The organism is Acetobacter sp. DsW_063 (assembly GCF_002153745.1).
In the GTDB taxonomy this organism is placed as follows: Bacteria; Pseudomonadota; Alphaproteobacteria; order Acetobacterales; family Acetobacteraceae; genus Acetobacter.
Genome location: NZ_JOPL01000005.1, coordinates 115344 through 173014 on the forward strand (window position 1 = coordinate 115344; position 57671 = coordinate 173014).

Genomic DNA, 57671 nt, shown 5'->3' on the forward strand with positions numbered 1-57671 from the left:
GCGTATATTCAGGCGGGCGAGGATCTGACGGAGGCCCGCCGCATCTCCCGTCTGCTGAGGGCGGGCAACGTCAATATCAATGGAGCCCCGTGGCGGGCGAGTGCCCCCTTCGGCGGGTACAAACAGTCGGGCAACGGGCGTGAATACAGCGAATACGGCCTGCATGATTTTCTGGAGATCAAGGCGGTCCTCGGGTACTCCGAGGCGTAAGCAGGTTTCCCGAACAGCTTAAAGTCTGACGCATCGAAGCTGTTGCTGCGTCGCTGTTCTCGTGCACGGAAATGAACGGGCAAACATGACGCGTCAGGAAACCGGACGACAGCTGCAATTCGCGCAACAACCGCTGATGCCGGCCTCGCTTTACGTCGATACGACACAGGCTCCACCGGTGACCGAAAGGCTGAGCGGGGAAACGCGTTTCGACGTGGCGGTGATCGGGGCCGGAATCACGGGCCTGTCGGCCGCGTTGCATATCGCCGCCTCGGGAAGGCGCGCCGCAGTTCTCGACTCTGCCGAACCGGGGTGGGGAGCGTCGGGACGGAATGGCGGTCAGGTCAATCCGGGCCTGAAGACACTTCCTTCGGAGGTGGAGCGGGATTTCGGGCGAGAGGTCGGACGCAGGCTCGCGGTCGCAGCGTGGAACGCGCCGGATCTCGTGTTCGCGCTGATAGAGCGGTATCGCATCCAGTGTTCACCCGCACGTGGCGGCACGATCCGCGCTGCGACCGGGCAGGCGCAACTGCCGGGGCTGGAGCGGTTGACCGACGAATGCAGGGCGCGCGGCGGCGACGCCGCGTGGCTGAATGCTGCTGAGATGGCTGCTCTTACGGGAACATCACGATACGTAGCCGGAATGATCGACCGCCGGGGAGGGCAGATCAATCCGTTGGCCTACACGCGAGGGCTTGCCGCCGCCGCCATCAGGGAAGGCGCCGCGGTCTACTCCAACTCACGCGTCGTCGGATTGTCCCGCTCGGGTGAGGCCTGGCGTGTGCGGACGCCGACAGGAGCTATCGTCGCGGGGCATGTCGTGCTCGCCGCCAACGGTTATACGGACGGTCTCTGGCCGGAACTCGCAGAGAGCGTAATTCCTCTGTTCAGCGCCATCGTGGCGACTGAGCCGTTGCCGAGGACTCTGGCCCAGACCATCCTCGCGCGGCGGGAGGTTCTGTACGAACTTGGGGACGTGACGATCTATTACCGTGTTGACGACGCTGGGCGGTTGTTGGTCGGAGGGCGCTCGGCCTCCCGCCCGCTATGTGGGCCTGACGCGTTTCCGTTCTTGCGAGAACTTGCGCTCCGCGTGTGGCCGAATCTCGATGGCGTCGAATGGACGCATGGGTGGAACGGGCGGTTGGCGATGACCCGGGACCACTATCCGCACTGGCATGAACCGGCGCCCGACGTCATAGCAGCGCTTGGCTACAACGGCAGGGGCGTCGCAATGGCGACGTTGCTCGGGCGGGAGATCTCGCGACGGATTGACGGAACTCCGGCTCATGACATGCTTTTGCCGACGCGTCCGATATCGCCGATTCCCCTGCACCGATTCTGGCCAGCGGGGGTAGCGGCTCGGGTCGCTTTCGGGCAGTGGAAGGACAGTCGCACGGAGCGGGGCAGGGCATGATCCCGGAGTGGTGCGGCGTCGGATTGTTCTATCCCGTCCCACCTTGGGCAGCGCGGGTTGACGGCGGAGGTTCATGTCCGCTGGTCCGGTGAGTATCTTTGTCGGCTAGGCAGAGAGTTGTCAGGCTGGATGCCGTTCCAGCAAAGCAACGTCGTTCAACAGGGCGTTGTTGACCCGACGTGATACCGCCCAACGGACCAGCGCGTCTTCCGGCGGCGCAGTCATCAGCGTGGCGGCTGTTTTCGCGGGTGCAGTGAGCCATGCTGTGTAATCGCGAGGGGCGATAATGACTGGCATGCGCTCATGTATCGTGCGCCCAAAATTATTTGCTGGCGTAGTGATGATTGCGAAACTGCGCAGGACGTCCCCGTCCCAGCCCCACATGTCCCAGACGCCTGCAAGCGCCATGGGCGCGCCATCGGGTCTGGCGAAAGCCCATGGCTGGCGCGGCGTTTTTCCGCGCGCCCACTCGTAATAGGCGTCGGCGGGGACAAGGCAGCGCCTGCTGCGGAAAGCGGCGCGAAATGTGCCATTTTCCATGACGGTTTCGGCGCGTGCGTTGAAAGGTTGCAAGGACAGGTCGGTGGCCCATGACGGCACCAGCCCCCAACGCATGAGCGTCAGGCGCCGCGTACCGCCCGCTTCAGCGGTAATGATCGGCGCGGGCTGTGTCGGCGCTATGTTCCAGGACGGAAGCCACTCCGGCGCAGATCCCCTGGCGCCGAACAGGGCTTGCAAATTTTCTTTTGGTTGAACGCTGACGTAACGGCCGCACATAGGCCCAGCAATTAGCGGATCGTGGCCAAATTCTGAATAACTTTGTCGAACGCCTGCGCCGAAAGCCTGTTCATCAGCGAGACAACGTCGGCGTCGCTTGATACCGGCCCGCTGGCTGTCAGGCTTGTCTGTCCGGTAGATGTGGAAGCGTCGTCTTTCGCACCCACTATCGCCCAATGCGCGTCGAGCGTTGCTACGCCGGAGGCGGAGACGTCGAAGCGCGTGATGTCGAGCATAAGGCGCGAAGTCGGCGCGCCTGTCAGCGGCGTTTCGGTTACGATGAGATCGGGTCGGGCTTGTCGAATTTTGGCGGCGAGAAGATCGGTCAACCCGTTCGAAAGGCGTTCGGCCCAACGGCCGTTGGGGCTGGTTCGAACAAACTGCCCGTCACGTGTGACAATGTTTTGCGTATCGAGATAATCCGGCAGCCGGACACGGGATATTTCCACAACGGCGGCGTTGGCGTTCGCCGAGGTTCCGGACGGGATGGCGGGCGCGTCAAGCGTGTAGAGCCGCAGCGGTGCCGACGCGCACCCCTCTAGCGTCGCGCATAAGGCTGCCGCGAAGAGCATATTCCCAAAAAACACATGTTTTTTGAAGGAACGCTTGCGGAGTGGTGCGAGAGCGGGACGTGGTGGCAAGGCGGTCATTGGCGGCGTCCCATCAGAAGAAGTTGCGGGTTGCGTTCGACATCGGTTGCAAAGCCGCGCAGCGAAGCGGCGGCGGCGGCGATGTCGCGCAGTGCTGCGTCAACGTTGTCGCGCTCCGCGCCACGCGGCGCGAGCATGCCATGCACGCTCTCCAGCGTCGCTCGCGCCTGATCGGTCGCGCGTGTCGCGCTGGCCAGCGTCGTATGCAGATCGGCGCCTCGCTGCTGGATTTCGGCGTCGGACGAACGGAGCAGGTGATCGACGTTGGCGAGCGTAACGTCGAGATGGTCGCGCAGATCGGTAATGGCCTGCGTTGCGGCGTCGAGCGTCTTCTGGGACTGGTCGGAAGTTTGTCTCAGGCCGGTGACAAGCGGAGGAATATCGGTGTCGAGCTTCTCGGCCAGGTCGCGAATGGAGATAACCGCCGCATTGGTGTTGGTGGCCAATTCTTTCAGCGGAAGATCACCGATGGTTTCTTTGATTTTTTGTATGGCCGAAAGATGTGTCGGTATTTCCGGAAGGTTTGAGACATTGGGATGCAGTTGCTCGGGAGAGCCGGGATAGAAGTCGAGGTTGATATTCGATGATCCTGTGACGAAACTCTGGACGTTCTGTTCTGCTCGCAGCCCGTGAGCGATGACGTCCTTGAGCTGAAGCGGTTCGCCGCCAGCGTGCGCCGTGTCCATCACATGGATCTGCTTCGGGTCCAGCGTGACCACGACTGGAATGTAAGCGACGCGCCCTGCCTGATCGTATTGCAGTTTTATGCTTTCGACAGCGCCCACCCGCACGCCGCGAAACGTGACAGGAGCCCCCACGGACAGTCCACTTACGGAGTCCTGAAACACAACGACCGCCCGCTTGTTCGTCGAAAACAGCCGAAGGTCTCCGAACAGGACAAGCGCTGCGAGCCCAAGAGCCACGCCGCCTATCACGAATGCGCCGACGACTGTCTGCCGCGCGATTCCTGCGTCTTTAGCCATGCGTGTTCGTGTCCTTCCTGACGGTCGGGGGAGGCGTGGGGTCTGTGGGGTTTTCCCGGTGCATGAAGGCGTGCACCTGCGGGTCTTGGCAGTGGTCGCGCAAATCCCTTGGCGCGCCATGCGCGATGGGAATTTTCGTCTGAGCGTCGAGGAAGATCCCGTCATCCGCGATCGTGAAAAGGCTCGACAACTCGTGGCTGACGATCACGATAGTCGCGCCCAGCCCATCGCGTAACGTCAGGATAAGGTCGTCGAGGCGCGCCGACGTGATCGGATCGAGGCCAGCCGAGGGTTCGTCGAAAAACAGAACGTCCGGGTCGAGAGCCATCGCGCGGGCCAGCCCGGCGCGTTTGGCCATGCCGCCGGAAATTTCCGAAGGGTATAGATCGATGGCGTGCGACATGCCGACCAACCCCAGTTTCAATTCCACCAGACGACGGATCATATCCTTGTCGAGTCTGGTGAACATCTCCAGCGGTAGCGCGATATTCTCGCCGACGGTCATGGAGCTCCATAACGCGCCGCTCTGGAACAATACGCCGAAACGCCGGTTGAGCGCAGTGCGGTGGCTATCAGGGCCCGACCAGTAATCATCGCCGTCGACCGTATATCGGCCCGCAAGGGGGCGGAGCAGTCCGATCATCGTGCGCAGCACGGTGCTCTTGCCGCAGCCGGACCCGCCCATGATCGCGAAGATCGAGCCGCGTTTTACATCCATCGATATATTCTTCTGGATGATTTTCGAGCCATAGCCGATCGTCAGATCGCGCAACGAGAGAAGCGTTTCGCTCCCGGCCTTGCGCTGGACGCCGCTGTCGGTCGGCGCTTCAGAGGCGACGTGAATGGTCATATGCCGATGACGTCCGCAATAACGGCGAAAATAGCGTCCAGCGCGATGACGCCGACAATGCCGGTCACCACGGCGGACGTCGCCGCCGAGCCAACATCGGCGGCGCTGCGCCCGGCCTTGAGGCCGATCCGGCACGACGTAAGTCCGATCAGGACGGCGAAGACGATGGATTTGGCGAAGCCGAATTCGAACTGCTGCACGTTCACCGCGCCAAGCATTTGATGAATGTAGCCGGCTCCCGTGACGTCAGGGAGCATCCCGGCGCAAACGACGTAACCGCCGATCATCGAGACAACGCATCCGTATAGATAAAGGAGCGGCATCATAAGCATGAGCGAAAGGACCGAAGGCAGAAGGATGTAAGACGAGATCGGAATGCCGAACACGCGCAAGGCGTCGATCTCCTCGTTGCCAAGCATCGTCGATATACGGGCGGCATAAGCGCCGCCGGTGCGGCCAGCCATGATGATCGCCGTCATCACTGCTGAAAGTTCGCGAACGCAGGCGATGCCCACCAGATTGGCGACGTAAGCGTCGGCGGCGAATTTACTCAATTGCACGGCGCCGACGAAAGCAAGGATCGCGCCGATTAGAAAATTGACGACGCTAACGATGATCAGAGCAGAAGGCCCGGCGTCGAAAATATTCGCCATGAGATCGCGTAACCGCATGCCGCCGTGCCCGGCCAAAGCCCGCAAAGACCCTTGCGCTGTCTGGGCTCCAAGCTCCACAACGGCGCCAATCTCATCCACCATCCCAAGCGCGGCGCCGCCGGTGACGGCGAGTATATTCGGCTGCCTCGACGATGGCGGCGCCGGCTCTGTCGGCGCTGCGGGAAGGAGAGCGAAAAGGCGAGCGACCTCGACGGGCAGAGAGGAAGTGTCGAAGGTAAGCCCGTTTTTCGCGGCCGCCTGTTTCGTAGTCCATAAGAAAGAGACGAGCGATGAGTCCCACTGACCAAGATCGCGCACATTCACATGCAACGTAGGGGCGCTCCGCCCGGCGCCCGACGGTGCTACGGGTAGCGTCCGATCAGGGATCGCCAGCACGGCGCCGTCGTCAATTGTCCAGTGCCCGCGGACAACGAGAATCGCATCGGCGCCGCTCTGTTCGACCGTCCAGGTCGGACGCTCATCCTGCTTGTCGCCGACAGAGGCGGGGATGTGGCTCGGGTCGTTGGTCATCGTCGGCGCCGACGTTAGGGCAAACCCTTGAGCTTGACCATAGAGCGGGATCGGGCTGACGCGGCGTATAAAACAGGTGGAGCGGGCGCGAGCGAGCGACAGAGCGACGCCGGGAAAGTGGACGACAATTCTAAACAGCTATTTATATGACAGGTCTGTGATCGATATATATGTCAAAGTTTGTCTGGATAGGGATGCGTGCATCTGCGTCGCATAGCTGGCGTGTGTGTCGTTAACTGTTCAGATCACGGACTCAGCGCTTTAGCGTCGTGCCGCTGCGGAAAAACAGTCGCGCCGAGCGTCCAGAACGAGGTCAGTCAGTTTCATGAATGCCATTGTCGTTACCGCCTTACGACGACCGTATACGTTCGTCGTCTTGTCGATAGTCATCTTGATGTTCGGCATAATGTCGGCGCTGAAAACGCCGACAGACGTTTTCCCGAACATCAAGATACCCGCGATCGCGGTTGTGTGGACATACGGGGGGTTGCTGCCTGAAGAGCTGGCGGCCCGAGTTATGTATAACTACGAACAAGGCGTGACATCCACGGTCGAAGGTATCGACCATATGGAGTCTGACTCGTTCTACGGGCGCGGCATCGTCAAAATCTACTTCCAGCCAGGGACAGACATCGGTTCGGCTGAAGCGGACGTCACGGCGATCTCGCAGACAGTGCTCATGCAGATGCCCACGCATATGCCTGCGCCAATGATCATGAAGCTTGAAGCGTCTTCGGTTCCGGTCATCTCGCTGAAGATGACGTCGGACTCCATGACGCCGTCGGACCTGTTCAAGCTGGCGCAGATTCGCGTCAGAACCCTGCTTGTCACCGTGCCGGGCGCCATCGTGCCGCATCCTTATGGCGGTATGGATAGCTTCGTCATGGTCGCGCTGAACCAGAAGCAGTTGCAGGCGCATCACCTGTCGACGATGGACGTGCAGAACGTTCTCGACACACAGAACGTCGTGCGTCCGGCGGGCGATCAGAAAATCGGCCAGACCGACTGGATGGTCCAGACGAATGCGGCTCCGCGGACGACTGAGGAAATCGGCGATATCCCGGTCAAGCGTGAAGGCAACAAGTTCATCTTCATCCACGACCTGGGCGAAGTTTATCGCGGCGGCCATCCCCAGACCAACTCGGTCCTGATTAAGGGTAAGCAGGCCGTCGTGATGGTCGTCATGAAGAGCGGCGAGGCCTCGACCCTCGACGTGGTCGCGGGCGTGAAGAAACTGATGCCTCGCATCCAGTCGACGCTACCGGGCGACGTGCAGATCAGCATCCTCAGCGACGCATCCGGTTTCGTGAAAGATTCGATCAAGGACGTCGTTCGTGAAATGGTCACGGCTGCCGCCTTGACCGGACTGGTCGTTCTGCTCTTCCTCGGATCGTGGCGGTCGACCGTCATCATTGCAACATCGATCCCGCTCGCCATCTTGTGCTCGATCATCGGGCTCGGCTGGGCGGGGCAGACCATTAACGTCATGACGCTCGGCGGTCTGGCTCTCGCCGTCGGTATTCTCGTCGACGACGCGACCGTCATGATCGAAAACATCGACACCCATCTCGAAATGGGAAAGGACCTCGAAACCGCGATTATCGACGCAGCCAACCAGATCGTCATCCCGACCTTCGTGTCGACGACCTGTATCTGTATCGTGTGGTTGCCGCTCTTCGAACTGGGCGGCGTGGCGGGCTTCCTGTTCATGCCGATGGCTGAAGCCATCATCTTCGCAATGATCGCGTCCTTCATCCTGTCGCGAACCCTGGTTCCGACGATGTCGAAGTTCCTCTTGGCCGGGCATGTGCATCCGGGACTGCACGGCGAAGAGCATGAGGCGCTGCCTCATGGAAACAACGTCTTCACGCGTTTCCAGAAGGGCTTCGAGCACCGCTTCACGAAGTTCCGTAACGGCTACGGCGAACTCCTGGAGCGGTTGGTGGCTCGTCGCGGTATGTTCGTCGGCTGCTTCCTCGGGGTCTCAGTGCTCTCCCTGAGTCTCTATGCGATAGCGGGCAAGGACTTCTTCCCGGAGATCAAGTCGGATCAGTTGCAGATGCACATGCGCACGCCGCTTGGCGCACGTATTGAGGTCGCGGGTCGCATTGCGGCACTGGCTTCCGATCGAATTCATGAACTTCTGCCGGGTAAGGTGGATGACGTGGTCAGCAACTGCGGTCTTCCAGAAGCGCCGCATAACCAGGCCTTTATTCCGACCCCGACTGTTGGAACGCAGGATTGCGATCTGACGATCACGTTGAATGATGCAGAGTCTCCGGTCTGGGATTACCGCGCGATCCTGCGCAAGGGCTTGCGCGCCAGCTTCCCCGGCACCGAGTTCACGTTCCAGCCTGCAGATCTGACGGCCAAGATTCTCAACTTCGGATCGCCTGCTCCTATCGACATCAAGGTTGCAGGTCCGCATCTGCGCGATAGCTACAAATACGCGCTTGAGCTGGCCAGCCGTCTGAAGTTCGTCGCCGGAGCTGCTGACGTATCGGTCCAGCAGACGATGGAAACCCCGACGCTGTTCGTTAAGGGCGATCGCAGCTTTGGTCTGGCCACAGGCGTCACCGCAGGCAATCTTGCGGACAACGAACTGATGACCCTTGCCGGAAGCTCGACGGTCGATCCGATGTATTGGTACGATCCCGAGTGGGGTGTGACCTTCCTGGTCAACACGTATGTCTCTCAGGATCAGCTGACCCACTACAACGATCTGCTGAGCATCCCTGTCGACAAGGGTGATGACGACCCGAGCGGCAAGGACATGCAGCTGCTGGGCGCCATGAGCAAGATTTCCGCCATCGGCACGCCGGGTGAGGTCTCGCACTACAACTCCATGCCGTCGTTCGACGTCTACGTCTCCGCGGAAGGCACCGATCTGGGAACGGTTCTGGCCGGCGTGCAGAAAGTCGTCGCCGATACCGCAAAGGATGTGCCGAAAGGCGCCGCCGTGGATATCGAGGGGCAGGCGACGACGATGAGCAGCGCCTATGGTCAGCTCGTGGGCGGACTGGCTGTCTCGATCGTGCTGATCTATCTGCTGATCGTGGTGAACTTCCAATCGTGGCTTGATCCGTTCATCATCATCTCGGCTCTGCCGGGCGCGCTGGCTGGTATCGCGTGGTCGTTGTTCCTGACACACACGCATCTGTCCGTGCCTGCTCTGACTGGCGCGATCATGTGCATGGGAACTGCGACAGCGAACTCGATCCTTGTCGTCTCCTACGCCAGAGAGCGTCTCGAAGTTCACGGAGAGGCCCTGAAGGCGGCTGTCGAGGCTGGATACGGCCGTATCCGTCCGGTCATCATGACCGCCGCAGCCATGATCGTCGGCATGGTGCCGATGTCGATCAGCAACTCGCAGAACGCGCCGCTTGGAAAAGCGGTGATCGGCGGCCTGATCGTCGCTACGATCTCCACGTTGCTTTTTGTCCCCTGCGTTTATGCAATCGTCTACAACCGCCGCTCGCGCGCCAAGGAGTCCGTCTGATGGCTTCCTCCACCACCCGTACCATCTGCCTGGCCGGAGGTTGCGTCTTCGCACTCTACGTAGGCTGGCAGATTTTTGACCGTTTCCACGCGATCACCACATTGCGTGCGGAAACTGCCCGCAATGCGATTCCTGACGTGCAGGTCGTATCGCCGAAGCCGGGACCAAAAACGGTCTCGCTCACCCTGCCGGGCAATCTTGACGCCTGGTACCAGGCGCCGCTGTACCCTCAGGCGTCCGGTTATGTGAAGATGTGGTATAAGGACTACGGCGCCGAGGTGAAGGCGGGAGATGTTCTCGCCGAAATCAACGCGCCAAGTCTCGACGCGCAGTATGCGCAGGCGAAAGCGGACTATCAGGCTGTCCAAGCCAAATACAATCTGGCTAGCGTCAGCGCGGATCGTTGGCACGCGATGGCGAAATCGCAGGCTGTGTCTGGTCAGTCGGTCTCAGTCGCGGACGCGAATCTGAAGTCGGGTCGCGCCGAGATGGAGGCGGCCGAGCACAACGTCGCCCGCTTCGAAGCGTTGGAAAAGTTCAAGACCATAGTTGCGCCGTTCGACGGAATCGTGACGTCGCGTGACATCAACGTCGGCGATTACGTCAGCAGCGGCGGCGGCGAACATGGTTCGAACGGTGACGCCAGCCAGATGTTCACGGTCGCGGACATGCACAAGATGCGTCTCTTCGTGTCCGTGCCGGAAGTTTTCTCCTACGTTCTGAAGCCGGGCATGACCGCCGATATGACGGTGCCGCAGTTCCCCAACCAGACGTTCAAGGCGAACTTCCTGACGGTGGCGAAAGGGTATGATCCCAACACTCGCACGGCGGTGACGGAGTTCATTGTCGACAACGACGATCATCGTCTCTGGTCCGGCACGTTCGCATCTGTAAAGCTGACGGCGCCCACGCAAGGCGGTGTTTATGAAATCCCGAGCTCTGCGCTGGTCTTCCAGGAGCCCGGTATGCAGGTTGCGGTAGTCGATGCGAACAACAAGGTGCATTTCCGCGATATCGAAGTCGGGCGTATGGCCGATACCGCGACTGAGGTCCTGAACGGGGTTCAGCCCACCGATCGGATTATCAAAAATCCTCAGGCTGATCTTCTTGAGGGCGAGGAAGTTCACGTCGTGCAGCCGGCCAAGGGTTACGATGGCGCTACCGAAGAGATCGAAGGATGAGCTTTTCCGCTTTGAAGTCGACGCTGACGGGCTGTTGCCTGTTGGCGCTCGCGTCGGGCCTGTCAGGATGCGATCTCGCGCCCAAATACGAGGCCCCCAAATTTGTCGTGCCGGCAAGCTGGGGAGGGCAGGCGCCCTTCGCGGTGGCGACGCCTGCGGACACTCAGCTTCCGTCTGACTGGTGGACGCTGTTTGGCGATCCCACGCTGAATGGACTGGAAAAGCAGGCGCTCAGCCAGAACGCCGACCTGCAGGCGACGGCTGAACGCTTCATTCAGGCGCGCGCTCAGGTGATGAATGCGCGTTCCGATCTGCTTCCGCATTTCGGTCTCGCCTTCGGCGCTTCCGACAACAAGCAGTCTGCTGACCGCCTGTTTCGCTACAAGGGCGCTATCACGCAAACCGATGAATATTACAGCGGGCTTGCGTCGTGGGAGCCTGACTTCTGGTCCGAAATCCGTAACCGCGTGCGCATGAGCAAGGCGGCGGCGCAGGGTAAGGCCGCAGATTTCGCTGCAGCCCGCCTTAGCACCGAGGCTGAACTGGCGAGCGACTACATCGCGCTGCGCGGTTATGATGCGCAGGATGCGATCTACAAGCAGTCTATCGCGTATTATCAGCGCGCCGTGGAAATGACGCAGACGCAGCTGGATAATCAGGCGGCGCCCCGTCTCGATCTTGCCCGTGCGCAGAACCGCCTTTACGTGACGCAGGCGCAGGAACTGGATCTGCAGGCGCGACGGCAGGTGACGGAGCACGCGATCGCCATTCTGGTGAACGTGGCCCCGAGCGCTTTCCACATCGCGCCGCTGCAGGACTTCCGCTTCCCGATCGTGAACGTGCCCGTTGGCGTTCCGTCCGAACTGTTGCAGCGTCGTCCGGACATTGCCTCGGCCGAGCGCGAGATGGCGGGCGCAAACCGCCAGATCGGCGTGGCGCGCGCGGCGTTCTATCCGCATATATCGCTGAATGCGCTTGGTGGTTTCGACGCCAATGGCTTCACGCTGGCGAATCTCGCCAACAGCATGTGGTCGTATGGAGCGTCGGCGTCGTTGCCGTTGTTCGAAGGCGGTATGCGACGTGCTGAACTGCAACATTCTTGGTCGGACTATCGAGAGACGCGCGATAAATATCGCTCCACTATTCTCTCAGCCTTCCGCGAAGTGCAGGACGGTCTTTCGAAAACCGTGCTTCTTCGTCAGGAAAACGAGCGTCTGAAGAAAGCGGTCGACACCGCCATGCAGATGCAGGACATGACGATGACCCTCTACAAGGGTGGGCTGTCGCCATATCTTGACGCCATCGTGGCGCAGGAAGCGGCGCTGGATGCGCGGATATCGCAGGTTCAGGTGGACATGCAGTCCGTGCAGGCGACGGTTGGCCTGATCCGCGCCGTAGGCGGTGGATGGAGCGACAAGCTGCTGCCGACGCCTGACCAGACGATGACGTTCGATATCTTGCAGTACAACAAAGTCGATCATCCCGAGCCCGCTGGCGGAATTGACGTGCCACATGACACGACGGGATCGGAAAATCTGGTGACCGGCGGCGCCATCGGCCCACAACCGCAGGCTCACTGATGAGACATAAGGCGAGGTGTGGTAACGTATTGGCCGCATTCTCGCCTTATTCTCGTTTTCTTCTCATATCGACCGCAGCTCCGTCCCGACGGCTCGCGTAACGGTCGGTGGTTGACGGAAGGAAGCATGATGGATCGTCGTTGGAGCAGGCCGTTGTCTTGCGCGGCGATGACCATTCTGCTCGGCGTCGCAGCCTGTAGCAGTTCCAGACCGGGCGGTTCGCCCAGCCAGTGGGGGCAGGGGAATTATACTCCGCCCGGCCCGTCCAGCGATCCTTGGGGGCCTTACATCAGGGAGGCCGCGAGTCGGTTCTCCGTGCCGGAAGCCTGGATACGGGCCGTGATGAATCAGGAATCCGGCGGCCATCAATACATGAACGGGGAACTGACGCAGTCCGGCGCGGGCGCCATGGGACTGATGCAGTTGATGCCCGCGACCTGGTCAGACCTTGCGTCCAATAATGGCCTGGGCGACGACCCGTTCGACCCTCACGACAATATTTTGGCTGGCGCCGCCTATATACGGCAGATGTACGACCGATTTGGCTCCCCCGGCTTTCTCGCCGCCTATAACGCCGGTCCGGGGCGCGTTGAGCAATATCTGCAGAACGGCGGGTCTCTGCCGGACGAAACGGTCAATTACGTGGCTTCGATCTCTCCCCATCTTGGGGACGCTACGCCGACTGAAGCGGGGCCAGATTCCTATTCGGCGCCTGTTCAGGTCGCCAGCGCTGCGCCCACGCGTGTCACGGCGCCTGCGCCGACGACGCCGGTCGGGGATCTTTCCCGGACTGCAGACGGCTGCCTGCGTAATCCGGACGCCGCCTACGACCCGAGCGGCTGCCTTATGGATCGTGACACGCCGCATCCGGATCCCACTCCGGCGGCGGATCCCGCTTACGTCGCTCCCGCCTATGCCTCGGCGTCCATGCCAGCGCCGACTCCCGTGGCGACACAGGCTCTGCCGGTTGAACTCGCCAGCTATGTTGAGCCGTCTTCGGCGCGATCCCGCGCTGTTGCGCAACCGCATTATCTCCCCGCGGCTCCGGTCGTCGCCTACTCGGGCGGGCAATGGGCAGTGCAGGTTGGCGCGTTCTCGTCAGATACAGAGGCGCGTCAGGCGCTACGTCATGCACAGGCAATCATCGGCGGGGCGTCCGGCAGATTGGCTTCTGTCGTGACGAGAGCGCCGTCGGCGTCCCGTTCGCTCTATCGCGCGCGTCTGACAGGGTTCGCAGCGTCTGACGCTACGGCGGCGTGCCACGTGCTGCACACGCATTCCGTGGCGTGCTTCACGGTTCCCGTCTCGACCTGATCCGCTCTTTCTCTAGATGAGAGGCTCGGCCTGTCGCCGCGAGAGCATTGTCGCCCGTCCCGGCCTCGGCTAGACCCGCGCCTTTCGAATATCTCTGCGCATAGGCGCGGTGAAACGACGAGGGTGAGGAATATGGCGCGCAACCGGGTCCGCAAAGGGCGCCCGCTCGACGGCTGGCTGGTGATCGACAAGCCGACGGATCTGACGTCGACGGCTGTTGTCGCCATAGTCAAACGTGCGTTCAACGCGCAGAAAGTCGGGCATGGCGGCACGCTCGACCCCTTGGCGACCGGACTCCTGCCGATCGCGCTGGGGGCTGCGACGAAAACCGTTCCGTACATAATGGACGGCACGAAGCGATATCATTTCACGCTCCGGCTTGGCGAAGCCCGCGATAGCGACGACGCCGACGGCGAAGTGACGGCGACGTCCGACGTGCGCCCCACTGACGACGAGCTCCGCGAGGCGACGAAGGGCCTGACCGGCGACATCATGCAGGTGCCCCCGGTTTTCTCCGCTCTGAAAGTTGCGGGTGAACGCGCCTACGACATGGCGCGCGACGGTCGTCCGCCGGAACTGCCCCCTCGTCCCGCTCGCGTCGATCGCTTCGAACTGGTCGACCGGCCCGACGCGGACCACGCCGTATTCGAAGTCGAATCCGGTAAAGGCGTCTACATGCGTTCCCTTGCGCGCGACGTCGCCCTGGCGTGCGGGACCGTAGGACACATCGCAGCCCTACGTCGTCTTCGGGTCGGCCCCTTCACAGAGGCTGATGCGATTTCTCTGGACAAACTCGTCGCGAGCGCCGAAGAAGCGCCTGCCTCACCGGAGCTGCTGCGTCCGGTCGCGACCGCGCTGGCCGACATCCCGGCGCTGGCCCTGACCTCCGACGAAGCGGCTCTTCTGTTGCATGGACAGGCGCTTGGGCTCCTGAACCTCCTGGGACGTATCCCTGAGACTGGCCCTGACGCCGTCGTGCGCGCGATGGACGGTGAGCGTGTGCTTGGGTTGTGCCGCCTCGAAGAAGGATGGCTGCAGCCCGTGCGCCTGCTTTAACTTCTGTTCTGGAGACGATGATGTCGATTACGGCTGAGCGCCGCACGGCGCTGATTGAAGAATACCGCACGAACGCCACCGACACGGGATCGCCTGAGGTTCAGGTCGCGATCCTGACGGAGCGCATCAACAACCTGACCGAGCACCTGAAGACGCACGCGAAGGACTTCCACTCCCGCCGTGGCCTGCTGGTCATGGTCGGCAACCGTCGCAGCCTGCTCGATTACCTGAAGCGCAAGAGCCAGGGCCGTTACGAGACGCTGATCGGCCGCCTCGGCCTCCGTCGCTGACGGCTGGCCGGGTCGGGATCGCAGAGCGCCGCCGATGTCCGCGCGCTCTGTGTTTCCCCGACCCGGCTATTCCTGTATGGCTATGCGCCGAGGCCCCGATGACGGGTTCCTCGGTTTTTTATCATCCGGCGACAGGGCCGGAGCCAACACACGCCTTACCCCGGTAGTCTAAAGGTTACCCGGCATGCTGCGGCGTTTCAGGCCACATGGCGCTCTGACAATTTTCCCCGTCAGCCACCATGCCGTCCGAGACGCTGTCCCGACAGCCGGAAACCAAACATGGCGCAGGTCGAGCCTCAGGCAGGCTGGCGCCGCCGGACGATCCGGGACTGAGGCAGTCACAGTCCGAAGGGCCTGACAAAGCATGTTCAATTATTTCCGCAAAGAAATCGAATGGGGCGGCCGGCCCCTTATCCTCGAAACCGGCAAGATCGCACGTCAGGCTGACGGCGCCGTCGTCGCCACCTACGGCGACACCATCGTGCTCTGCACCGCCGTCGGCGCGAAGAGCGTGAAGGCCGGGCAGGACTTCTTCCCGCTGACCGTCAACTATCAGGAAAAAGCCTACGCGGCTGGCAAGATCCCCGGCGGCTTCTTCAAGCGCGAAGGCCGCCCGAGCGAGATCGAGACGCTGAATTCGCGCCTGATCGACCGTCCGATCCGTCCGCTGTTCCCGGAAGGGTTCCTGAACGAAGTCCAGGTCATCACGACCGTTCTCTCCCACGATATGGAGAACGATCCGGCGATTCCCGCCCTGATCGGCGCTTCGGCGGCCCTGACGCTGTCAGGCATCCCCTTCTTCGGCCCGGTCGCGGCCTGCCGCGTCGGTTACGTGGACGGCGAATACGTCCTGAACCCGACGATCGAAGAGACCAAGGGCAGCGAGCTTGATCTCGTCGTCGCGGGCACGTCGGAAGGCGTGCTGATGGTCGAATCCGAAGCAAACGAACTGTCCGAAGCCACGATGCTCGGCGCCGTGACCTTCGGTCATCAGGCGTTCCAGCCGGTCATCGACGCGATCATCTCTCTGGCGGAGCACGCTGCGAAGGCGCCGTGGGATATGCCGGAGCCGTCCAAGGAAGCCATCGCTCTTCGCAAGAAGGTCGACACCCTTGGCCGCAAGCTGCTGACCGCCGCCTACAAGGAGAAGGTCAAGCAGGCGCGTTATGAGAAGATCGCCGCCGCGAAGAAGACGGTCATCGAGAAGCTCGTCGCCGCCGATCTGAACGCCGACGCCGCGAAGCCAATGCTGAAGGATCTGGAGGCTTCCATCGTGCGCGGTTCGGTGCTGAGCACCGGCCTGCGCATTGACGGCCGCGACCTGAAGACCGTGCGTCCGATTGTGTCGGAAGTCGGCATCCTGCCGCGCGCTCATGGTTCGTCGCTGTTCACCCGTGGCGAGACGCAGGCGCTTGTCGTCGCAACCCTCGGCACCGGTCAGGACGAGCAGGTGATCGACGCGCTCGAAGGCGAATACCGCACGAACTTCATGCTGCACTACAACTTCCCTCCGTATTCGGTGGGCGAGTGCGGCCGCACGGGTTCGCCGGGCCGTCGTGAAATCGGCCATGGCAAGCTGGCGTGGCGTGCGGTTCACCCGCTGCTGCCGACGAAGACCGAATTCCCCTACACGATGCGCGTGGTCTCCGAGATCACGGAAAGCAACGGCTCGTCCTCGATGGCGACCGTCTGCGGCACGTCTCTGGCGCTGATGGACGCGGGCGTTCCGCTGAAGCGCCCCGTGGCGGGCATCGCCATGGGCCTGATCAAGGAAGACGAAGGTTTCGCGGTTCTGTCTGACATCCTTGGCGACGAGGATCACCTCGGCGACATGGACTTCAAGGTCGCAGGCACAGAGAAGGGCGTGACCGCTCTTCAGATGGACATCAAGATCACGTCCATCACGCCTGAGATCATGGAAATCGCGCTCGATCAGGCGCGCGGCGGCCGTTTGCATATCCTTGGCGAGATGGCCAAGGCGCTGACAGAAGGCCGGACGGACGTGTCTTCCACGGCGCCGAAGATCACCACGATGAGCGTGCCGAAAGAGAAGATCCGCGACGTGATCGGCTCCGGCGGCAAGGTCATCCGAGAGATCGTCGAATACTCGGGCGCCAAGGTCGACATCGGCGACGACGGCACGATCACCATCGCGGCGATGTCCGACGAGCAGGCGCAGAAGGCGATCAACCGCATCAACGGCATTGTCGCCGAGCCGGAAATCGGTCGCATCTACGACGGCAAGGTCGTGAAGACCGCCGATTTCGGCGCCTTCGTGAACTTCCTCGGCGCGAAGGACGGTCTGGTTCACATCTCCGAACTGGCGCAGGGCCGCGTGGCCCGCACGACGGATGTCGTGAAGCAGGGCGACGCCGTGAAAGTGAAGGTCGTCGGTTTTGATGATCGTGGCAAAGTAAAGCTGTCCATGCGGGTTGTGGATCAGGCCACGGGCGCCGACATCAGTGCTGAGGTCGGTGATCGGCCTGCGCGCGCGCCTCGCCGCGAGGACTGAGCGGAAGTCCAGTTTCCGGTGTAGGGCGGGCGTTGTGACGAAGCGTCGCAGCGCCCGCTTGCGTATAGCGTTGCGGCGGAAGGCGCGTTAAAGACGCCGCGAGCTTCAATTGTGCAAGAATAACGACAGGGCGGCCATGAAGGCGATCAATGCGGTTCGAGTTGGGGGCGTCGATGTTTTGCCGCTGGTGGAAGGCGGCAAAGGCGTTTCCGTGTCGACCGGCCTTTCAGCGGGAAGCTGGGCGGCGGCAGGCGGCGTCGGGACCGTCTCGCTCGTCAACGCTGACAGCTATAACGAGGACGGTCAGCCCGTTCAGCAAATCTACCGTGGCCGGACACGGCGCGAGCGGCACGAGGAACTGATTGATTACGCCATTCGCGGCGGTATCGCCCAGGCGCAGATCGCGCATGAGCAGTCGTCTGGAAAAGGGCGTATCCACGCCAACATCCTGTGGGAAATGGGCGGCGCCGAGCGTGTTATCACTGGCGTTCTGGAGGGCGCGAAGGGGCTGATTCATGGTCTGACGTGTGGCGCCGGCATGCCTTATCGTCTGTCCGAGATCGCGGCCCGTTTCGGCGTCCATTATTACCCGATCGTCTCCTCTGCGCGTGCGTTCAGCGCGTTGTGGAAGCGGGCTTATAACAAGACGGCGCATTTGCTTGGCGGAGTCGTCTACGAGGATCCGTGGCGCGCGGGTGGTCACAACGGTCTGTCCAACACTGAAAACCCGCTCAACCCGGAAGACCCGTACCCGCGCGTCGCCGCTCTGCGCAAGCTGATGCGCGAGTTCGGGCTGGGCGATACGCCAATCATCATGGCCGGCGGCGTCTGGTGGCTGGAAGAATGGCAGGACTGGATCGATAACCCGGAACTCGGGCCGATCATCTTCCAGTTCGGCACGCGTCCGTTGCTGACCAAGGAAAGCCCCATTCCGGAAGCATGGAAGCAGCGTCTGCTGACGTTGAAGGAAGGGGACGTGTTCCTCAACCGCTTCTCGCCCACCGGCTTCTATTCTTCCGCCGTGAACAACAGCTTCCTGCAGGAACTGCGCGAGCGGTCGGAACGGCAGGTGGCATTTTCGTCGGAGCCGGTCGGCGAACATGTCGCCGCGTATGGCGTCGGCGCCCGCAAGCGTCTGGTCTTCGTCACGCCTACAGATCTGGAGCATATCCGTGCCTGGGAGGCTCAGGGCTTCACCGAGGCCATGCGGACTCCCGATTCAACCCTGATCTTCGTCACGCCTGATCGGGGTCGCGAAATCGTCACCGATCAGGTCGACTGCATGGGGTGTCTTTCGGAGTGCCGGTTTTCCAACTGGAGCCAGCGTGAGCCGGAGTTCAGCAACGGTCGCAAGGCCGACCCGCGCTCCTTCTGCATTCAGAAGACACTCCAGACCATCGCGCACGCGCATGGTCCCGATCAGGAACTGGTGGCTGACAACAACCTTATGTTCGGCGGCACCAGCGCATGGCGCTTCGGGACTGACCCCTTCTACTCGAACGGCTTCGTCCCTACGGTGAAGCAACTGGTCGAGCGGATCATGACGGGCCGCTGAACGACGGAAACCGGAAAAGCTCGCCGCTGGAACGCGGCGAGCCGAATGGCTCCCTTGGCGTTCTTTCTGCCGATAGTGAATTTGGAGAAATCGCCTGTCGCCATGAGATGTCGGAGCGCGGTGGCGTAGATTTTCTTCGTTGGAAAATCAAAAATTTTCTGCGTATCGAGAGTAACACAGCGGTCTATGCTGGGCGAGCTTTCGTTCTCAAGCAAAAAATACCAAATCTCCCGCGGGAGATAGCCGCAGGGCACGCAGTAAGTGCGTCTGTGCGAGGTGACTCAATTTGTAATAAGGGTGCGAACTTCCCTTGAAACATTGGGGTATTGCAGGAAGCTTTGCAACAGACACAGTAAACGCATGCTCCGCTATGGCGCTATCCAACCAAAGAGCGGCTTGCTGAATTGAAGGTGCATTCAATCCCAAGCGTCGGAGCCATATTCGTGCGCCAACGCGAAAGGATATGGCTTGGCCGTGCCTGACGCTGTTGCTGAGTTGCGACATGGCGCCGCAGAGCGCGCTCCAGTCTCTAAATTGTGCATGAGAATAAGAAAGGTTTTCATTCGTATTATTGTAAAAAATTTTGCGAATTGTACGTTTGTTCAGTAAAAGCGCAGGTATGCGCAAATTCTCAGACCTCTCCGATCAGGAAATTCTTGCCCTCGCAATTTCGAACGAGGAAGAAGACAGTCGCATCTATGCAGACTTCGCTCATGCGCTTGCGGAGAACTACCCAGACAGCGCCAGCGTTTTTAGCGGAATGTCGGAGGAAGAGGACGAGCATCGGCGGGATCTGATCGACGCTTACACCGCACGTTTCGGGTCCCACATTCCGCTAATCCGCCGTCAGGATATTCGTGGGTACATTCCTCGCAAGGCCGCGTGGGAGCTTCGCACCAGAGGCATAGAGACGATTCGCGGTTACGTGAGCGAGATCGAAGCCGACGCGGCCAGATTTTATCGTGAGGCTGCGCAGAGGACGACGGACGCCGCAACACGCCGTCTTCTGGGCGATCTGGCGCAGGCCGAAGATACGCATGTGGGAGTGGCTCGGGAGATAGAGGAGCAGCGTCTTCCCCTCGAGAAGCGGGACGCCGAGGATCAGCAGGCCCGACGGCGCTTCGTTTTACAGATCGTTCAGCCCGGTCTCGTGGGGCTTATGGATGGTTCGGTCTCGACGCTGGCGCCGGTGTTCGCAGCGGCTCTGGCGACGCACGCTCCATGGAACGCCTTTCTGGTCGGCCTCGCGGCGTCTCTGGGCGCGGGCATATCCATGGGATTCGCGGAGGCTCTGTCCGACGACGGAAAACTCTCCGGACGAGGCGCGCCGCTGCTACGTGGGCTGGTGTGTGGCGCGATGACGACGCTCGGCGGCATAGGGCACACGCTGCCATTCCTGATCGGTAATTTCGCGACAGCCATGGCGGTGGCCATGGGGGTCGTGGTGGTGGAGTTGATCGCGATAGCCTGGATACGCTGGAAGTATCAGGAAACGCCGTTTGGTTCGGCCATCGTGCAAATCATTTTCGGCGGTCTGCTGGTTTTTATCACTGGCGTGTTGATCGGCAGCGCCGGTTGATGTTCCGGCGCGTTCATTGTTCCGCCACGATTTTCGGTTCCTCTCATCGACGCGACCTTGACGGGCAGGTCTGATCTCGCCTGAAACAGGGTTTCGTCGGGGCTGCCCGACGCGGAACGGTGTTCCGGAGATCGACGGGAGTACAGGGCTGGTGTCTGTTGAATTCGCGGATCTGGCTGCGCCCAGACCCGGCCTGGGCGCCGTAAGACCCTCGCTGATCCAGAAAGTCGCCGAACAGGGCGCGGGTCTTGAGGGCGTCATCAAACTCTGGTTCGGAGAGCCGGATCGGGTCACGCCGAAATTCATCCGCGATGCGGCGACTGCTGCGCTCGATGACGGACATACATTCTATGTTTCGAATTTTGGCGTGCCGCCGCTGAGACAGGCGCTGTCAGATTACAACGTGCGGCTTGGCCGTGACATCGGGGTGGAGCGGATATTCGTCACGTCGTCGGGCGTCAATGCCATTCAGCTTGTGTGCGATGCGCTCCTTTCTCCGGGCGATCGGGTTGTTCTGCCCGGTCCTTACTGGCCCAATTTAAGTGGCATTCCAGCCGTTCGCGGCGCGGAAGTCGTGTCGCCGGACCTGACGCTCGACGGGGACGTCTGGCGGCTAGACATGGACGTGTTGCTGGACGCCATCACGCCTGAGACCCGGATGGTCATGTTGAACGCGCCGGGAAATCCCAGCGGCTGGATGCTGACCCGTGCTGAGCAGGAGACGATCCTCGCGCATTGCCGCCGTCTTGGCGTCTGGATCCTTGCCGACGACGTCTACGAACGCGTCGTTTTCTCCGGCGATTGCGCTCCGTCGTTTCTGGATATCGCGACGCCCGAGGACCGGGTCGTGTCGATCAATTCTTTTTCCAAGAACTGGGCGATGACCGGCTGGAGGCTGGGCTGGATCGTGGCGCCGCCGACATTGTTGCCGACGCTCGCGATGCTTGGCGAGTACAGCATCTCCTGCGTCGCCCCCTTCATCCAGCACGCGGGCGTTGTAGCGCTTCGCGATGGCGAGGCGTTTTTGGCTGAGATGCGTGCACGGTACCACGACAACCGAGATCTGGTGGTCGAGCGCCTTCGCGCCATTCCGAGGCTGCAAGTTCCTCGGCCGGAAGGCGCCATGTACGCATTTTTCCGTGTCGAAGGCTGTGACGACAGTTTTGCTCTCGCGCTGGATCTGCTGCGCAAGGAGCGCGTCGGACTTGCGCCGGGCGTCGCTTTCGGGCCGCGCGGCGAAGGGTGCCTGCGCCTTTGTTTTGCAGCGGAAGCCAGCGTTCTCGCCGAAGCATGCGACCGTATCGGCGCTTACCTCTCACGACAGGGATAATCCTATGCGTCGCCGGATTTTTACTCGTCGTTCGTTGTTTTTGCTGGCTGGACTGGCGATGTCGTCCGCAGCCTTGGCTCCTGCACGCGCCGAGGTGACCCTGACGCCCGCCGACAAGGGGTGGGTAGGCCGTATTCAGGAAACACTGAACCAGATCACCACGTTGCGCGCGCGGTTCGAACAGATCGCGCCAGACGGGCAACGGACGACGGGCGTCGTATGGCTGTCACGGCCGGGGCGCATGCGGTTCGCCTACGACAAGCCAAGCCCTCTGCTGTTGGTGGCGAATGACGGGAAAGTGGTCTTTCGTGACGAGCAACTGGATCAGACGACCGAAATCCCGATAGACCGCACGCCGCTCGGGCTCTTGCTGGGCGCGCACATCGTGCTCTCGGGAGACGTAACGGTGACCGGGTTCTCGCATGAAAATGGCCTGCTGCGTCTGTCGGTCGTCAGGACCGCGACGCCGGGAGAGGGGACCCTGATCATGTTCTTCGACGAAAAACCGCTCGCCTTGCGGTCCTGGATCGTCGTGGATGCGCAGGGGCGACAGACGCAGGTGTCGTTGTCTCAGATCGTCCCCGGCGTGGCGACGCCTGATGCTCTTTTTGCACTTCCTCACGCTGAGTGAAGGCGGCTGCCGCAGTTTCATGTCAGCTCGTCGTGAGGCAGAGCGTTGTTTCGTTCCAGTCAGGGTCGGTCCGCACAAACTCTTGCCGAGCGCCCGGCGTTACATTCGATAAGTCAAGGAGGTATCATGCGACGTTTTGGAAACGCCATTGCCGTCGCTGCGCTGCTGGCGCTCGGCGGGTGCTATTACGGGGATTACGAATATCGTCCCTCCGGCTGGAACCAGGGCTGGTATTACGGGACGTATGGCGGTCACCGGGGCTGGTATGACAATGGCGGCGCGTGGCGCGGTTGGCACGGCCGCGGCGGTTGGCATGACGAACGTGGACGAGGCTGGCGCGATCCGCGTTGGCGTGGGGGCGGTCGTTGGCGCTGAAGCCGGTTCGGGCGTACCGGCGGCCGCGTATTGTCGCATAACCGCGGCTCCGCCGCGTTTATCCAACGTCTCGTGCGGATGGCGGCTGATTGAGGGGCAAGCCTGAAGAGGCCGTCCTCAAGCGAGTTTTGAGATGTGGCTTCGAGACGCCGCGCGGAGGCCGCTGTACACGGTAGCGTTCGGTTCTCTGTGTTTATCTACTCAGGCGTCGGCAGTTCGCACCGGGATGGGCTTTCTGCGAGAAGCCCCTCTCCCACATGCCGACATATGAACTCGGTCGCGATCAGCGCTCCTCGTCGAACCGTCGCGGTCGGCTCTGGCGTTTCGGCGCGGTCGGCGGCATATAACCACGCATGAAATTACGCTTCGCGCCCAGCCCCACCGGCATGCTCCATGTCGGCAACGCCCGTCAGGCAATCGCCAACGCCCTGTTCGCTCGCCGTCACAAGGCGGCGTTCCAATTGCGCATCGACGACACGGACACGGCGCGGTCGAAAGAGACCTATGCCGAGGCCATTCGCACCGACCTGTCGTGGTTGGGGATCGAATGGAGCGAAACCTTCTCCCAGACCGAACGGCTGGATCGTTACGCGGCCGCGATCGCGACGTTGAAGCGTTCGGGGCGGCTGTATCCGTGCTTTGAGACTGAGCAGGAGCTGGCGGCGAAGCGCGAGATGCGCATCCGTCAGCGCAAGCCGCCCATCTATGACCGCGCCATGCTGAAGATGACGCACGAACAGCGGGCGCAGGCCGAAGCGAACGGCAAGGTTCCTTACTGGCGCTTCCGCCTTTCCGACGAGATCCGCGCCTGGGCCGATATGGTCATGGGATCGTGTTCGGTGAAGCTGACCGCGATTTCCGATCCGGTGCTGGTGCGCGCGGACGGGACTGTCCTCTACACTCTGGCGTCGGTCGTCGACGACCTTGAAACCGGGGTCACGCATATCATTCGCGGTGAAGACCACATCACCAATACCGGCGTGCAGATCGATATTGCCGAGGCGTTGGGCGCGCGCGCTGACCGTTTCCGGTTCGCGCATCTTCCGCTGCTGCTGGACGAAGGCGGCGGCAAGCTCTCCAAGCGGTTCGACTCGCTTTCGCTGAAGACGTTGCGGCAGGATGGCGTGGAGGCCTCTGCGCTGGTCTCTTACCTCGCGCGTCTTGGCAGTTCGGATGATCCGGAGCCTCTGGATTTCGACACTTTGGCAGTGTCCTATGACCTGTCGCATATCTCGAAATCCGCCGCGCGTTTCGACATGCGGCAGTTGCTTGCGCTGAATCGCCGGGTTCTGGCGCAGACGGCCTTCGAGGCGGTGCGCGACAGGCTGCCCGAAGGCGCCACCGAAGCGTTCTGGATCGCTATCCGCGGAAATATTGAGTTGTTCTCGGAAGCGCGTCACTGGTGGGACGTCACCCACGGGGATATCACGCCGCCGGTGCAGGACGAAGACAGGGCCTATTTAGCCCAAGCTGTAGATTTTTTGCCGCCTGAACCCTGGGACATCCAGACCTGGGCGACGTGGACGGCGGAAATCAAGGCGGCGACAGGCCGCTCGGGCAAGGCCCTGTTTCGTCCCTTGCGGCTGGCTTTGACGGGTGAGGAACACGGTCCGGAGTTACGGGATCTGTTGCCGCTGATCGGCGCCGATCGCGTTCGCGCGCGTCTGACCGTAGGGGGCTGAGGCGCACAGGCGACGCTTCTCTTCCGTTCGAACTGGTGAGGGGGCTACGTCGCTCATAAGGCTGGGCGGACGCTGTTTGGTCGACGCCAGTATGCGTCGTTTCCGGGCATAGTCCGTTATTTTTTGCAAAGGCGGCAGCCGCTCCTGACTACCCTGCCCAATATACAAAGTATTTTCAAAAAACTCGTCTAAACGGCGTGGTTGGGTATGATCGGGACGCGGCTGTCCCCAGTTGCTACAGCCCTCCAATCATGATGTTCGGAACTGCGTCTTGCCGCGCACGTCCTGAACGGCTTCTTTCCGGCCTGTGTCATGAAGCACAGATGCGTGACGCAGGTGAGCGCTCATGAAAATTGACTCGGGGCGACTTTCTACAGTCTGCTACGCCCATGATCGAGCCGACGTCGACAGGGGACGCGCAGCCGACGGGAACGACAGTCTTTGCGTTCCCGAACAGGCAGGTGCTGTCGCGTCACGACGCGGCGCGATATCTCGGCGTGACGCCTTTCTGCATGCGACTTCTGACGACAATGCGTTGTGGGCCGGAGATGTTTTCGCCGGGCTTGTTTCGTGTCGACGCGCTGGATCATTACCGTACCGGTTTGTTCGAGCGGGCGGGATTGCCCCTGTCGGAGGCCGAGCGGCGGCGGAACGGGCGGAAGACATCGATCGAACAGTTGCTGCCCGATCCCTTTGTGGAGATGGCCGCGCGGCAGGAATTGCGAGAGGCGTTTACCTTTGTCGCCGGGCGAGCGGCGATAGGGCTGGGTCTGGCGATCATCGTGCTGTCTCACACACCCGTCTGGAGGCTGTTACGAAGTGCCGTGTAACAGGCGGAAAGCCGCCCGGGACGCCGGTTGTGCTTGCCCGGCGTCGTGCGACCGGCGATAAGCCGTTCGCTTGCCGTCTTTTCAGGTGCGTGGTCGAAGGAGTATCCTACCCCCGCGTGACCAGTCAGGATCGATCCATGAAGCGTAGACCGTCGTTCCGAGTTTCATCGAAGAGCGTCCTGATTGCGTGTCTTCTGGCCGCCGGGTGCGGCGTCACAGGCCCGTTTCAGGTTGTGGCAAGCAACCAGTATGTGGCGTCGACCGGTCGAATCATCGACGTCACATCGGTAGATGGGCGCGAAGTTCCGCTGCAGACGATGGTGGTCTTGCAGCCCGATTGTTCGTCCGCCGGGGCGTCGGTCATTACCGTGGATAGTCGTCCGTCCAACGGGACGGTGGATATCCGGCCGGGATCTTATTACTCCGCTTATCCGGCATCCGACAGACAACGCTATGCCTGCAACATGAGTAAACATGCGGGTGTCGCTGCGGTCTATCGGCCGAATCCCGGATATCACGGAACCGACCTGACGACGCTCTCGACGACTGGACCTGAAGGCCGCAGCTTCTCGCGTACCTACCGTATAGCCGTTCAATAATCTCGGCGGTCTCGCACGTTATTTCGTTCCTGCGCTTGCGTGGCGGGAGCAGGGTGACGTCTCAACAACGGTCGTAAGCGACATGGCCGAGATTCATGCGGGTCGCCGGGAGCCCTCTATTCGCTCTTCCGTTTCAGCAAAAAAACGACTGTTCAGGCGCCATGACGGGTGATCTCGCGTCGATGCGATTATCCCCGTTCTGTTCAGAACATTGTCTGCTCGTAGCTGTTCGTAGATAAGGCCCCGACCTGTTTTTTAACGAGCATCCTCATCCGATCAGCCGTTTTCGTCTGATCGAGAAATTTTCTGGCGGGAGCGCTCCATCTAGACGGACGCCCTCCAGGGGCAGGAACTCTTGGTAGGGTAGGAAAGAACGGCGCTTCCAAAAAAACACCGTTCTCAAGAGGCTTCTTAGCCCGGCAGTCCGGCTGGAGTCGGGTGCTCGAGAATGTCCAGAATGGCGGCGCTGGTTTCCTCGACCGACCGGCGCGTGACGTCGACTACGGGCCATCCATGCCGGGCGCAGAGGCGCCGCGCCCAGAGAAGTTCGGCGCGCACTTCTTCTGGATCGACGTAGCGCGATTCATGCAGCGCCATATCCATGCGCGACTTGGCTGGCACCATTGACGACACGCGGGTGCGCCTTATCTCGACAAGAGAATCCGGATCGATCGTAAGGCCGATCACAGGAATTTCGAGAGCGAACAGCTCGTCCGGCAAAGGGCGTTCCATGACCAGAGGAATGTTCGCCGCCTTGATCCCGCGATTCGCCAGATAGAAGCAGGTCGGGGTCTTCGAAGACCGAGAAACTCCGACCAGAACGACGTCGGCTTCCTTGAGTTCACGGGCCTGCTGTCCGTCGTCATGCTCGACGACGAAATGCATGGCGTCGATCCGGCGGTAATAATTGTCGTCCATCACGTACTGCCCGCCGGGGCGTCCGGAGGCGTGGGAGCCTGTAACGTCCTGCAGCAACGTAAGCGCCTGCGTCATCACGTCGAGCAATCGCACGCCCAGCCGCGCGCAACCTTCTTCAAGGTGCTGCTGCAGGTCGGGCTCGGTCAGGGAGGACAACACAGGTCCGGGAGCGCTGGCGATGCCTGTCAGGGCCCGCCGTAACTGGTTGCGGGTGCGGATCAGGTTCCAGTGCTGAAACTCGAACTCGTGTTCAGGGAACTGGGCTACGCAGGCGCGAAGCATGGAATCGAGGGTCTGACCAGTAGCGCCGGAGACAAGGTGGAGGAGGATGCGTCTGTGGGGCATGGGACTATCAACAATGTTGGCTGGACGAACGCCAGTCGTGCCCGGATGTTTGCGCCAGGCAGGAGAAATCAGCGGAAACGTCCTGTTGTGAACTGGACGAAAACAATCAGAGAAAACGTGAACCCTTGACGAAGAAGGGCGGCGCTTGCGCGCCGCCCTTTCCGAAAAGCGTCAGTTCACGCCGATCAGGCTGGTACTTCCGCCGCTTTGCGACGCAGCAGCGCCGCCTGCGCCGCCGCAAGGCGTGCGACAGGCACGCGGAACGGGGAGCATGACACGTAGTCGAGGCCGACCTGTTCGAAGAACGCGATGGAGTCCGGATCGCCGCCGTGCTCACCGCAGACGCCAAGCTTGAGAGACGGCTTGGTGGAGCGGCCGCTTTCGGCGCCAAGACGAACCAGTCCGCCCACGCCTTCGCGGTCGATCGACACGAACGGGTCTTTCGGCAGGAGGCCGTGATCGACGTAGTAGGGCAGGAACGAGCCTGCGTCGTCGCGCGACAGGCCAAGCGTGGTCTGCGTCAGGTCGTTGGTGCCGAACGAGAAGAAGTCGGCGACCTCGGCGATCTGGGCGGCAGTGATGGCGGCGCGGGGCAACTCGATCATGGTGCCGATCAGGTATTCCAGCGTCGTGCCCTGTTCGCCGAACACGGCCGCGACGACGTCTTCCGCAGCCTTGCGGGTGCGGTCGAGCTCGGTCTTCATGCCGACCAGCGGAATCATGATCTCAGGGACGATGGCTTCTCCGGTCTCACGGGAGACGAGGATCGCCGCTTCCATGATCGCGCGGACCTGCATCGCGTAGATCTCCGGGTAGGAGATGCCGAGGCGGCAGCCACGATGACCGAGCATCGGGTTGGCTTCTGAAAGCGCGGCGCGACGGGCGCGCAGGGCTTCGACGCTCTGGCCCAGCGCCTTGGCGATGTCGACCAGCTCGGTCTCGCCATGCGGCAGGAACTCGTGCAGCGGCGGGTCGAGCAGACGGATCGTGACCGGCAGGCCGGACATGATGCGGAAAAGCGACGCGAAATCGTCACGCTGGAACGGCAGCAGCGCGTCGATGGCGCGGGCGCGGGCTTCCGATTCGTCAGCCATGATCATCTGGCGCACATGGCCGATGCGGTCAGGGCCGAAGAACATGTGCTCCGTGCGGCACAGGCCGATGCCTTCGGCGCCGAACTTGCGAGCGGTCTCAGCATCGTCCGGGGTCTCGGCGTTAGCGCGAACGCGCAGGCGGCGAACGTCGTCGGCCCAACCCATCAGCGTGCTGAAATCGCCGGACAGGGTCGGCGGAATGGTTGCGACCTTGCCGATATAGACAGCGCCCGTGCCGCCATCGAGAGTGATCCAGTCGCCAGCCTTCAGCACGTGGCTGCCAGCGGTCAGCGTCTGGGCCTTGTAGTCGACGTGGATGCTGCCCGCGCCTGCGACGCAGACGCGTCCCATGCCGCGCGCGACGACGGCGGCGTGGGAGGTCATGCCGCCACGCGTCGTCAGAACGCCGCGCGCCGCGTGCATGCCGTGCACGTCCTCAGGGGAGGTCTCGATACGGACAAGAATGACGTCCTGACCCTGCGCCGCACGCTCCTCGACTTCCTCAGCCGTGAACACGATGGCGCCAGCCGCTGCGCCCGGGGAGGCAGGCAGGCCACGAGCAAGCTGCGTGCGCTCGGCGTTCGGGTCGAGCGTCGGGTGCAGAAGCTGGTCGAGCGACGCGGGCGGAACGCGTTGGATCGCTTCTTCCTGCGTGATCAGTCCTTCGCGCGCCATGTCGATAGCGATCTTCAGAGCCGCCGCCGCCGTGCGCTTACCCGTGCGGGTCTGCAGCATGTAGAGCGTGTTGCTCTGCACGGTGAATTCGATGTCCTGCATGTCGCGATAATGCTTTTCCAGCAGATCGCGGACGCGCAGAAGTTCGGCGTAGGCTTCCGGCAGGACGGTCTCCATCGGCCGCTGTTCGGCGGCGGCGCGGAGAGCGGACATCGGTTGCGGGGTGCGGATGCCGGCGACGACGTCCTCGCCCTGCGCGTTCACAAGGTATTCGCCGTAGAAGATGTTTTCGCCGGTCGAGGGATCGCGCGTGAAGCAGACGCCGGTGGCGCAGTCTTCGCCCATGTTGCCGAAAACCATCGCCTGCACGTTGACCGCCGTGCCCCAGTTGGCCGGAATGTCATGAAGGCGGCGATACGTATGCGCACGCGGGTTCATCCAGGACCCGAAGACCGCGCTGACGGCGCCCCACAACTGGGCCTGCGGATCGGAGGGGAAGTGCTTGCCGGTCTCTCGGAGCACGATCTCCTTGTAGCCCTCGACCACGTCACGCCAGCTTTCGGCGGAAATTGCGGTGTCGTCGGCCACGTTCAGAGTGCGCTTGCTCTGCTCCAGGAGATCTTCGAAGCGGTGATGGGGGACGCCCATCACGACCGAGCCATACATCTGGATGAAGCGGCGGTAGCTGTCCCATGCGAAGCGGGCGTCGCCGGAGGAGTGCGCCAGACCTTCGACGGTCTCGTCATTCAGGCCAAGGTTGAGAACGGTGTCCATCATGCCGGGCATGGAGACGCGGGCGCCGGAGCGCACGGAAACCAGCAGAGGCGCGTTGGCGTCGCCGAAGGTCAGGCCCATCGCTGTTTCGATGCGGTGGAGCGCCGTCGCGACCTGCCCGGCGAGGTCGTCCGGATAGGCGTTGCCGTTCTCGTAAAAAGCTGAGCAGACTTCAGTGGTAATCGTGAAGCCCGGCGGTACGGGTAGCCCGATGGACGCCATTTCTGCAAGGTTGGCGCCTTTGCCACCCAGCAGATTGCGCATCCCGGCGCCGCCCTCGTTAAGGCCTCCGCCGAAGCTATATACCCATTTCGTCATGACGAGCGCTCTCTCCGAACGCGACGTGCGCCTCCCGACAGCCCTCGGACCGGGGAGGGACTGAAAGGAAGACACGCGTCGCTGGGATTTAATATTATGTCGACTAACGTGTTTCGGTCCCGGTGAAGCATGATGCCGGGAAAGCGACGTTGCGGCAACTCACGTTTTTGGACTGATATATTTCGTTGTAAGCCGCCTTTTTGACGTCACATTTTCGCCGCGGCCGTTTCCTCAGGCTGGAGGAAGGCCCGCAAGCGTCCGCCACCCGGCTTCATCGACTGTTTCGACGCCCAGTTCAGCGGCTTTTTTCGCTTTCGAGCCCGCATCAGCTCCAAGCACGACCAGACCGGTCCTCTTGGACACGCTGTCGGTCACCTTGGCGCCCAGGCGCTCGGCCGTCGCGCGGGCTTCCGGCCGGGTCATGGTGAGGAGAGAGCCCGTGAACACGATTATCTTGCCAGCCAGAAGGCCGCCAGTCTCCTGAACCTCGTCCTCGATCGTCAACTGTGAGGCCAGATCGTCAAGGGTCGCGCGGTTATGCGGTTCTGCGAAAAACGCGACGATCTCCTCGGCGATCGTCGCGCCGACGCCGGTGATTTCTCCCAGTTCCTGCCGCGCCTCCGACCCGATGACGGCCGCCGCAAGCATCTGCTCACGCCAGCGCGTGAAGGAGCCGTAATGCCGCGCCAGCAGCTTGGCGTTGCTTTCGCCGATACGTCGGATGCCAAGGGCGTAAATGAAGCGCGGGAGGGGAATCGTTCGTCGCGCTTCGATGGCTTTCACCAGGTTGCGCGCAGAGGTCGCGCCCCAGCCTTCCCGCTTCGCGATTTCGGCCTCATGCGAGGGCAGGCGGAAGATATCGCCGGGGGCTGCGATCAGCCCTGCGTCATGAAATTCTCGGACGCTGCGGTCGCCTAGACCGTCAATATCGAACGCTCCGCGCGAAACGAAATGAATCAGTCGTTCCACGACCTGCGCCGGACAGGTGAGGCCGCCCGTGCAACGAAGTACGACTTCGCCTGGCGGTCGTTCCGCCGTTGCGCCGCATACCGGGCAATGGTCGGGCATGACGAAGGGCTCGCCACGCTCGCGGTCAGGTTCCGGCACGACGCCAAGAATCTGCGGGATCACGTCGCCCGCGCGCTGAAGCTGCACCAGATCGCCGATGCGCACGTCCTTGCGTGCGATTTCGTCCGCGTTGTGCAGCGTTGCATTCGTCACCAGCACGCCGCCGACATTCACGGTCTCCAGCCGCGCGACCGGCGTCAGGGCGCCGGTGCGGCCGACCTGAATTTCGATGTCGAGCAACCGCGTCACAGCCTGCTCGGCCGGAAACTTCCATGCCACGGCCCAGCGGGGCGCGCGCCCGGCGAAGCCCAGACGCTCCTGCAATGACAGATCGTCGATCTTGTACACCACGCCGTCGATGTCGTAGGCGAGGGCCGCGCGCTCCCGCGCCATACGTTCGAAAAACGGCTCAGCCTCTTCCTTGCCAGCCAGCCGCGCCGACAGCGGATTGACGGTGAAGCCCCATTCCTTGAGCTGTTCGAGATACGCCCAGTGCGACGCCGCCACCGGGGCTGACGCAAAACCCGCCGCGTAGGCGAACAGGGACAAGGGACGTTTCGCCGTGATCTTCGGATCAAGCTGACGCAGCGAGCCTGCAGCCGCGTTGCGCGGATTGGCGAATTCTTTCTGTCCGGCCTCCGCTTGCGCCGCGTTGATGGCGAGGAAGTCGGATTTGGCGAGAAACACCTCGCCGCGAATCTCGATCAGGTCTGGCGCGGCCCCGCGTAGGCGCAGCGGCAGCTCACGCAGCGTTTTCAGATTCGCCGTGACGTCTTCGCCCTCCGTCCCGTCGCCACGCGTCGTGCCGCGCACGAAGCGTCCCTTTTCGTAGGTGAGGCTGATCGAGAGCCCATCGATCTTGGGTTCCCCGACGAAGGCGAGCGCCGCAGTGCGTGCTTCGTCGAGCCCGAGGAAGCGGGCCGCCTTCGTTACGAACGCTTCGAATTCCGCTTCGTCGAACACGTTGTCCAGGGAGAGCATGGGGACGAGGTGCCGGTGTTTGCCGAATGCGCCATCCGGCGCCGCGCCGACGCGAAGGGTGGGGCTGTCGACGCGCATCAGATGCGGGAAGCGCGCCTCGATCGCCTCGTTGCGGCGGCGAAGCGCGTCGAATTCGGCGTCCGGGACTTCCGGCGCGTCGTCGGCGTGGTAGGCCTGATTGAGGCGCGCGATCAGCGCCGCAAGCCGCGCCAGTTCTCCTGTGGCGGCTGCTTCGTCCAAAATTTCGACCGGCGTGTTGTCATATCCCGCCATAACTTTCAGGTCCTCATAACTCTCTGGCCCCGCACGTTCAGTTTCTCGCGTCCAGGAGGCTCGCTGCTGCGGCCCGCGCGGCGTCCGTGACGACGTCGCCAGCCAGCATCCGCGCGATCTCTTCCTGTCGCGCATCTTCCGGAAGGGGGGCGGCGCTGGTCTGCGTGCGACCTGCGCTCACTGTTTTGCCTATTCTCATGTGATGGTCGGCGCTGGCCGCCACCTGCGGCGAATGCGTGACCGCCAATACCTGCATCGACCGCGCCAGACGGCGCAACCGCTCGCCGATCGCAGCGGCGGTCGCGCCACCGACGCCGGAATCGATCTCGTCGAACACGAGCGCGCCGATGGAGGAACGGCCAGCCAGCGCCAGGCGCAACGCCAGCATCAGGCGCGACAATTCGCCGCCCGAGGCCACTTTTCCCAACGGTCCCGGCGGCTGACCGGGGTTTGCGGCGAGCAGGAACACGACTTGCTCCAGTCCGGCGGCGCTCCATTGTTCGGGGGGCATCGGTTGCAATTCGACGACGAAACGCGCGCGCTCCAGCCGCAGGGGCTTCAATTCCGTCACGACAGCCGTCTCGAGCTTACGGGCTGCGCGAGTGCGGGCCTCAGTCAAGGCTGCGCCTGCCGTCGAGAACGCCAGACGGGTTTCCGTTAAAGCCTCTTCCAGCGCCTCGATCCGTGCCGTGCCTGTTTCCAGCGCAAGAAGTCGGGCGCGCAGGTTGTCGAGGTACGCAGGCAGGTCCGCCACCGTCGTTTCGTGCTTGCGTGCGGCCGCGCGCAGGGCGAACAGCCGTTCCTCGGTTTCTTCAAGCAGACGGGGTTGTACGTCCTGGTCCGCGACGAGGCGCGTTAACAGCCCTTCTGCGTCGGATAGCGCGGCCCCTGCGGCGTCAAGCGCGTCGAGGGCTTCCTGAGCCAGCGCCTGATGCGGTTCAGCCTCCGCCGCGCTGTCGGCTTCGCTTGCGGCGGCGGGGGGCGGGAGCAGCTTCTGCAACGCGCGGCTGGCGGCGCGCAACGCGGCACTTGGTCCTGCATTGCGGCGGTCGCGGGGCGTCAGTTCGGCGAGGGCGGCGGCCACGGCTTCCGCCCGTCGTTCTCCACGTTGCAGCGCGAGGCGCTGGGCGGCAAGTTGCACTTCCTCGTCGGGCTGGGGAGCGAGCGCGCCGAGTTCATCGACCGCATGGCGGAGCCACTCCTCCTCCCGCGCTGCTTCCGCGATGTCTCGTTGCGCGCTATCCAGCGCTTGCCGGGCCTTGCGCCATTCGGCGAACTTGCGAGCCACGTCGTCGCGCAGGCGTGGCGGAACGCCGAAGGCGTCCAGGAGATCGCGATGGGTGGCGGAATCGGCGAGGCCCATCTGCTCGTGCTGACCTTGCACTTCCGCCAGCGATCCGGCGATCGTCCGGAGAAGCCCCACGCCGATCGGCTGGTCGCAGACCCATGCGCGAGAGCGGCCATCCGCGGTGACCGTGCGGCGCAGCACGATCGGTTCTCCGGGTTCCGCGGTCAGCCCCTGTTCTGTCAGGAGCGTATAGACCTTGTGGTCCATCGTCACTTCAAAACTGGCCGTAACCCGAGCTTCTGAAGCGCCTGAACGGATGAGCCCGGCATTGGCGCGCTCGCCGAGGGCAAGCCCGAGGCTGTCCAGCAAGATCGACTTGCCAGCGCCTGTTTCGCCCGTAAGCGCGGTCAGGCCGGGATGAAATGGAAGATCGAGAGCCTCGATCAACACGACGTCACGAATGGAGAGAAAGCTCAACATGGCGGAAGCTGTTTCCCCTCCCACGGCGGCCGCGCTTTTTTCAAATGTGTCCGCCTGATCGAATCTGGCGACGGGGTCTGAAGCCGAAACGCATTGTGACTGGGCGGAGCCGTTCAATCATGTTGGATCGTTTCGGCATTGCTGCCCCGTGCCAAAGCGCAAGCTGTGCGACGGCCATCCGGTTAGATGAGATAAAGGCGTCCTGCAAACAGAGAGTCAGGACGTCTTCGCAAATATGGAGACTTCTGAGGTCACGGCCTGTGGACCAGCGACGCCGCTCAAAACGGAGGCGGCCAGCCAAGGGGGCCGTGAAGGGATGTAACCGAGGTGTCCTGTGGCTGGTCATGCCCGGAAAACCGCCGCCGCTGTTATTGGGCGGACGTACCCGGCACTGTCGCGCGCGTAATGGTCGGCCGGCGCGGCGTCACGGTTCCGGTGGGCGTCATGCCGTCGGCGGAGGGAAGAGTCTGGGCCGAAACGCCACCGACCGGCGCGGTGGACAGGGACGGCGGCGCGTCCGCACGACCGACGCCGCGCGCGGCTGACTGGGCGGGAGTCTCCGTGGAGCCCGCTTTCGTGTTCGGTTGAGCGCCGACCGTCGTCCCCGGCGTCGGGATATTGGGGCCAAGCAGGCGATATCTCTTCAGGTTGCTGTAGGCGTATCGATACCACTTGCTGCCCGGGTAGTTGTAGGCCAACACAGCTCCGGTCTGGCGCGCCTGATCGGTAAGGCCGAGCCGGAGATAGACCTCGACCAGCCGCTCGAGTGCTTCGGCTACGTGGTTCGTGGTCTGGTAATCCTGCACGACGTGCTGGTAGCGGTTCACAGCGCCTTCGTAGTTGTGCTGCTGCTGATAATACCGCCCGACGAGCATTTCCTTACCGGCGAGGTGATCGCGGCAGAGATCGATCTTGAGCTGTGCGTCGCGCGCGTATTTTGACTGAGGGAAGCGGGCGATGACGTCTTCGAGGCGGCCCATGGCTTCCAGCGTCAGTTGCTGATCGCGCTTCACGTCGGCGATCTGCTCATAATAACACAGGGCGAGCAGGTAGAACGCATAGGCGGAATCGGCCGATGTCGGGTGCAATTCGATGAAGCGGTCGAGCTGCTGCGCGGCTTCGGGATACTTGTCCTGCAGGTAGTAGGCGTAACCCTCCATCAACTGGGAGTTCGCCGTGTAACCGGAGTAGGGGTAGTTCTGCTGCAACGCCTCGAATTCAGCGGCGGCGAGGCCATAACGATGCGTGCGAAGGGCGTCCACGCCGTTGTTGTACATGGTGTCGGGCGCCGCGAGTTCCGGCGGCTTCTGCTGTTCGTTCTTGAACAGCGAGCAGCCTGTGAGGAGCAACGACAAACCGCCATAGGCGGTGACTCCGGCCAGCCTCGTCGACATTTTATTGGGTATGCGCGAGGACGGTTTTGCCACGTATCTGCTCACTCAGGAAAACTCAATTTGCGGCTGCGCTTATAACACGGATTGTCGACGCGCATAGGCGTCGGGATCCCGCGATGGCGGAGAGAGCGCCTGCGGGCAACGCTTTCCGAAGCTGAGGAATTTTCGGCCGCTGGCCTTCAGGCAGCGGCGCGACGCGGTGCTGGCTGGCGGTAGGTCGGGCCCGAACCGGCCCAGCGCCAGGCCAGTGGATCGGCGAAGAGCGCGCGCAGCAGGCGGTTATTGAGGCCATGCCCGGATTTGTGTCCAGTGAACCGTCCGTGCAGCCGTGCTCCGGCGAGGTAGAGATCGCCAACGGCGTCCAGCATCTTGTGACGAACGAATTCGTCAGGCGCGCGGAGACCTGTCGGGTTCAGGATCGCTTCGTTTTCGACGACAATCGCGTTGCTCAGGGAACCGCCGCGAGCGAGGCCAACCGCGTGGAGAGCTTCTATTTCCTGACGGTTGGTGAATGTCCGTGAGAAGGCCAGTTCACGCCGAAATCCGGACTGATCAAGAGCGAGGGACAGCGCCTGCCGTCCGATCGCGCGGGCAGGGAAATCTATGCTCATCGCGAGCGAGAGGCGTTGTGGCGCGTCCGGCGAGAGTTGGGCGAAGGCGTCGCCCTCGTCGACGCGCACGGTCTTCAGGATTTCGATCTCGCGCCGGGGAGTTTCCTGAGCGCGGACGCCAGCGCAATCGATCAGAAACACGAAGTCGGCGGAGGACCCGTCGAGCACCGGAATTTCCGGTCCGTCGACGAATATGGATGCGTTGTCGATGCCGCACCCATGGAGCGCGGCCATCAGATGCTCGATTGTAGCGATGCGATTACCCGGTTGCTCAGCCGTGCCGATGACGGTGCTGAGGCGCGTGTCGATCACTGCGTCGTAACGCGCAGGAACGGGAGACGCGTCGAGGTCACTGCGATGAAAGACGATGCCGGACCCGGCCTCGGCGGGTTCCAGACGCAGGGAGATATTACGGCCAGTATGAAGACCGATGCCGGTGCAGGAAATGCTCTTTTGCAAGGTCTGCTGCATAGATGCGCGCTCAGCGCCGCTGCGTGTGAATGACGCGGGCAACAGGCCAACTATCGTCTTGTCGGTATTGTGCAACGATCTGTCATCGTCTGCGATCCCGGCCACGAGATCGGCTTCTAGATTGAAGCTGTCCATTTTTTCTCTCTAGCGCGTCCGGATTTATCCAGATGTTCGGGCAGTCTTTGAAACAAAAATAGAGTTTTGCCTGCGTTGGTTCCATTCAAGGATTATTGCGGCATATTACGATCTAAGTTTCTGTTTTTGTTTGAATAATTTTTCGCGCGTGAAGAGGGAGCCGCGAGAGGCGAAACAAAACGGGGCCGACGACATATCGACGGCCCCGTCATGGGTGCTCGGTGAAGCGCGCCCCGAACGCCATTGCGCAGGGGCGATGTTTGCCTGCTTTTAGGAAGGACGGCGCATGAAGGCAGGGATATCCAGTCCCGTGTCGTCGGGCTGGGCAGGACGCACGGTCGGAGCGACCTGAGCGTGCGGCGCCGGGTTGATCTGAGGCGCTGCGCTCTCGGACGCGGAGTCGGCGCGGGGTTCGGCCTGACGACGAAGAGCGCCAGTGACCATGCCGAACAGGCTGCGGCCCTGCTGAGGCTCAGGCGCGCGGGCTTGCGGGGCCGGGCTGCGCGTCGCGTCGGTGAACAGGCCTGCACGCGGTGACGCCGGTCGGGCCGGGGCCTCCATATTGAAGTTCGGCGTCGGGCGCGGCGCTGACGGGTAGGTCGGCGCCACGAACGGAGCAGCCTCGCCGGTCATGGGTGAAGCATGAGCGCCGGAAGCCGGCGTCGCCGCGCGGCCGACGGGTTGCTGCGCCGTGTTCACGCCATGCGCGAAACCCGGAGCCGTGGGGGCGGCCTGTGTAACGTAGGCGCCGTCCGTGCCGGTCGCGGCGACGGGAGGCTGCTCGGCGGCGACGTTATCAACCGCCAGACGTGGACGCTGCGTCGGGATGTCGATGCCCGTAGCGACGACCGAAACGCGGATCTTGCCATTCAGCGATTCATCGACAGCGGAACCGAAGATGATGTTCGCGTCTTCCGCGACTTCTTCGCGGATGCGGTTGGCGGCCTGATCGACTTCGAACAGCGTCATGTCTTCGCCGCCCGTGATGTTGATCAGCAGGCCGCGCGCGCCGCCCATCGACGTGTCTTCGAGAAGTGGGTTCGAGATCGCGGCTTCGGCTGCGAGACGAGCGCGGTCGTCGCCCTCGGCCTCGCCCGTGCCCATCATTGCCTTGCCCATCTCGGCCATGACGGTGCGGATGTCGGCGAAATCGAGGTTGACGAGGCCCGGGGCCATCATCAGGTCCGTGACGCCGCGCACGCCCATGTAAAGAACGTTGTCGGCCATCTTGAACGCGTCCTTGTAGGTCGTGCGTTCATTGGCCAGACGGAAAAGGTTCTGGTTGGGGATGACGATCAGCGTATCGACATACTGTTGAAGCTCAGCGATTCCTTCGTCCGCCGCCTTGGCGCGACGCGGTCCCTCGAAGCTGAACGGCTTCGTCACCACACCTACCGTCAGGATGCCGCGTTCGCGCGCCATGCGCGCCACGATCGGCGCAGCGCCTGTGCCTGTACCGCCGCCCATGCCCGCCGTCACGAACACCATGTGCGAGCCGTCGAGGTGGCGGGCGAGTTCATCGCCAGCTTCCTCGGCTGCGGCGCGGCCGATTTCCGGCTTCGCGCCAGCGCCGAGTCCCTGAGTCAGGTGCGGGCCAAGTTGAATGCGACGATCCGCGCGCGAATGCATCAATTGCTGCGCGTCGGTGTTGGCGACGACAAACTCCACGCCCTTGAGATCGGCGAGGATCATGTTGTCCACGGCGTTCGTTCCGCCGCCACCCACGCCGATAACCGTAATCTTCGGTGTAAAGTCGGAGTGAGACTGGGGCGGCACGGTCAGGTTCAGGGTCATTTACGCTTCCTTGGACGATGATGCGGCGTCGTGACCGTCACGGTACACCCCGCGAATCGGCCTGTGAATCGAAAAAATGCGTGTCTAGGCGAACATATCAGACACGATCGCGGATAAACGATACCAGACGGTTCATAAATCCTGCCGGACGCTCGTCTGTAAACTCGATGTCTCCGAATGGGCGCTCGACCGAGGCCGCCCAGGCGAGGAGGCCTGCGGTCGTGGCGAAGGTCGCCGCGGCGCATTCCGCGGGCAGTCCGACGACGTTCATCGGCTTGCCGAGCCGCACGGGCCGGTTGAGCACGCGCGCCGCAACCGAACCGACGCCGTCCAGCAACGACGCTCCACCCGTCAGCACCACGCGGCCCCCCGCGAGTCGACCGAGACCAGCGCCGTCGAGACGGTCGCGGACCAGTTCGAAGGTTTCCTCGATTCGTGGGCGGATGATGTCGCCCAGCGCGGCGCGCGGCATCAGTTCGAAACTCGGCGCATCGACGCCTGCACGTTCAATGCGGATAGACACGCCGTCGTCGCTGTCCCCCGACAGGTCTGCGTGACCATGCATGGTTTTCAGCCGCTCGGCGTTATCGGACGACGTGCCAAGTCCGCGCGCTATATCGCGTGTCACGTGCTCCCCGCCGACGCCGATCTGTGCGGTGTGGACCAGTTGTCCTTCCGCAAAGACTGCAAGAGACGTGGTGCCGCCGCCCATGTCGACGACCGTGGTGCCGATCATTCTCTGGTCGGCGTCCGTGACGGCGAGGCCGGATGCGAGCGGCGCGGAGACGAGCGCGTCGAGTTTCAGCTCGGCGCGGCCGAGCAGGGAGTCCAGTGTGCGCAGCGCGGTGGAAGCCGAATCGATGACGTGGAGCCGCGCGCGCAGTTGGTCGCACAGATGGCCGCGCGGATCGGTCACGCCGTCGGTCTCGTCCACCGCGAAATCCAGAGGCAAGGTGTGAATGACCGCGCGTCCTTCGGACTGCGCTTTCATCCGCCCTTCGGTAACGATTCGCCGGATGTCGGCGTCGGTGATTTCGCGCCCACCCACGGGCCAGTGCACGTTGAACAACCGGCTTTCCGGTTGTCCGCTGGACAGGTTGACGACGACCTTGTCGAGAGAGCGGCCAAATTCGCGTTCGGCGTTGCCGACGACGTGCCGGATGATCGCTTCGGCCGCTCGGAGATCGACAACGGCGCCGTTCTTGACGCCGTTCGACCGTAGCCAACCGCATCCCAGCACCCGCAACGTTCCGTCGGGCTCGCCTTTGCCGATCAGGCAGGTGATTTTGGTCGAGCCGATATCGAGGACGCCAACCACCTCACGACGCCATGCGCGCGCCTGAGGACGGCTTTCGGAAGGCGGCAGGCCAAGCGGGCGCGAAGAATCGTCGCTCTCTCCGCGTCCCGTCGGGCGGCGACGTTCCGGACCTTTGCCGACGAGCGCCAGAGCGCCTGATGTTGAGGGAGTCTCGACGAGGTCGTTCATGCCGGCAGCCCTTCTTCCGTTGTGTTCGCGCGTCCGCTGCGTTCGTTGCTTCCACCGGTCGTCCCGTTTTCTGCGCCGGGTTGTTGTCCGGAATGCGGCGCGGCGGCATCGCCATGACCATCGGCAGGCGCTGCGCCCGGCGTGCTGTCGGGCGTTGGCGGAGCCTGACGCTCGCGGATGGTCAGTCGATCAGGCAAGCGCATGTCAATGACCTCAACCGGGCGGTCAAGCAGTCCGAACTGTTTCTGCAGGCGTTCGAGGCGGTTGAGCGCAGCCTCTTCCTCAGCTTCAGGCAGTTGCACCACCGTACCGTCGCGCAGGCTGATCGACCAGCGGCGTTCGCCAACCAGAGTCGCAGCCGTCATGCGTGCGCTGACGTCTGGCGCTTTCGCGAGGGCGTCGAGCAGTTCCGCCGCGCTGTGCGCAGCACCTTCGCCCACTACCAGAGGGAGTTTCATGAACGCCTGGGCGTCCTTGCCGGTCATGCCCTTGTCGGGAACAGGTTCGCCGTTCCGGTCGATCAATACGAAACGTCCCTTGTTCTGCCACACGGCGAATGGCGGGCGTTCGACGAGGCGAACCACGATCAGGCCGGACAGGTGCCGTTCGACGCTGGCGTGATCGACGAATGGCAGATCATCAAGGCGTTGGCGTGCTTCCGTCACATGAAAGCCCAGCATTGAGTCGCCGACGGAAACGCCGAGAGCCGTGCGGATAGAATCGAGGCTTGTGAGGTTCTGGCCTTCGACCCGGATCGCCGTCACCTTCAGCGGGATGGCGGCCTCAAGCCTGTTCCTCAGCGGTGTCAACAGAGCGTCGTTGCCGTGAAACGAAAGGAATGCGAAGCCGCCCGCGCCGACAACGCCCAGCAGCCCAAGAGTTTTCAAAAGGCCTTTGCGGCGTCGCAAAAGAAGCCCGATGCGCGATGGGCGATCCATGCGTGTCGAACGACGCCCGGTCGCGCCCGTGCCGTTTCCGGCGTTTGGTTGGGGTGAGACCGGGCGCTGGCTCAACGGCGGCTTCTTTCGGCGCGACGCTCGGCCTCTCGCACCAGACGATCGCAGAGTTCCTCATAGGAAATTCCACAAAACGCCGCCTGCTCCGGCAGGAGCGAGGTTGGAGTCATGCCCGGCTGAGTATTCACTTCCAGCAGGGCAAGGCGTCCCGGTTCGTCGGGACCGCAGCCGGTGTCGTCGTAACGAAAGTCGGAGCGTGACGCGCCGGCACAACCCAGAACCTTGTGCGCAGCGATCGCTATTTCGCAGGCGCGCCGGAAAATGTCGGGGTGGATCACGGCGGGCAGGACGTGCCGACTTCCGCCGTCTCCATATTTTGCGTCGTAATCGTAGAAATCGTGGCCCGTTGCGACGTTCGGCAAGATGTCCGTGACGGTCAGGGCCTGCGGCTCGTTCTCACCGTCGTCGAGGACGCCGACAGTGATTTCCCGACCCGCGATATAGGACTCCACCAGCGCGAGTGGCCCGTAGCGCCACGCGTTTGCGATTTCGGCGCGACGGTTCGAGCCTTCGCGGACGATGGAAACGCCGACCGAAGATCCTTCGTCCAGGGGTTTGACGACGTATGGGGCGGGCAGCGGATCCGCCTCCGCAAGCTCAGCGATCGTCACCGTTTTGCCGTTAGCCATTGGCAAGCCTGCGGCGATGAACAACGCGCGAGAGGCCGCCTTGTCCATGGCTGTGGCGGAGGCGCGAATGCCAGAATGGGTATAGGGAAGCCCCATCCATTCAAGCACGCCCTGAATGGCGCCGTCTTCGCCGAAGCGGCCGTGCAGGGCGTTGAACACCACGTCCGGCCGTTGCTCGCGAAGCCCGGAGACCAGCGCCATGACGTCTTGGCCGGGGTCGAGCGGCGTGACTTCGTGTCCGGCGGCCCGCAACGCCTTGATGACCTCCCCGCCGGAAGACAGGCTGACCTCGCGCTCGGCGGAGGCGCCGCCGAGCAGCACTGTGACCCGTCGCATCGCACTCATGCTGCGCCTCCTGTCTCGGTCGATGGAATTCCCAGGCGCTTGATCTCCCAGTGCAGAGACACGCCGGACTGTTCCATCACACGCTTGCGCACTGTTTCTCCCAGCGTTTCCAAATCGGCGGCTGTCGCGCCGCCCGTGTTGATCAGAAAGTTGCAGTGTTTTTCACTGACTTGCGCGCCGCCGATCGTCAGGCCGCGGCACCCGGCGGCGTCGATTAGCTGCCAGGCTTTCAGTTGCGAAGTCGCTGCGTCCGGGTTGCGGAACGTCGAGCCGCCGGTGCGCGCACGAACGGGCTGAGCGCTTTCGCGCGCTGCGCGCACGTCAGCGATGCGGGCTGCGATGTCGGCGCGGTCGCCCGCCGTGGCGCGCAGGCGCGCCCGAACGACGACAGAGCCGTCGGTCAGTGCGGAGTGGCGGTATCCGAACCTGAGGTCGCCAGCATGCAGCCTGACAAGGCCGCCGTCGCGCGTGACGATCTCCGCCCAGTCGAGCACGGTCGCCATGTCGGACCCGTAGGCGCCGGCGTTCATGCGTACCGCGCCGCCGATCGAGCCCGGGATTCCAGCGAGAAACTCAAGCCCAGCGAGCCCGGCTGCGGCGGCTGTCTCCGCAACCGTTGCATCCAGCGCCGCGCCGCCGACCACAAGTCCTTCTTCTTCCGTGACGATGGCGGCGAAGGCGCCGCCAAGACGCACGACAAGGCCGGACAGGCCACCATCGCGGATAATCACGTTGGAGCACGCCCCGAGCGTCGTCACCGGCAATTCAGGGGAGAGGCGGGACAGAGCCGACGCGAGGTCGTCTCCATCCGCTGGCTGAAACAGGCAGTCAGCGGGGCCGCCGACACGAAACCAGCTGCGGGGGGCGAGCGGTTGTCCAAACGAGACCTTGCCGCGCGCGCCGCGCATCGCGTCGCCGAGCGCATGCGCCAGCGTTCCGGCGGCTTGGGAGCCTTCGGTCGTCGGGGCTTTTCGCAGGGCGAGCGCGTCCGTCATGCGGCGAAACCGCCTTTCTGTCCGCTCTGCAGGGCGGCGAGTTCGGAAGGCAGCGCCTGCGCCCAGTTGGTGATGGAGCCTGCGCCGAGGCACACGACGTAATCACCCGGCTTGGCCATGGCGTTGATCATTTCGGCGAGGTGCGCGGGGTCGGTCAGCGGCACCACGGAGCGGTGTCCGCGCTCGCGCAGGCCATCGACCAGAAAATCGCGGTTCACGCCGTCGATGGGAGCCTCTCCCGCAGCGTAGACATCCGCCACGATTACCGAATCCGCGTCGTTCATGCAGGTGCAGAACTCGCCGAACAGCGTCTGGAGGCGGGAGTAGCGATGGGGCTGCACGACGGCGATGACACGGCGCGCGCCAGCCTGTCGGGCTGCTTTCAGTACGGCGGCGATCTCGACGGGGTGGTGCCCGTAATCGTCGATCACCGTCACGCCCGCCGTTTCGCCGGTGCGGGTGAAGCGACGCTTCACGCCACGGAAGGACGCGAGGCCGGAGCGGATGGTGGCGTCGTCGATGTCCATTTCGGTGGCGACGGCGATCGCAGCCAGCGCGTTCTGGACGTTGTGGCTGCCGAGCATCGGCAGGCGGAACGGCCCTGCACGACGCGAACGACGACGGGTGCGGTCAGTGATCTGGACCTCGAATGTGGCGCCCAGCTTGTCGGTGATCAGCTTCTCCGCGCGGACGTCGGCCTGTGGCGAGAAGCCGTAGGTGACGATCCGATGGTCGGACAGGCGCGGGATCATCTGCTGCACGGCCGGGTGGTCGATGCACAGCACCGCAAAACCGTAGAACGGCACGTTGGAGACGAACTGGTCGTACGCGGCCTCCATGGCCTCGGCCGATCCCCAGTGGTCAAGATGCTCCGGGTCCATGTTGGTGACGACCGAAATGACCGAAGGCAGGCGCAGGAACGACCCGTCGCTCTCGTCGGCCTCGACCACCATCCACTCGCCTTTGCCCATGCGCGTGTTGGTGCCATAAGCCTCGATGATGCCGCCGTTGATCACGGTCGGGTCCAATTTGGCCGCTTCCAGCACGGCGGCCACCAGACTGGTCGTCGTGGTCTTGCCATGCGTGCCGCCGATGGCGACCGACCAGCGCAGACGCATCAGCTCGGCCAGCATTTCCGCGCGGCGTACGACCGGTATCAGACGGCTGCGCGCCGCCACAACTTCGGGATTGTCACGGCCCACGGCGGTCGAGATCACCACGACCTGCGCCTGCCCGAGATTGGCGGCGTCGTGGCCGATGGTCACGGAGACGCCTGCGGCGCGCAGACGGCGGACATTGGCGTTCTCCGACATGTCCGACCCCTGAACCTTATAGCCCAGCAGGTGCAGCACTTCGGCGATCCCGGACATTCCGATCCCGCCGATGCCCACGAAGTGGATGACGCCGATGGACAGCGGAAGAGCTCTCATACGTGGGACTCCATGGACAGGGCGGGCGAGCGACTTGCGTCGCCGGAAAGCGTGACGGACACAGGGGAGCCGAGGGGCGGCGTTTGCGCGCCAGAGCCGTCCGGCCCGGACGAGTGGGGGTGGGCATAAGCGCTCGGCGGCGCCTGATGCAAGCTTGCTTCCACAAGGTCGGCCAGTCTTTCGGCGGCGTCGGGTCGGGCCAACGTCGCGGCGGCTGCGGCCTGCGCCGTCAGGGTGTTCGGATTTTCAAGCAGGGGCAGCAACGCCGCTGCGAGGGATTCCACTGTAAAAACGGGCTGCGGCATCAGCCGCGCCGCGCCGATCGTCTCCAACGAACGCGCGTTGGCCGTCTGCTCGTCGCTTGCTGCGACGGGAAGGGGAACCAGGATCGAGGGGCGTCCGGCGGTGGCGATTTCCGCAACGGACGACCCGCCTGCGCGTCCGATCACCAAGTGTGCGTCGCGTAGCAGGGCGGGGACGTCGGAGAAAAACGACTCCACGCGCGCAGGTATGCCAGCGGCGGCATAGGCGGCGCGAACGCGTTCGGCGTCTTCAGTCCGCGCCTGCTGCGTCACATGCAGGCGGGCGCGCAGCGAGAGCGGCAGGGCGGCGAGGGCGGACGGTGCGACGTCAGAGAACACCCGCGCGCCGAGGGAGCCGCCCCAGACCAGAACCCGGATGGTCTCGTCAGGCGCGCGATAGGCCTCCCCGGCGAGGGCTGCGATGGCGGGGCGGACGGGCATGCCGGTCATGTGGGCAGTCGCGCGCGAAGGCAATCCGGCGACGCTCGGGAAGGATGTCGCCACGGCGTCAGCGAAGCGCGCCAGCACGGAGTTTGCGCGACCAAGCACCGCGTTGCCTTCGTGCAGGATGATGGCGGGGCGGTTCGTGCGTCCCAGAAGCCGGGCGCCGAGCAGCGGCGGAACGGAGGGATAGCCTCCGAAGCCGACGACAGCGGAGGGACGCAGCGCAGTCATGACGCCACGCGCTGCCCATGCGCCTTTAAGGAGAGCCAGTCCGCCGCGCAGCGCACGTATCGGCCCGCGTCCCGCCACTCCCGCGCCGGGAAGCACGAATTGCTCTGCGTCGGCGAAGACGCCCGTCGTGCGTTGCCCGGCGCGTGCGTCGGTCATCAGGACGACGCGGCGACCGCGCGCCACCAGCGCGTCGGCCAACGCTTCGGCCGGGAAGAAATGCCCGCCGGTGCCGCCCGCTGCGATTACGATCGGACCGTTTTCGTCACGCATGCTCATGTCGCCGCCTTCCAAGCGCCGGTCGGGGTCGCCAGTGTTCGGCCGAGGCGGCTTTGCCGGACATGTTGGCGCGTGAGCGCGAGCATCATGCCGATTGTCAGCGCGACGGACATGGCGGACGAGCCGCCGTAGGAGATGAACGGCAGCGTCATGCCCTTCGTAGGAATGAGATGCAGAGTCGAGCCCATGTTAACGAACGCCTGCAGGCCGAACCCGGTGACCAGACCGGATGTCGCGAGGATCAGGAACGGGTCGTCTTCACGCAACAGGCGGAGGACCGTCCTGATAACGATTGTCGCAAACACCGCGATGATGAACAAGCAGATCAGCATGCCGTATTCTTCGCCAGCGACTGCGAAAACGAAGTCGGCATGCGCGTCGGGCAGCAGATCCTTGACGCGGCCTTCGCCGGGGCCGCGCCCCATCAGGCCACCGTTGCCGAAAGCGCGGAGCGCGGTGTCGATTTGGTAATGGTCGCCGACATTGGGGTGGAGGAAGCGTTCGACGCGAGAACGGACGTGCGGGAAAATGAAATAGGCCGCAACGCCCGCGCCGCCCATCGCGCCAAAGCCGATGCCCACCAGCAGGATGTTGAGGCCATCGACGAAAAGCTGCGCCATGAACACGGTGGTGATGACGGTGAGCATCCCGATATCAGGCTGCGACTTCAGCAGGACGAGAATGACCCCGTACCCAGCAAAAGCGAGAAGCATTCCCGGGAAATACCGGCGTACGCGTCTCTGGGCGAGAAGCCACGCCGTGACGACCGCGAAACAGGGTTTGAGAAATTCCGAAGGCTGCACCGACATCATGGGAAGTGCGATCCAGCGGCGCGCTCCCTTGATTTCGATACCGTGGACCAGGGTCATGGCGGTGGCGCCGATGGCGACGACGCATCCGATGAAGGCGAGGCGCATGACGCCTTTACGCGACAGCATCGACACGCCGACGACGATCAGACCCGCGATGGCCAGAAACATGACTTGCTTGAAAATGAACATGTTGCGCGAGGCGCCGATGCGCACCGCGACGGCGGGACTCGCTGCCAGCATCAGGATGTAGCCGAAGCCGATGAGGGTTCCGACGCATGCGAGCGTCATGCGATCGACGCTGCGCCACCAACGACCGATCGACGAATTGTCGATGCGTGAAAGTCTGCTCATCGTTCCGGGAGCCCCGATTTGCCCTGATTCATTAGTAAAGCACGCGAAAGCGCAATGAAATGTAAACCTCGCGCTTCAAAGCCGGAAAATTGATCGAAACTGGCGCAGGCGGGCGACAGCAGGACGACTTCGGCGCCGGTGGCCTTCGCTGCCGCGAAGGCGGCGGGGACGGCATGTTCCAGATCGCCCACGAGCCTGTGCGCCACGCCATGCCGTGCGAGCGTTTCCGCCAGCATCGGCGCGTCGCGCCCGATCAGAAAAGCCTCCTCAATACGCGGAAAATACGGCGCCAGATCTTCGATCCCGCCCGCCTTGGCGATGCCTCCGGCGATCCACACGATACGGTCGTAGCACGCAAGCGCGCGGGCGGAGGCGTCGGCGTTGGTCGCCTTGCTGTCGTCGACGAACGCGACGCCGTCGGCGTTGGCGATCAGTTTCTGCCGGTGGGCCAGGCCGTCGAAATTTCCAATGGATTTGGCGAGAACATCGCGAGGCGCACCGAGACGAAGCGCCATCGCGAGGGCGGCGCATGCGTTTTCGGCATTGTGCGCGCCTGGAAGGGACGAGCCCGGCGTGGCGATCAGGCCGCTTTCATCAACGATCCCACTGTCATCAGCGTGAATGTCCGCGTGTTTGTCGGTGGCCGAAATGGTTTGCACGGGAACGCCGCGCGTGCGCAGGTCAGACGCGACGCCATCCAGCATCGGGTCGTTCATGCCGATAACGGCAAGATCGTGTGCGTCCATGCGGTCGAAAATATGCGATTTTGCGTTGACGTACCCGGTCATGTCGCCGTGACGGTCGATGTGGTCGGGGCTGAGGTTTAGCAGGCACGCTACGTCGAAATGCAAGTCCAAAAGTCGTTCCAACATGTAGGAGGACATCTCCAGAACATACACGCCGGAATCGGGCAAAAATGGGAGCGAAAGCGCGGCTGGGCCGAGATTCCCGCCTTCGGCGACAGGAACGCCGGAGGAACGCAAAAGATGCGCGAGCAATGCGGTTGTCGTCGATTTTCCGTTCGTCCCGGTGACGCCAGCGAAGCGCGCTTTTGAGCCAGCCTTGCGCACGGCCTGAAAAAGCAGCTCCGCGTCGGAGACGATGGGAACACCTGCATCCCGCGCCAGCAACGCGACCGGGTGCGGTTTGGGCAAAATATGGGGAATTCCGGGCGACATCACCAGAGCGTCGAAGCCTGCTAGGGTGTCGAACGGCGCCACAACGAGTTCGCCGGATATCCCGGTTTCGGTTTCCGCCAGAGCGGCGCGGCCGTTTTCGCCGTCGTCCCACGCCTGCACCGTGGCACCCATGCGCGCCAGAGCGCGCGCCGCCGGGGCGCCATTCCGTCCGAGTCCAAGAACCGCGAAGCGGCGTCCGGAGAAAATGTCTGTCGGAAACTCCGTCATGCGCGTCCTGTCCTCACCGCAGTTTCAACGTGGCGAGGCCGAACAGGCCGAGAACGATGGAAACGATCCAGAAGCGGATGACGATCTTGGGCTCCTGCCATCCCTTTTTTTCGAAATGATGGTGCAACGGCGCCATCAGGAACACACGGCGCTTCGTGCGCTTGTACCAGAAGACCTGAATGACGACGGACAGGGTTTCGATAACGAACAGGCCGCCGACGATGCAGAGCACCAGCTCATGCTTGACCGCCACGGCCACAGCGCCAAGCGCGCCGCCGAGCGACAGGGAGCCGGTGTCGCCCATGAACACCGCTGCCGGAGGCGCGTTGAACCAGAGAAAGCCAAGGCCTGCGCCAACGAGTCCGGCGCAGAAAATCGCCAGTTCGCCGGTGCCGGGCACGGCGTGAAGTTGCAGATAATCGGCAAAGAGATGGTTGCCGACCAGATAGGAGATCAGCGCGAACACGAAAGCAGCAACAACAACAGGCACAGTTGCAAGCCCGTCGAGCCCGTCAGTGAAATTCACCGCATTGCCGAAACCGGCGATGGTGATCATCGCGAAGATTGGGAACGCGAAACCCAAGGGCAGAAGCAGGTCCTTTACGAACGGAAACGCGACGTAGTTCGCAAGGTCCGGCGGCATCATGCTTTCCATCCACCACCCGGCGACAAGCGAGGCCGCGAACTCGCAGCCCAGCCGCGTGCGTTTTGACACGCCGTCCGTGTTGCGGCGGGAAAGCTTCAGGTAGTCGTCAGCGAACCCGATTGCGCCGAAAGCCGCCGTAACGAACAGAACGGCCCAGACGAACCCGTCCTCCAGATCCGCCCAGAGCAGGGTCGATGCGAAGAGCGCAATGAGGATCAGCACGCCGCCCATGGTGGGTGTGCCCGCCTTTTCCAGAATATGCCGCTCCGGCCCGAGGGCGCGGATCGGTTGTCCTTCACGCTGAATCCGGCGAAGTTCGCGAATGACCGGGTTGCCGAGCATCAACGCGATAGCAAGCGCCGTCAGGCACGCGCCGCCGGAACGAAAGGTGATGTAGCGGAACAGGTTGAGCAGATTTGTGTGCCCATGCGCGTGATGGGAGACCAGAAGATAGAGCATCAAACGGTCTCCGCCGCGCGCAGGGTTTCGACGATGACGCGCATGCGGGTGCCGAGGCTGCCTTTGACGAGAACGGCGTCGCCGCTGTGGAGGGCGGCGCGCACGATCGGCGCGAGCGTGTCGGAGTCCGCGCGCCATGCGCCCTGAAGAGGCGAAGGCAGGGCGTCGAAAAGTTCTTTCATATGAGGTCCGCAACAAAAAACGAGGTCTGCGCAGGCAACGACCGGATCGACGAGGGACAGATGCTCGGCGCTGGCGAAGTCGCCGAGTTCGCGCATATCGCCGAGGACGGCTACGCGGCGATTGGCTGGCGCAAGCGCCAGCACGTCGAGGGCTGCGCGAATGGCGAGGACGGAGGCGTTATAGCTTTCGTCGAGCAAAGTGACCCGGCCGTCCATGATGGTCGTGAGCGCCCCGCGTCCGGCGCCGGGAGAGAACGTCGCCAAGGCCTGCGCGGCCGCGGCGAGAGCGCGTTCGGTCGAGGTCCGGTCATCCGCGAAGAGCGTCGCGACGACGGCCAGCGCCGTCAGGGCGTTGCGCGCCAGATGCAATCCGGGAGCGTGCAGCATTACAGACGTCTCGACACCTGCAATGTGAGCGACGAAAGAGCCGCTTGAAGAGGTGGTTGTGAAGCCACTGATCCGCGCTTCGCTTTTGTCCAGAAGGCCGCAGCGCCACAGGGAGACGTCGGCTGCGCGAGCGACCTCGTCAAAGATGTCCTGTCCCGCCGCGTCGTCCGGGACGACGGCGATGGAGCCGGGACGCAGCGCGGCGATAAGCGCCGCCTTTTCACGGGCAATGGCGTCCAGACCGCCCATATGCCCGACATGCGCAGAACCGATGGTGGTGATCGCCGCCGTATCCGGGCGGGTGAGGGCCGCCAGTGGCGCGATTTCGCCGGGGTGGTTCATCCCGATCTCGATCACGCAGAATGCGGCGTCGCGCGGCAGGCGTGCGAGCGTCAGCGGCACGCCCCAGTGATTGTTGTAGGATGCGACAGCGGCATGCGTCGGCCCAAGCGCGGACAGGGCGACGCGCAACATTTCTTTCGTCGTCGTCTTGCCGACGCTGCCGGTCACGGCTGCGACCTTGCCGACGAAACGCGCGCGCGCATGACGGCCCAGATCCCACAACGCCGTCATGGTGTCAGCGACGCGCAGCACGCGCGGGTCATCGGCAAGACCCGCTGCGTCGCGATGCGCGAAGACTGCCGATGCGCCTTTTTCAAGAGCCGCACGAATATGCTGGTGTCCGTCTGACGTTTCACCGACCAGAGCGATGAACAGGTCGCCGGGGACCAGTGCTCGTGTGTCTATGGAGACGCCTGTGACGACGATGTCGCGGGCTTTGTCGGCGTCCGGGAAAGATCCCGTCGTCGCTTCGACAAGTTCCGGACCGGTCCAGAGTGCGCTCATGCCGCGCCCGCCAGTTCGCGTACGACGCTAACGTCATCGAATGGATGCACGACGCCGCCGATGGTCTGCCCCTGCTCATGCCCTTTTCCGGCGACGAGCAGTACGTCGCCGGGCTGGAGCATGTCGAGACCAGCGGCGATAGCTTTCGCGCGGTCGCCGATTTCGAGCGCGTCGGGCGCGCCCGCCAACACGTCGTGGCGGATGTCGGCGGGGTTCTCACTTCTCGGGTTGTCGTCGGTGACGATGACGACGTCGGCGTTGGCGGCGGCTTCACGGGCCATCAAGGGACGCTTTCCGCGATCACGGTCACCACCCGCGCCAAAGGCGACAAGCAGACGCCCGCGCGCGTGAGGGCGCAGGCTCGTCAGCGCCCGCGCCAATGCGTCGGGCGTGTGGGCGTAATCGACGTAAACAGCGGAGCCGTTGCCAAGCAGGGCGGCGCGCTCCATTCGCCCGCGCACGCCGCGAAGTTGCTGTGCATGCGCAAGAGCAGTTTCAACGCCAGCCTGGTCCTGCGCCGCGAGAGCGATGGCGAGCAGAACGTTGTCAACCTGAAAACGTCCAGGCAGCGACAGGGCGATATCGTGATCGCGACCGAAGGCGGAAACTCGGAGGCGTTGTCCTTCAGGCAGGGATTCCTGCTTCAACAAGCGTAATGTGTCGCCATTTTCACCGACAAGCCGCAGGACCAGCCCGCGCCGCTTCGCGATGTCGCAGATTGCGTCGAGCGTTTCGCCGTCCATGTCGGCGTTGGCGGCGGCTACGGCTCCTTCGGGTAGTAACGTGTCGAACAGGCGGAGCTTGGCGGCGCGGTAGGCGGCGAGGTCGCCGTGATAGTCGAGGTGGTCGCGGGTCAGGTTCGTAAAACCGGCGGCCGAGAGTCGCACGCCGTCGAGCCGACGCTGATCGAGGCCGTGGGAGGAGGCTTCCATGGCGACGTCCGTCACTCCCGACGTGCGAAGGGCGGCGAGGCCGCGCGCCAACGTGACCGGGTCCGGCGTCGTAAGCGAGGGAATCTCGAACGGCAGCGTGACGGGCGCCTTCAGGCCGAGGGTGCCGAGGCTGGCGGCGGAGTGTCCGCTCGCGGTCCAGAGCTGGCGCAGGAAATCGACCGTGCTGGTCTTGCCGTTCGTTCCGGTGACGGCGACCTGATGGTCTGGCTGCGGTCCGGCGAAAGCGGCGGCGAGAAGAGAAAGCGTACGGCGTACGTCTGCACTTTTTACAAGCGCCACGTTCGCTTGTTCGATGTCCGGCGTGTCCGCCGGCGCCAGAATCGCGGCGGCTTCGGCGGCGATGACGGAAGGGATGAAACGACGTCCATCCGTCTTCGCGCCCGGCAGTGCTGCGAACAGGACGCCTGGCGCGGCCTCACGGCTGTCAGCTGTGATCGCGGTTATGTCCGGATCATGGCCTGCAGAAAGATGCAATCCCACTGAAGCGAGAAGGGCGGACAGACGCATGTCAGCCTCTCCGTGTCGGGGATGGCGGGGCGAGCGTTGATTGCGTCGAAATCGGAAGAACGGGCGGGCGGCCGGGCGCGCCGCGTTCCGCGACCTGTTTCTTGCGCGTGCGTTCTTCCGCTGCGGCGTTGCGCGGATCTCCGGGGTCGTTCCCGGGGCCTAGCGGGCGGTAGCCGCGCGGCGCGGAGGGCTGCATCGGAATCGCCAACGCTGCGTCGATTTCCGCCGCGTGTGCGGTGTCAGGGAACATCTGCAACATCGGTCCGACGCGGGAGATGATTTTCGACACGGTCGGCGCGGCGTTCCACGCGGCGGTCGTCCAGCCATGCGTGGCGGCGGTGGCCTTGGGGCTATCGAGCATTACGTAAACCGCGTAGCGCGGCGCGTTCATCGGAAAGATGCTTGTGAATGCCGCAATATTCACATGCTTGAGGTAGCCGCCGTGCGGACCGATCTTTTCGGCCGTGCCGGTTTTGCCACCGACGAAATAGCCGGGAGATTCGGCGGTTTTGCCGGTGCCTTTGGTGACGTCGAGACGGAGGATGCGACGAAGCAGGTGTGACGTCTCTTCGGACAGCACGCGAGGACCTTCCGGCGTCGCCGAATGGTCGTCTGCAGACGGCGCTCCCTGTGAAGCCAAGGCGTCTGGAGCGCCGCCGACAGGGCTGCGCAGTGTCGCGTCGTCGAGGCCGCCGGAAGATGCGGCCCCCGTGGTGGTTTCCGTGTCGGATAGTGCGGCGGCGGGCGTCAGGCGAGGGGACTGATCCCCGGCGTCGCTGGCGGACGCGGCGTCGATCGCCGCTTCGCGGTCCAGCAATGTCGGTTTTACGAGAATGCCGCCGTTCACCGTCGCGGCGGTTCCGCGCACGATTGCCAGCGGTGGTTCCGCCACGCCGTGACCGAAGCCCACAGTCATGACGGTAGAGATTCCCCAGTTGCGCATCGCGGGGACGATCGGACGCCCCGCTTCGGGCAGTTCGATCGGCACCGGCGCGAAGAAGCCCATGTTGCGCAGCCATTCCTGCTGGCGCGCGGCGCCGACGTCGAGCGCGATATGTGCTGCGGCCGGGTTGGACGAATACGCCATGACTTCCGTCAGGGACAGCCAGGGAGAGAAGTGGTCCGACTTCATGTCGGAGATGGTGAAGCGGCCGATATGGATGGGGATCGAGGAAAAACGGTCCCAGATATGCGCGACGCCGAGTTGCAGCGCCATGGCGGCGGTCTGCAGCTTGAAGGTCGAGCCCGGCTCGTACATGCCCGTCACGGCGCGGTTGAAGCGAGAGTCCGGCGGCGCGTGACCAAAATCATTCGCGTCGTAATCGGGAAGACTCGCCATGGCGATGACTTCGCCCGAGTTCACGTCCATCACGATGGCGGCTGCGCCGATCGCGCTGAACTCGTCCTTGGCTTTCGCAAGTTCCTCACGCACCACGGCCTGCACGCGAACGTCGAGCGAAAGGCGCAACGGCGCGCGGTCGGAGTTCAGGCGCTTGTCGAAATAACGTTCGACGCCCGCCACGCCATGGTCGTCGATGTCCACTGCGCCCATGACCTGCGCCGCGATGATGCCGAGGGGATAATGTCGCCGTTCGCCAGCTTCGAAATAAATGCCGGGAATGCCGAGATCGTTGATCGCCAGTTCCTGCGCGGGCGCGATGTCGCGTGCGATGTAGACGAACTGCTTCTTCGACGACAGGCGACGGACCGTTTCGTCCAGATTGAGGTTGGGCAGTATCTTCTTGAGCTTGGCCGCGACGTCCTGCGCGTCGATCAGTTCCTGCGGGTTGGCGTAGACCTGCGCCACGGGCAGGGAGATGGCGAGGGTTTGTCCGTTGCGATCGACAATCGTGGCCCGGCGCACCTGCGGCAGGCTGAGATCGCCCGCGAGGGAGCCCTTCGGGTCAATTTTCGGAATTTCAGGGACCTGCGGGGCGATCTGCCGCTGCTCCGGCGCCATCGGGGAGATCACGGTGGCGAAGCTGAGCTTCAACGCCACCATGCCGAACAGGCCGCAAAATCCCGCCGCCACGCCAAGAAGCCGAACGTGCATGCGTTCCAGATGGGCGCGGGTCCGCAGTTCGGCGCTGGTGACGTGGACGTCGCGCGGAAGCCGCCCTTCGGCGAGGTCTTGCATATCGGGCGGTGTTGACTGACGCGACATGGACGGCTGCGGCCCCTTAGGTTCAGTTCAGGCCGCCCACCTTGACGCTCGAAACCCGGAATGCCGGGCCGGGACGGATACGTACGCCGCGACGGGGACGCTCACGCGCGCCGCCGCGTCTTCTTCCGCTATCCCTGTCGGGAGGTCGCGGTCGAAGCGATCAGTTGGCCACCGGAACCGGGGGCGGCAGACCGCCTCCCAGCGCCGAATGGCCGAGGAGCGAGCCGTTGTAGCTCGCGCGGGCCTCGATATAGCGTGGGGCCGCCTGCGCCGCCACCGGGCGCCACGTGGCTGTTTGCGCCTGCGCGGGGTGCGCCGGGTGATAGGCTGCGAGTTGAACGGCCGGACGCGGCGCGGCGACATGCGCGGCTTCGGGCGCCGCGACGTGACGGGGCGCCGTAGCGCTGGCGAGGACTGTATGCGCAGTGCGGCGTTCGCCCTGTGCATCCGGGCCGCCGAGTGCGGAGTCGAGCGCGTCGGTGGCCGGCTTCTTCGCTGCGTGGCGCACGGTGGGAACGGTGTCGAGAGCGAGCGTCGTGGTGTTTCGCGACTGGACGGCCTGCGTCGACGCGACTGCCGGACGCTCCACGCTGGCGAGCATCGTTGCGGGGCGCGGGGCGCGGGGCGCTGCAGGAGGCTGAGCCGCCGCAACCTGAGTTGCTGCATGGGGCGCAGTCGCCTGTGCGACGTCGGTGTGCGCGGGCGCTTCGACTTTGGCCAAAGCCTTTGGTTCCGACGTTTTCGTTTCGGTCGACTGCGCCACGGGCGCTTTTGCGTCGGCGAGGGCAAGAGCTTCGCCGTGAGTCTCGATCACGCCCGGAGAGATCGCGTCGCGCGGGTTGGGTGCGTGGACGGAACCGGGCGCGGGCAGATGTCCCGCGAGGTCGCTCAGGCGCACGAACTGGCGCGGCGTCATCGGTTGCAGCGACGGTTCGAAGCGTGCGGCGAGACGGCTGAGGCGATCGGGTTGGTTGAGCAGCGCCCATTCCGTGCGCAGCATCGCCGTCTGCTGGCGAATGTGTTGCGTATCTGAAACGATCGACGAAATCTGCTGATCCAGAACCGTGGTCTGGTGTTTCTTGCTGTAAAGGAACAGCCCCGACAGGCCTGCGGAGACGGCGCAGAGCAGCGTGAAATACCTGATCATGGTTCGGTTCCTTCGGCGGCCGACGCGGCCGTGCGTGTGAGGGCGGCGTCGGACGACGCATTGGAAGGGCGTAGGCGGGCGATGGCGCGCAGGCGGGCGCTGCGCGCGCGGGGATTGCGCGCGCATTCCTCGTCGCCGGGGCGCAGAGGTTTGCGGGTAAGCAGAGCGTAACCGGCTTCCGCTGCGCCGCCGGTAAAGGCGCGGGGATCGTGACGGGAGACCCCGGCGTTGCGCCCGGCGGCGTCAGCCATCGCGCGCTTCACCAGACGGTCTTCCAGCGAATGGAACGAAACGACCACCAGACGGCCGCCGGGCGCCAGAAGGTCGAGCGCCTGCGCAAGCGCGCGTTCGATTTCTCCAAGCTCGTCATTGACGGCGATCCGCAGTCCCTGAAACGAGCGTGTCGCGGGGTCGATGCCTGAACGATCAGGCGGCACGGCGGACCGGATCGCAGCGGCGAGTTGCCCGGTGGTGCTGAACGGCGTTTCCGTGCGCGCCGCGACGATCGTTCGCGCGACGCGGCGCGCATGCCGCTCCTCTCCATAGTGATGGAAAATATCGGCCAGTTCGGCTTCCGACGCTGAGTTCACCAGATCGGCGGCGCTGCGTCCGGCGCGTTCCATACGCATGTCCAATGGGCCGTCGGCGCGAAAGGAAAACCCGCGTTCCGGATCGTCGATCTGGAAGGAGGAGACGCCGAGATCGAGCATGACGCCATCGACGGCTGTCACCCCCTCCGCCGCGAGCATGTCCTGCATGCCGCCGAATCCGCCTTGAAGCAGCCTCAGGCGCTGAGACCCGTCTTCGCCGTTACCCCAGATTGCCGAGAGCGCCCGGCCGCGTGCGATCGCGTCCGGGTCGCGATCGACGCCCCATACGTGGCAATCGGCCGCCGCCAGCACGGCGTTTGTGTAACCGCCTCCGCCGAACGTGCCGTCGACATAAACCTCGCCTGCACGAGGCGACAGCGCTTCGAGAACTTCGGCGCGCATGACGGGGATATGGCCCGGATCGTGATCGGGCACGGATGTTCCTGCGGGCGTCAGGCGGGATGTGTCGGGCATGGCGTTCATGCGCCCCCGTTCCCGCCAGACCCGCCACCCGGCAACGTCACCCGGCGCGAGCGCAGACGCGCCTCCGAACGTCGCCGCTCGGCCGCTTCGGGTTCCCATATCTGGAAGATGCGCCCAAGCCCCATGAACGCCACGGCTTCGCCAAGTCCTGCGTGTTCGCGCAGAAAATCCGGAAGAATGATGCGTCCCTCACGGTCTGCGTCGATCGGGTAGGCGTCGGCATAAAGCGCCGCAGCGAGATCGTCGTGCTCGTCGGAAAACATGTCCAGGCGATCAAGAGGCTGCGCAAGCGTCGCGAATGCGGTGGACGGCCACGCCTCGATGCAAGGCTGGGTATGGGAGGGGCGGAGCACCATCAGCGCCTCGCCCTCAACCGCCTGCGCGCGCAGAACCGTGCGGAATCCGGCAGGAATCGAGACGCGCCCTTTGGCGTCTATTCGATTCTGATGTGTGCCGAGAAACACGCTCACCGGGTTTGCGGTCCTTCTTGCGAGGCTGGTTTGGGTTCACTTGGGCTCGTTCTCCATCTCATGGGATATCATGGGATTTTATGGGACGTCAAATGAAACTGTAATAAAAAACCGCAGAAATCTGGGAAAAAGAAGATATCGATGCGCAATACGCCCGTTAAGATTATGGCAATAGAATGATCGCTCAAGGAACAAACGTTCTTAACTTTAGTTCTTGTTTTGTTCTCATTTTTTGACTGCATGAAGGATTTACGCGGTTGCTGCGTCGGTGCATCGCGCTGAAAAATTACTTAATTTCTGAAAAATAAACCTTTGATGCGGTATTTTAATGCGAAGGCGTCTCGTTCCACTCGCGCTGCCTGCGCCGTCGTGTCAGCGTTTTTTTGTGCGTGTTCAGCTCCGGACAGTAAC

The 57671-nt window shown here is 63.3% G+C and carries 45 protein-coding genes (2 of these 45 cut by a window edge); 17 read left to right on the top strand and 28 right to left on the bottom strand.

Annotation, left to right across the window (positions count from 1 at the left end; translation table 11 throughout):
• Together HK28_RS00680 and HK28_RS00685 are read left to right on the top strand one after the other, a co-directional pair.
• Nucleotides 1–210: the 3' end of an aldehyde dehydrogenase family protein gene (locus HK28_RS00680; RefSeq protein WP_086642687.1), read on the top strand. It extends 1224 nt beyond the left edge of the window; only the last 210 of its 1434 coding nucleotides appear in the window; its start codon lies beyond the left edge, outside the window; its stop codon occupies nucleotides 208–210.
• A gap of 85 nt (nucleotides 211–295) precedes the next feature.
• Entirely contained in the window at nucleotides 296–1627 is a 1332-nt protein-coding gene (locus tag HK28_RS00685) for an FAD-binding oxidoreductase (protein ID WP_233140273.1), read from the top strand.
• 120 nt (nucleotides 1628–1747) lie between these two features.
• Here HK28_RS00685 and HK28_RS00690 read toward each other — a convergent pair whose 3' ends face one another.
• The 5 genes from HK28_RS00690 to HK28_RS00710 are packed head-to-tail and all read right to left on the bottom strand — an operon-like array spanning nucleotide 1748 to nucleotide 6071.
• On the bottom strand, nucleotides 1748–2404 hold the full coding sequence (locus HK28_RS00690; protein ID WP_086642688.1) for an SOS response-associated peptidase: 657 nt from the start codon (nucleotides 2402–2404) through the stop codon (nucleotides 1748–1750).
• Nucleotides 2405–2415: 11 nt separating this feature from the next.
• Nucleotides 2416–3054 carry a membrane integrity-associated transporter subunit PqiC gene (locus tag HK28_RS00695; RefSeq protein WP_086642689.1) on the bottom strand — a complete coding sequence of 213 codons (639 nt, stop codon included), beginning with the start codon at nucleotides 3052–3054 and terminating at the stop codon, nucleotides 2416–2418.
• The gene (locus HK28_RS00700; RefSeq protein ID WP_086642690.1) at nucleotides 3051–4037 is read right to left on the bottom strand and encodes an MlaD family protein; all 987 of its coding nucleotides are present in this window, start codon (nucleotides 4035–4037) and stop codon (nucleotides 3051–3053) included. The genes HK28_RS00695 and HK28_RS00700 overlap by 4 nt, the downstream gene beginning before the upstream one ends.
• Entirely contained in the window at nucleotides 4030–4887 is an 858-nt protein-coding gene (locus tag HK28_RS00705; RefSeq protein WP_086642691.1) for an ABC transporter ATP-binding protein, read from the bottom strand. The genes HK28_RS00700 and HK28_RS00705 overlap by 8 nt, the downstream gene beginning before the upstream one ends.
• Nucleotides 4884–6071, bottom strand: coding sequence for an ABC transporter permease (locus tag HK28_RS00710; RefSeq protein ID WP_086642692.1), 1188 nt, complete (start codon nucleotides 6069–6071; stop codon nucleotides 4884–4886). Before HK28_RS00710 ends, HK28_RS00705 begins: the two co-directional genes overlap by 4 nt.
• Before the next feature lie 325 nt (nucleotides 6072–6396).
• On the opposite strand from HK28_RS00710, the gene HK28_RS00715 reads away from it, so the two are divergent.
• From HK28_RS00715 to HK28_RS00785, 15 genes are all read left to right on the top strand, one after another.
• Nucleotides 6397–9570, top strand: coding sequence for an efflux RND transporter permease subunit (locus HK28_RS00715; RefSeq protein WP_086642693.1), 3174 nt, complete (start codon nucleotides 6397–6399; stop codon nucleotides 9568–9570).
• Nucleotides 9570–10751, top strand: coding sequence for an efflux RND transporter periplasmic adaptor subunit (locus HK28_RS00720; RefSeq protein WP_086642694.1), 1182 nt, complete (start codon nucleotides 9570–9572; stop codon nucleotides 10749–10751). Before HK28_RS00715 ends, HK28_RS00720 begins: the two co-directional genes overlap by 1 nt.
• Nucleotides 10748–12331 carry an efflux transporter outer membrane subunit gene (locus tag HK28_RS00725; protein WP_086642695.1) on the top strand — a complete coding sequence of 528 codons (1584 nt, stop codon included), beginning with the start codon at nucleotides 10748–10750 and terminating at the stop codon, nucleotides 12329–12331. Before HK28_RS00720 ends, HK28_RS00725 begins: the two co-directional genes overlap by 4 nt.
• 126 nt (nucleotides 12332–12457) lie before the next feature.
• Nucleotides 12458–13645 carry a lytic transglycosylase domain-containing protein gene (locus HK28_RS00730; RefSeq protein WP_233140275.1) on the top strand — a complete coding sequence of 396 codons (1188 nt, stop codon included), beginning with the start codon at nucleotides 12458–12460 and terminating at the stop codon, nucleotides 13643–13645.
• 132 nt (nucleotides 13646–13777) lie between these two features.
• A complete protein-coding gene (gene truB, locus HK28_RS00735) occupies nucleotides 13778–14701 on the top strand; it encodes a tRNA pseudouridine(55) synthase TruB (RefSeq protein ID WP_086642697.1) in 924 nt (307 codons plus the stop codon).
• Between the two features lie 20 nt (nucleotides 14702–14721).
• Entirely contained in the window at nucleotides 14722–14991 is a 270-nt protein-coding gene (gene rpsO, locus HK28_RS00740; protein WP_026397763.1) for a 30S ribosomal protein S15, read from the top strand.
• A gap of 364 nt (nucleotides 14992–15355) precedes the next feature.
• Complete coding sequence (gene pnp / locus HK28_RS00745) at nucleotides 15356–17503, top strand: polyribonucleotide nucleotidyltransferase (protein WP_086642698.1); 2148 nt, start codon at nucleotides 15356–15358, stop codon at nucleotides 17501–17503.
• Nucleotides 17504–17639: 136 nt separating this feature from the next.
• Nucleotides 17640–19058, top strand: coding sequence for a nitronate monooxygenase family protein (locus HK28_RS00750; protein WP_086642699.1), 1419 nt, complete (start codon nucleotides 17640–17642; stop codon nucleotides 19056–19058).
• Nucleotides 19059–19677: 619 nt separating this feature from the next.
• Entirely contained in the window at nucleotides 19678–20637 is a 960-nt protein-coding gene (mbfA, locus tag HK28_RS00755; protein WP_086642700.1) for an iron exporter MbfA, read from the top strand.
• A 151-nt stretch (nucleotides 20638–20788) separates the two neighbouring features.
• Nucleotides 20789–21967, top strand: a complete 1179-nt coding sequence (locus HK28_RS00760) for a pyridoxal phosphate-dependent aminotransferase (protein ID WP_233140276.1) — start codon at nucleotides 20789–20791, stop codon at nucleotides 21965–21967.
• A 4-nt stretch (nucleotides 21968–21971) separates the two neighbouring features.
• Nucleotides 21972–22598 carry an outer membrane lipoprotein carrier protein LolA gene (locus HK28_RS00765; RefSeq protein ID WP_086642702.1) on the top strand — a complete coding sequence of 209 codons (627 nt, stop codon included), beginning with the start codon at nucleotides 21972–21974 and terminating at the stop codon, nucleotides 22596–22598.
• 126 nt (nucleotides 22599–22724) lie between these two features.
• Complete coding sequence (locus HK28_RS00770; RefSeq protein WP_086642703.1) at nucleotides 22725–22973, top strand: hypothetical protein; 249 nt, start codon at nucleotides 22725–22727, stop codon at nucleotides 22971–22973.
• 353 nt (nucleotides 22974–23326) lie between these two features.
• Nucleotides 23327–24655 (top strand): glutamate--tRNA ligase, encoded by a 1329-nt coding sequence (gene gltX, locus HK28_RS00775; protein WP_086642704.1) that lies wholly within the window; start codon nucleotides 23327–23329, stop codon nucleotides 24653–24655.
• A gap of 389 nt (nucleotides 24656–25044) precedes the next feature.
• A complete protein-coding gene (locus HK28_RS00780) occupies nucleotides 25045–25485 on the top strand; it encodes a hypothetical protein (protein ID WP_086642705.1) in 441 nt (146 codons plus the stop codon).
• Between the two features lie 137 nt (nucleotides 25486–25622).
• Nucleotides 25623–26084 (top strand): hypothetical protein, encoded by a 462-nt coding sequence (locus HK28_RS00785; protein ID WP_143217268.1) that lies wholly within the window; start codon nucleotides 25623–25625, stop codon nucleotides 26082–26084.
• A gap of 411 nt (nucleotides 26085–26495) precedes the next feature.
• Here the strand turns inward: HK28_RS00785 and HK28_RS00790 are convergent, their stop codons facing one another.
• The 23 genes from HK28_RS00790 to HK28_RS00900 all read right to left on the bottom strand — a co-directional run.
• Complete coding sequence (locus HK28_RS00790; RefSeq protein WP_086642707.1) at nucleotides 26496–27347, bottom strand: pyruvate, water dikinase regulatory protein; 852 nt, start codon at nucleotides 27345–27347, stop codon at nucleotides 26496–26498.
• 185 nt (nucleotides 27348–27532) lie between these two features.
• Nucleotides 27533–30208: a pyruvate, phosphate dikinase gene (ppdK, locus tag HK28_RS00795; RefSeq protein ID WP_086642708.1), complete on the bottom strand. Its 2676-nt coding sequence runs from the start codon at nucleotides 30206–30208 to the stop codon at nucleotides 27533–27535.
• A 231-nt stretch (nucleotides 30209–30439) separates the two neighbouring features.
• A complete protein-coding gene (gene ligA, locus HK28_RS00800; RefSeq protein ID WP_086642709.1) occupies nucleotides 30440–32530 on the bottom strand; it encodes an NAD-dependent DNA ligase LigA in 2091 nt (696 codons plus the stop codon).
• A 37-nt stretch (nucleotides 32531–32567) separates the two neighbouring features.
• Nucleotides 32568–34298: a DNA repair protein RecN gene (gene recN, locus HK28_RS00805; protein WP_086642809.1), complete on the bottom strand. Its 1731-nt coding sequence runs from the start codon at nucleotides 34296–34298 to the stop codon at nucleotides 32568–32570.
• 368 nt (nucleotides 34299–34666) lie between these two features.
• Nucleotides 34667–35692: an outer membrane protein assembly factor BamD gene (locus HK28_RS00810; protein ID WP_086642710.1), complete on the bottom strand. Its 1026-nt coding sequence runs from the start codon at nucleotides 35690–35692 to the stop codon at nucleotides 34667–34669.
• A 179-nt stretch (nucleotides 35693–35871) separates the two neighbouring features.
• Nucleotides 35872–36774, bottom strand: coding sequence for a UDP-3-O-acyl-N-acetylglucosamine deacetylase (gene lpxC / locus HK28_RS00815; protein ID WP_369823571.1), 903 nt, complete (start codon nucleotides 36772–36774; stop codon nucleotides 35872–35874).
• A gap of 405 nt (nucleotides 36775–37179) precedes the next feature.
• The gene (gene ftsZ / locus HK28_RS00820; protein WP_086642712.1) at nucleotides 37180–38703 is read right to left on the bottom strand and encodes a cell division protein FtsZ; all 1524 of its coding nucleotides are present in this window, start codon (nucleotides 38701–38703) and stop codon (nucleotides 37180–37182) included.
• A gap of 97 nt (nucleotides 38704–38800) precedes the next feature.
• Nucleotides 38801–40189, bottom strand: a complete 1389-nt coding sequence (ftsA, locus tag HK28_RS00825; protein ID WP_086642713.1) for a cell division protein FtsA — start codon at nucleotides 40187–40189, stop codon at nucleotides 38801–38803.
• On the bottom strand, nucleotides 40186–41202 hold the full coding sequence (locus HK28_RS00830; RefSeq protein WP_143217269.1) for a cell division protein FtsQ/DivIB: 1017 nt from the start codon (nucleotides 41200–41202) through the stop codon (nucleotides 40186–40188). Before HK28_RS00830 ends, ftsA begins: the two co-directional genes overlap by 4 nt.
• Entirely contained in the window at nucleotides 41199–42179 is a 981-nt protein-coding gene (locus tag HK28_RS00835) for a D-alanine--D-alanine ligase (RefSeq protein WP_086642715.1), read from the bottom strand. Before HK28_RS00835 ends, HK28_RS00830 begins: the two co-directional genes overlap by 4 nt.
• Nucleotides 42176–43087, bottom strand: coding sequence for a UDP-N-acetylmuramate dehydrogenase (gene murB / locus HK28_RS00840; protein WP_198945751.1), 912 nt, complete (start codon nucleotides 43085–43087; stop codon nucleotides 42176–42178). The genes HK28_RS00835 and murB overlap by 4 nt, the downstream gene beginning before the upstream one ends.
• A gap of 83 nt (nucleotides 43088–43170) precedes the next feature.
• On the bottom strand, nucleotides 43171–44604 hold the full coding sequence (gene murC, locus HK28_RS00845; protein ID WP_086642717.1) for a UDP-N-acetylmuramate--L-alanine ligase: 1434 nt from the start codon (nucleotides 44602–44604) through the stop codon (nucleotides 43171–43173).
• Nucleotides 44601–45857, bottom strand: a complete 1257-nt coding sequence (gene murG, locus HK28_RS00850; protein ID WP_086642810.1) for an undecaprenyldiphospho-muramoylpentapeptide beta-N-acetylglucosaminyltransferase — start codon at nucleotides 45855–45857, stop codon at nucleotides 44601–44603. The genes murC and murG overlap by 4 nt, the downstream gene beginning before the upstream one ends.
• Nucleotides 45854–47020 (bottom strand): FtsW/RodA/SpoVE family cell cycle protein, encoded by a 1167-nt coding sequence (locus tag HK28_RS00855; RefSeq protein WP_026397744.1) that lies wholly within the window; start codon nucleotides 47018–47020, stop codon nucleotides 45854–45856. Before HK28_RS00855 ends, murG begins: the two co-directional genes overlap by 4 nt.
• Nucleotides 47017–48426 (bottom strand): UDP-N-acetylmuramoyl-L-alanine--D-glutamate ligase, encoded by a 1410-nt coding sequence (gene murD, locus HK28_RS00860; RefSeq protein WP_086642718.1) that lies wholly within the window; start codon nucleotides 48424–48426, stop codon nucleotides 47017–47019. The genes HK28_RS00855 and murD overlap by 4 nt, the downstream gene beginning before the upstream one ends.
• Before the next feature lie 13 nt (nucleotides 48427–48439).
• Nucleotides 48440–49531, bottom strand: coding sequence for a phospho-N-acetylmuramoyl-pentapeptide-transferase (gene mraY / locus HK28_RS00865; RefSeq protein ID WP_026397742.1), 1092 nt, complete (start codon nucleotides 49529–49531; stop codon nucleotides 48440–48442).
• Complete coding sequence (gene murF, locus HK28_RS00870) at nucleotides 49531–50946, bottom strand: UDP-N-acetylmuramoyl-tripeptide--D-alanyl-D-alanine ligase (protein WP_086642719.1); 1416 nt, start codon at nucleotides 50944–50946, stop codon at nucleotides 49531–49533. The genes mraY and murF overlap by 1 nt, the downstream gene beginning before the upstream one ends.
• Entirely contained in the window at nucleotides 50943–52406 is a 1464-nt protein-coding gene (locus HK28_RS00875; RefSeq protein ID WP_086642720.1) for a UDP-N-acetylmuramoyl-L-alanyl-D-glutamate--2,6-diaminopimelate ligase, read from the bottom strand. Before HK28_RS00875 ends, murF begins: the two co-directional genes overlap by 4 nt.
• A gap of 1 nt (nucleotide 52407) precedes the next feature.
• Nucleotides 52408–54459: a penicillin-binding protein 2 gene (locus tag HK28_RS00880; RefSeq protein ID WP_086642811.1), complete on the bottom strand. Its 2052-nt coding sequence runs from the start codon at nucleotides 54457–54459 to the stop codon at nucleotides 52408–52410.
• 271 nt (nucleotides 54460–54730) lie between these two features.
• Nucleotides 54731–55717 carry a hypothetical protein gene (locus HK28_RS00885; RefSeq protein WP_086642721.1) on the bottom strand — a complete coding sequence of 329 codons (987 nt, stop codon included), beginning with the start codon at nucleotides 55715–55717 and terminating at the stop codon, nucleotides 54731–54733.
• Nucleotides 55714–56781, bottom strand: coding sequence for a 16S rRNA (cytosine(1402)-N(4))-methyltransferase RsmH (gene rsmH, locus HK28_RS00890; RefSeq protein ID WP_233140284.1), 1068 nt, complete (start codon nucleotides 56779–56781; stop codon nucleotides 55714–55716). Before rsmH ends, HK28_RS00885 begins: the two co-directional genes overlap by 4 nt.
• Before the next feature lie 5 nt (nucleotides 56782–56786).
• A complete protein-coding gene (mraZ, locus tag HK28_RS00895) occupies nucleotides 56787–57260 on the bottom strand; it encodes a division/cell wall cluster transcriptional repressor MraZ (protein WP_026397738.1) in 474 nt (157 codons plus the stop codon).
• Between the two features lie 290 nt (nucleotides 57261–57550).
• Nucleotides 57551–57671, bottom strand: the end of a protein-coding gene (locus tag HK28_RS00900; protein WP_086642723.1) for a hypothetical protein. Its footprint extends 248 nt past the window's final position; the window shows 121 of its 369 coding nt (coding positions 249–369); its start codon lies beyond the right edge, outside the window — the gene reads right to left on this strand; the stop codon is at nucleotides 57551–57553.

Excerpts from the sequence above, each read along its gene's own strand:
- mraY (WP_026397742.1), bottom strand. The coding sequence starts at position 49,531 with ATGCTCTATCTTCTGGTCTCCCATCACGCGCATGGGCACACAAATCTG.
- ppdK (WP_086642708.1), bottom strand. The coding sequence starts at position 30,208 with ATGACGAAATGGGTATATAGCTTCGGCGGAGGCCTTAACGAGGGCGGC.
- lpxC (WP_369823571.1), bottom strand. The coding sequence starts at position 36,774 with ATGCAGCAGACCTTGCAAAAGAGCATTTCCTGCACCGGCATCGGTCTT.
- HK28_RS00730 (WP_233140275.1), top strand. The coding sequence starts at position 12,458 with ATGATGGATCGTCGTTGGAGCAGGCCGTTGTCTTGCGCGGCGATGACC.
- gltX (WP_086642704.1), top strand. The coding sequence starts at position 23,327 with ATGAAATTACGCTTCGCGCCCAGCCCCACCGGCATGCTCCATGTCGGC.
- truB (WP_086642697.1), top strand. The coding sequence starts at position 13,778 with ATGGCGCGCAACCGGGTCCGCAAAGGGCGCCCGCTCGACGGCTGGCTG.
- pnp (WP_086642698.1), top strand. The coding sequence starts at position 15,356 with ATGTTCAATTATTTCCGCAAAGAAATCGAATGGGGCGGCCGGCCCCTT.
- HK28_RS00885 (WP_086642721.1), bottom strand. The coding sequence starts at position 55,717 with ATGATCAGGTATTTCACGCTGCTCTGCGCCGTCTCCGCAGGCCTGTCG.
- HK28_RS00785 (WP_143217268.1), top strand. The coding sequence starts at position 25,623 with ATGAAGCGTAGACCGTCGTTCCGAGTTTCATCGAAGAGCGTCCTGATT.
- HK28_RS00880 (WP_086642811.1), bottom strand. The coding sequence starts at position 54,459 with ATGCACGTTCGGCTTCTTGGCGTGGCGGCGGGATTTTGCGGCCTGTTC.
- rpsO (WP_026397763.1), top strand. The coding sequence starts at position 14,722 with ATGTCGATTACGGCTGAGCGCCGCACGGCGCTGATTGAAGAATACCGC.
- ligA (WP_086642709.1), bottom strand. The coding sequence starts at position 32,530 with ATGGCGGGATATGACAACACGCCGGTCGAAATTTTGGACGAAGCAGCC.
- HK28_RS00710 (WP_086642692.1), bottom strand. The coding sequence starts at position 6,071 with ATGACCAACGACCCGAGCCACATCCCCGCCTCTGTCGGCGACAAGCAG.
- HK28_RS00695 (WP_086642689.1), bottom strand. The coding sequence starts at position 3,054 with ATGACCGCCTTGCCACCACGTCCCGCTCTCGCACCACTCCGCAAGCGT.
- murC (WP_086642717.1), bottom strand. The coding sequence starts at position 44,604 with ATGAGAGCTCTTCCGCTGTCCATCGGCGTCATCCACTTCGTGGGCATC.
- mbfA (WP_086642700.1), top strand. The coding sequence starts at position 19,678 with ATGCGCAAATTCTCAGACCTCTCCGATCAGGAAATTCTTGCCCTCGCA.
- HK28_RS00715 (WP_086642693.1), top strand. The coding sequence starts at position 6,397 with ATGAATGCCATTGTCGTTACCGCCTTACGACGACCGTATACGTTCGTC.
- HK28_RS00780 (WP_086642705.1), top strand. The coding sequence starts at position 25,045 with ATGATCGAGCCGACGTCGACAGGGGACGCGCAGCCGACGGGAACGACA.
- recN (WP_086642809.1), bottom strand. The coding sequence starts at position 34,298 with ATGTTGAGCTTTCTCTCCATTCGTGACGTCGTGTTGATCGAGGCTCTC.
- HK28_RS00875 (WP_086642720.1), bottom strand. The coding sequence starts at position 52,406 with ATGCGTCTGTCCGCCCTTCTCGCTTCAGTGGGATTGCATCTTTCTGCA.
- HK28_RS00855 (WP_026397744.1), bottom strand. The coding sequence starts at position 47,020 with ATGAGCAGACTTTCACGCATCGACAATTCGTCGATCGGTCGTTGGTGG.
- HK28_RS00690 (WP_086642688.1), bottom strand. The coding sequence starts at position 2,404 with ATGTGCGGCCGTTACGTCAGCGTTCAACCAAAAGAAAATTTGCAAGCC.
- rsmH (WP_233140284.1), bottom strand. The coding sequence starts at position 56,781 with ATGCCCGACACATCCCGCCTGACGCCCGCAGGAACATCCGTGCCCGAT.
- murF (WP_086642719.1), bottom strand. The coding sequence starts at position 50,946 with ATGAGCGCACTCTGGACCGGTCCGGAACTTGTCGAAGCGACGACGGGA.
- murB (WP_198945751.1), bottom strand. The coding sequence starts at position 43,087 with ATGCGCGGCGCGCGCGGCAAGGTCTCGTTTGGACAACCGCTCGCCCCC.
- HK28_RS00705 (WP_086642691.1), bottom strand. The coding sequence starts at position 4,887 with ATGACCATTCACGTCGCCTCTGAAGCGCCGACCGACAGCGGCGTCCAG.
- HK28_RS00685 (WP_233140273.1), top strand. The coding sequence starts at position 296 with ATGACGCGTCAGGAAACCGGACGACAGCTGCAATTCGCGCAACAACCG.
- HK28_RS00750 (WP_086642699.1), top strand. The coding sequence starts at position 17,640 with ATGAAGGCGATCAATGCGGTTCGAGTTGGGGGCGTCGATGTTTTGCCG.
- HK28_RS00720 (WP_086642694.1), top strand. The coding sequence starts at position 9,570 with ATGGCTTCCTCCACCACCCGTACCATCTGCCTGGCCGGAGGTTGCGTC.
- murG (WP_086642810.1), bottom strand. The coding sequence starts at position 45,857 with ATGAGCATGCGTGACGAAAACGGTCCGATCGTAATCGCAGCGGGCGGC.
- ftsA (WP_086642713.1), bottom strand. The coding sequence starts at position 40,189 with ATGAACGACCTCGTCGAGACTCCCTCAACATCAGGCGCTCTGGCGCTC.
- HK28_RS00770 (WP_086642703.1), top strand. The coding sequence starts at position 22,725 with ATGCGACGTTTTGGAAACGCCATTGCCGTCGCTGCGCTGCTGGCGCTC.
- HK28_RS00790 (WP_086642707.1), bottom strand. The coding sequence starts at position 27,347 with ATGCCCCACAGACGCATCCTCCTCCACCTTGTCTCCGGCGCTACTGGT.
- HK28_RS00700 (WP_086642690.1), bottom strand. The coding sequence starts at position 4,037 with ATGGCTAAAGACGCAGGAATCGCGCGGCAGACAGTCGTCGGCGCATTC.
- HK28_RS00765 (WP_086642702.1), top strand. The coding sequence starts at position 21,972 with ATGCGTCGCCGGATTTTTACTCGTCGTTCGTTGTTTTTGCTGGCTGGA.
- HK28_RS00810 (WP_086642710.1), bottom strand. The coding sequence starts at position 35,692 with ATGTCGACGAGGCTGGCCGGAGTCACCGCCTATGGCGGTTTGTCGTTG.
- HK28_RS00835 (WP_086642715.1), bottom strand. The coding sequence starts at position 42,179 with ATGAGTGCGATGCGACGGGTCACAGTGCTGCTCGGCGGCGCCTCCGCC.
- ftsZ (WP_086642712.1), bottom strand. The coding sequence starts at position 38,703 with ATGACCCTGAACCTGACCGTGCCGCCCCAGTCTCACTCCGACTTTACA.
- HK28_RS00725 (WP_086642695.1), top strand. The coding sequence starts at position 10,748 with ATGAGCTTTTCCGCTTTGAAGTCGACGCTGACGGGCTGTTGCCTGTTG.
- murD (WP_086642718.1), bottom strand. The coding sequence starts at position 48,426 with ATGACGGAGTTTCCGACAGACATTTTCTCCGGACGCCGCTTCGCGGTT.